The 56,035-nt window shown below is 52.6% G+C and carries 57 protein-coding genes and 1 tRNA gene (2 of these 58 running past the window's edge); 25 read left to right on the plus strand and 33 right to left on the minus strand.

The window, feature by feature from the left end:
* From FFI61_RS05520 to gloB, 7 genes are all read right to left on the minus strand, one after another.
* Window positions 1-590 carry the 5' portion of an enoyl-ACP reductase gene (locus FFI61_RS05520; RefSeq protein WP_200200759.1) on the minus strand. It extends 196 nt beyond the left edge of the window, so only the first 590 of its 786 coding nucleotides appear in the window; it begins with the start codon at window positions 588-590; the stop codon falls past the left edge of the window.
* A 66-nt stretch (window positions 591-656) separates the two neighbouring features.
* Entirely contained in the window at window positions 657-2,273 is a 1,617-nt protein-coding gene (locus FFI61_RS05525) for an ABC transporter ATP-binding protein (protein ID WP_200369525.1), read from the minus strand.
* Between the two features lie 12 nt (window positions 2,274-2,285).
* Window positions 2,286-3,311: an ABC transporter permease gene (locus FFI61_RS05530; RefSeq protein ID WP_200200757.1), complete on the minus strand. Its 1,026-nt coding sequence runs from the start codon at window positions 3,309-3,311 to the stop codon at window positions 2,286-2,288.
* Between the two features lies 1 nt (window position 3,312).
* Window positions 3,313-4,398, minus strand: a complete 1,086-nt coding sequence (locus tag FFI61_RS05535) for a microcin C ABC transporter permease YejB (RefSeq protein WP_200200756.1) — start codon at window positions 4,396-4,398, stop codon at window positions 3,313-3,315.
* A gap of 15 nt (window positions 4,399-4,413) precedes the next feature.
* Window positions 4,414-6,255 (minus strand): extracellular solute-binding protein, encoded by a 1,842-nt coding sequence (locus FFI61_RS05540; protein ID WP_200369526.1) that lies wholly within the window; start codon window positions 6,253-6,255, stop codon window positions 4,414-4,416.
* Window positions 6,256-6,375: 120 nt separating this feature from the next.
* Window positions 6,376-8,085, minus strand: coding sequence for a LysM peptidoglycan-binding domain-containing protein (locus FFI61_RS05545; RefSeq protein ID WP_200369527.1), 1,710 nt, complete (start codon window positions 8,083-8,085; stop codon window positions 6,376-6,378).
* A gap of 154 nt (window positions 8,086-8,239) precedes the next feature.
* Complete coding sequence (gloB, locus tag FFI61_RS05550) at window positions 8,240-9,034, minus strand: hydroxyacylglutathione hydrolase (RefSeq protein WP_200369528.1); 795 nt, start codon at window positions 9,032-9,034, stop codon at window positions 8,240-8,242.
* A gap of 123 nt (window positions 9,035-9,157) precedes the next feature.
* Between gloB and FFI61_RS05555 the strand changes: the two genes are divergently transcribed.
* The 4 genes from FFI61_RS05555 (at window position 9,158) to FFI61_RS05570 (ending at window position 13,075) form a co-directional block, all read left to right on the plus strand.
* Entirely contained in the window at window positions 9,158-9,949 is a 792-nt protein-coding gene (locus tag FFI61_RS05555; RefSeq protein ID WP_200369529.1) for a class I SAM-dependent methyltransferase, read from the plus strand.
* A 34-nt stretch (window positions 9,950-9,983) separates the two neighbouring features.
* Complete coding sequence (gene rnhA, locus FFI61_RS05560; RefSeq protein ID WP_200369530.1) at window positions 9,984-10,421, plus strand: ribonuclease HI; 438 nt, start codon at window positions 9,984-9,986, stop codon at window positions 10,419-10,421.
* Window positions 10,422-10,431: 10 nt separating this feature from the next.
* Window positions 10,432-11,142 (plus strand): DNA polymerase III subunit epsilon, encoded by a 711-nt coding sequence (gene dnaQ / locus FFI61_RS05565; protein WP_200369531.1) that lies wholly within the window; start codon window positions 10,432-10,434, stop codon window positions 11,140-11,142.
* Window positions 11,143-11,368: 226 nt separating this feature from the next.
* Window positions 11,369-13,075 carry a chemotaxis protein gene (locus FFI61_RS05570; protein ID WP_200200749.1) on the plus strand — a complete coding sequence of 569 codons (1,707 nt, stop codon included), beginning with the start codon at window positions 11,369-11,371 and terminating at the stop codon, window positions 13,073-13,075.
* 88 nt (window positions 13,076-13,163) lie between these two features.
* Here the strand turns inward: FFI61_RS05570 and FFI61_RS05575 are convergent, their stop codons facing one another.
* A complete protein-coding gene (locus tag FFI61_RS05575; RefSeq protein ID WP_200200748.1) occupies window positions 13,164-13,478 on the minus strand; it encodes an SCP2 sterol-binding domain-containing protein in 315 nt (104 codons plus the stop codon).
* 234 nt (window positions 13,479-13,712) lie between these two features.
* Between FFI61_RS05575 and sohB the strand changes: the two genes are divergently transcribed.
* Complete coding sequence (gene sohB, locus FFI61_RS05580; protein WP_200369532.1) at window positions 13,713-14,777, plus strand: protease SohB; 1,065 nt, start codon at window positions 13,713-13,715, stop codon at window positions 14,775-14,777.
* Window positions 14,778-14,799: 22 nt separating this feature from the next.
* Window positions 14,800-15,798: a YhdH/YhfP family quinone oxidoreductase gene (locus FFI61_RS05585; protein WP_200369533.1), complete on the plus strand. Its 999-nt coding sequence runs from the start codon at window positions 14,800-14,802 to the stop codon at window positions 15,796-15,798.
* 144 nt (window positions 15,799-15,942) lie between these two features.
* Here FFI61_RS05585 and FFI61_RS05590 read toward each other — a convergent pair whose 3' ends face one another.
* From FFI61_RS05590 to metH, 4 genes are all read right to left on the minus strand, one after another.
* Window positions 15,943-16,449, minus strand: a complete 507-nt coding sequence (locus tag FFI61_RS05590) for a DUF934 domain-containing protein (RefSeq protein ID WP_200369534.1) — start codon at window positions 16,447-16,449, stop codon at window positions 15,943-15,945.
* A complete protein-coding gene (locus FFI61_RS05595; protein WP_200369535.1) occupies window positions 16,442-18,094 on the minus strand; it encodes a nitrite/sulfite reductase in 1,653 nt (550 codons plus the stop codon). The genes FFI61_RS05590 and FFI61_RS05595 overlap by 8 nt, the downstream gene beginning before the upstream one ends.
* A 367-nt stretch (window positions 18,095-18,461) precedes the next feature.
* Window positions 18,462-18,698, minus strand: a complete 237-nt coding sequence (locus FFI61_RS05600) for a DUF2970 domain-containing protein (RefSeq protein WP_200200743.1) — start codon at window positions 18,696-18,698, stop codon at window positions 18,462-18,464.
* Window positions 18,699-18,732: 34 nt separating this feature from the next.
* Window positions 18,733-22,431 (minus strand): methionine synthase, encoded by a 3,699-nt coding sequence (gene metH, locus FFI61_RS05605; protein WP_200200742.1) that lies wholly within the window; start codon window positions 22,429-22,431, stop codon window positions 18,733-18,735.
* Between the two features lie 242 nt (window positions 22,432-22,673).
* Here metH and nfuA point away from each other — a divergent pair, with 242 nt between their 5' ends.
* The 3 genes from nfuA to FFI61_RS05620 all read left to right on the plus strand — a co-directional run bounded on the left by nfuA (window position 22,674) and on the right by FFI61_RS05620 (window position 25,149).
* A complete protein-coding gene (gene nfuA / locus FFI61_RS05610) occupies window positions 22,674-23,261 on the plus strand; it encodes a Fe-S biogenesis protein NfuA (protein ID WP_227714611.1) in 588 nt (195 codons plus the stop codon).
* A 325-nt stretch (window positions 23,262-23,586) separates the two neighbouring features.
* Complete coding sequence (locus FFI61_RS05615; protein WP_200200741.1) at window positions 23,587-24,786, plus strand: DUF445 domain-containing protein; 1,200 nt, start codon at window positions 23,587-23,589, stop codon at window positions 24,784-24,786.
* A 30-nt stretch (window positions 24,787-24,816) separates the two neighbouring features.
* Entirely contained in the window at window positions 24,817-25,149 is a 333-nt protein-coding gene (locus tag FFI61_RS05620) for a hypothetical protein (RefSeq protein ID WP_200200740.1), read from the plus strand.
* Here FFI61_RS05620 and FFI61_RS05625 read toward each other — a convergent pair.
* From FFI61_RS05625 to FFI61_RS05645, 5 genes are all read right to left on the minus strand, one after another.
* Window positions 25,146-25,472 carry a TusE/DsrC/DsvC family sulfur relay protein gene (locus FFI61_RS05625; protein ID WP_200369536.1) on the minus strand — a complete coding sequence of 109 codons (327 nt, stop codon included), beginning with the start codon at window positions 25,470-25,472 and terminating at the stop codon, window positions 25,146-25,148. The two genes, FFI61_RS05620 and FFI61_RS05625, sit on opposite strands and share 4 nt — an antisense overlap.
* 3 nt (window positions 25,473-25,475) lie before the next feature.
* Complete coding sequence (tusB, locus tag FFI61_RS05630; RefSeq protein WP_200369537.1) at window positions 25,476-25,760, minus strand: sulfurtransferase complex subunit TusB; 285 nt, start codon at window positions 25,758-25,760, stop codon at window positions 25,476-25,478.
* A gap of 23 nt (window positions 25,761-25,783) precedes the next feature.
* On the minus strand, window positions 25,784-26,134 hold the full coding sequence (locus tag FFI61_RS05635; RefSeq protein WP_200200737.1) for a DsrE family protein: 351 nt from the start codon (window positions 26,132-26,134) through the stop codon (window positions 25,784-25,786).
* Between the two features lie 2 nt (window positions 26,135-26,136).
* A complete protein-coding gene (gene tusD / locus FFI61_RS05640; protein WP_200369538.1) occupies window positions 26,137-26,553 on the minus strand; it encodes a sulfurtransferase complex subunit TusD in 417 nt (138 codons plus the stop codon).
* A 108-nt stretch (window positions 26,554-26,661) separates the two neighbouring features.
* Window positions 26,662-27,378: a Bax inhibitor-1/YccA family protein gene (locus FFI61_RS05645; RefSeq protein WP_200200735.1), complete on the minus strand. Its 717-nt coding sequence runs from the start codon at window positions 27,376-27,378 to the stop codon at window positions 26,662-26,664.
* A gap of 257 nt (window positions 27,379-27,635) precedes the next feature.
* Between FFI61_RS05645 and FFI61_RS05650 the strand changes: the two genes are divergently transcribed.
* Together FFI61_RS05650 and FFI61_RS05655 are read left to right on the plus strand one after the other, a co-directional pair.
* Window positions 27,636-27,726 (plus strand) — tRNA-Ser (locus FFI61_RS05650).
* A gap of 205 nt (window positions 27,727-27,931) precedes the next feature.
* The gene (locus FFI61_RS05655; protein WP_200200734.1) at window positions 27,932-28,150 is read left to right on the plus strand and encodes a hypothetical protein; all 219 of its coding nucleotides are present in this window, start codon (window positions 27,932-27,934) and stop codon (window positions 28,148-28,150) included.
* Between the two features lie 67 nt (window positions 28,151-28,217).
* Here FFI61_RS05655 and hemH read toward each other — a convergent pair whose 3' ends face one another.
* From hemH to FFI61_RS05675, 4 genes are all read right to left on the minus strand, one after another.
* Entirely contained in the window at window positions 28,218-29,327 is a 1,110-nt protein-coding gene (gene hemH / locus FFI61_RS05660; protein WP_200369539.1) for a ferrochelatase, read from the minus strand.
* A gap of 44 nt (window positions 29,328-29,371) precedes the next feature.
* The gene (locus FFI61_RS05665) at window positions 29,372-29,800 is read right to left on the minus strand and encodes a TIGR01244 family sulfur transferase (protein ID WP_200369540.1); all 429 of its coding nucleotides are present in this window, start codon (window positions 29,798-29,800) and stop codon (window positions 29,372-29,374) included.
* An 86-nt stretch (window positions 29,801-29,886) separates the two neighbouring features.
* Entirely contained in the window at window positions 29,887-30,345 is a 459-nt protein-coding gene (locus FFI61_RS05670) for a DUF6691 family protein (protein ID WP_200200731.1), read from the minus strand.
* 3 nt (window positions 30,346-30,348) lie between these two features.
* Window positions 30,349-30,786 (minus strand): YeeE/YedE family protein, encoded by a 438-nt coding sequence (locus FFI61_RS05675; protein ID WP_200369541.1) that lies wholly within the window; start codon window positions 30,784-30,786, stop codon window positions 30,349-30,351.
* A 393-nt stretch (window positions 30,787-31,179) separates the two neighbouring features.
* Here FFI61_RS05675 and FFI61_RS05680 point away from each other — a divergent pair, with 393 nt between their 5' ends.
* Entirely contained in the window at window positions 31,180-31,596 is a 417-nt protein-coding gene (locus tag FFI61_RS05680) for a phasin family protein (RefSeq protein WP_200369542.1), read from the plus strand.
* A gap of 7 nt (window positions 31,597-31,603) precedes the next feature.
* On the opposite strand, the gene FFI61_RS05685 is transcribed toward FFI61_RS05680, so the two are convergent.
* The 10 genes from FFI61_RS05685 to FFI61_RS05730 form a co-directional block, all read right to left on the minus strand.
* Window positions 31,604-32,236: a TetR/AcrR family transcriptional regulator gene (locus FFI61_RS05685; RefSeq protein WP_200369543.1), complete on the minus strand. Its 633-nt coding sequence runs from the start codon at window positions 32,234-32,236 to the stop codon at window positions 31,604-31,606.
* 18 nt (window positions 32,237-32,254) lie between these two features.
* Window positions 32,255-33,067, minus strand: coding sequence for an exodeoxyribonuclease III (gene xthA / locus FFI61_RS05690; protein ID WP_200200727.1), 813 nt, complete (start codon window positions 33,065-33,067; stop codon window positions 32,255-32,257).
* Between the two features lie 81 nt (window positions 33,068-33,148).
* Complete coding sequence (locus FFI61_RS05695; protein WP_200200726.1) at window positions 33,149-33,901, minus strand: hypothetical protein; 753 nt, start codon at window positions 33,899-33,901, stop codon at window positions 33,149-33,151.
* Window positions 33,902-34,426, minus strand: coding sequence for a DUF2878 domain-containing protein (locus FFI61_RS05700; RefSeq protein ID WP_200369544.1), 525 nt, complete (start codon window positions 34,424-34,426; stop codon window positions 33,902-33,904).
* Complete coding sequence (locus tag FFI61_RS05705; protein WP_200369545.1) at window positions 34,423-35,700, minus strand: SAM-dependent methyltransferase; 1,278 nt, start codon at window positions 35,698-35,700, stop codon at window positions 34,423-34,425. The genes FFI61_RS05700 and FFI61_RS05705 overlap by 4 nt, the downstream gene beginning before the upstream one ends.
* Complete coding sequence (locus FFI61_RS05710) at window positions 35,688-36,572, minus strand: DUF1365 domain-containing protein (RefSeq protein WP_200369546.1); 885 nt, start codon at window positions 36,570-36,572, stop codon at window positions 35,688-35,690. Before FFI61_RS05710 ends, FFI61_RS05705 begins: the two co-directional genes overlap by 13 nt.
* 2 nt (window positions 36,573-36,574) lie before the next feature.
* Window positions 36,575-37,840 (minus strand): NAD(P)/FAD-dependent oxidoreductase, encoded by a 1,266-nt coding sequence (locus tag FFI61_RS05715; protein ID WP_200369547.1) that lies wholly within the window; start codon window positions 37,838-37,840, stop codon window positions 36,575-36,577.
* Window positions 37,837-38,637 (minus strand): SDR family NAD(P)-dependent oxidoreductase, encoded by an 801-nt coding sequence (locus FFI61_RS05720; protein WP_200369548.1) that lies wholly within the window; start codon window positions 38,635-38,637, stop codon window positions 37,837-37,839. The genes FFI61_RS05715 and FFI61_RS05720 overlap by 4 nt, the downstream gene beginning before the upstream one ends.
* A complete protein-coding gene (locus FFI61_RS05725) occupies window positions 38,634-39,089 on the minus strand; it encodes a nuclear transport factor 2 family protein (protein ID WP_227714612.1) in 456 nt (151 codons plus the stop codon). The genes FFI61_RS05720 and FFI61_RS05725 overlap by 4 nt, the downstream gene beginning before the upstream one ends.
* Window positions 39,086-40,042 (minus strand): acyl-CoA desaturase, encoded by a 957-nt coding sequence (locus FFI61_RS05730; protein WP_200369549.1) that lies wholly within the window; start codon window positions 40,040-40,042, stop codon window positions 39,086-39,088. Before FFI61_RS05730 ends, FFI61_RS05725 begins: the two co-directional genes overlap by 4 nt.
* Window positions 40,043-40,160: 118 nt before the next feature.
* On the opposite strand from FFI61_RS05730, the gene FFI61_RS05735 reads away from it, so the two are divergent.
* Entirely contained in the window at window positions 40,161-41,204 is a 1,044-nt protein-coding gene (locus FFI61_RS05735) for an NAD(P)/FAD-dependent oxidoreductase (protein ID WP_200369550.1), read from the plus strand.
* Here the strand turns inward: FFI61_RS05735 and FFI61_RS05740 are convergent.
* Window positions 41,194-42,678, minus strand: a complete 1,485-nt coding sequence (locus tag FFI61_RS05740) for an HD domain-containing protein (RefSeq protein ID WP_200369551.1) — start codon at window positions 42,676-42,678, stop codon at window positions 41,194-41,196. The two genes, FFI61_RS05735 and FFI61_RS05740, sit on opposite strands and share 11 nt — an antisense overlap.
* 113 nt (window positions 42,679-42,791) lie before the next feature.
* Here FFI61_RS05740 and FFI61_RS05745 point away from each other — a divergent pair, with 113 nt between their 5' ends.
* The 9 genes from FFI61_RS05745 (at window position 42,792) to FFI61_RS05785 (ending at window position 51,381) form a co-directional block, all read left to right on the plus strand.
* Window positions 42,792-44,012 carry a PP2C family protein-serine/threonine phosphatase gene (locus tag FFI61_RS05745; RefSeq protein ID WP_200200717.1) on the plus strand — a complete coding sequence of 407 codons (1,221 nt, stop codon included), beginning with the start codon at window positions 42,792-42,794 and terminating at the stop codon, window positions 44,010-44,012.
* 16 nt (window positions 44,013-44,028) lie between these two features.
* Window positions 44,029-44,520, plus strand: coding sequence for an STAS domain-containing protein (locus FFI61_RS05750; protein WP_200200716.1), 492 nt, complete (start codon window positions 44,029-44,031; stop codon window positions 44,518-44,520).
* A gap of 66 nt (window positions 44,521-44,586) precedes the next feature.
* Entirely contained in the window at window positions 44,587-45,654 is a 1,068-nt protein-coding gene (locus FFI61_RS05755; RefSeq protein WP_200369552.1) for an NAD(P)H-dependent glycerol-3-phosphate dehydrogenase, read from the plus strand.
* Between the two features lie 41 nt (window positions 45,655-45,695).
* Window positions 45,696-46,145 carry a phosphohistidine phosphatase SixA gene (gene sixA, locus FFI61_RS05760; protein WP_200369553.1) on the plus strand — a complete coding sequence of 150 codons (450 nt, stop codon included), beginning with the start codon at window positions 45,696-45,698 and terminating at the stop codon, window positions 46,143-46,145.
* Between the two features lie 43 nt (window positions 46,146-46,188).
* Entirely contained in the window at window positions 46,189-47,085 is an 897-nt protein-coding gene (locus FFI61_RS05765) for a radical SAM protein (protein WP_200369554.1), read from the plus strand.
* A 24-nt stretch (window positions 47,086-47,109) separates the two neighbouring features.
* Entirely contained in the window at window positions 47,110-47,676 is a 567-nt protein-coding gene (locus FFI61_RS05770; RefSeq protein ID WP_200369555.1) for a DUF1285 domain-containing protein, read from the plus strand.
* Window positions 47,677-47,876: 200 nt separating this feature from the next.
* On the plus strand, window positions 47,877-48,338 hold the full coding sequence (locus tag FFI61_RS05775; protein ID WP_200369556.1) for an FKBP-type peptidyl-prolyl cis-trans isomerase: 462 nt from the start codon (window positions 47,877-47,879) through the stop codon (window positions 48,336-48,338).
* Between the two features lie 255 nt (window positions 48,339-48,593).
* Window positions 48,594-50,267 carry an arylsulfatase gene (locus FFI61_RS05780; protein WP_200369557.1) on the plus strand — a complete coding sequence of 558 codons (1,674 nt, stop codon included), beginning with the start codon at window positions 48,594-48,596 and terminating at the stop codon, window positions 50,265-50,267.
* Window positions 50,268-50,367: 100 nt separating this feature from the next.
* Window positions 50,368-51,381: an HAD family hydrolase gene (locus FFI61_RS05785; RefSeq protein ID WP_200369558.1), complete on the plus strand. Its 1,014-nt coding sequence runs from the start codon at window positions 50,368-50,370 to the stop codon at window positions 51,379-51,381.
* Window positions 51,382-51,473: 92 nt separating this feature from the next.
* Here the strand turns inward: FFI61_RS05785 and FFI61_RS05790 are convergent, their stop codons facing one another.
* Entirely contained in the window at window positions 51,474-53,126 is a 1,653-nt protein-coding gene (locus FFI61_RS05790; protein WP_200369559.1) for an electron transfer flavoprotein-ubiquinone oxidoreductase, read from the minus strand.
* Between the two features lie 533 nt (window positions 53,127-53,659).
* Here FFI61_RS05790 and FFI61_RS05795 point away from each other — a divergent pair.
* From FFI61_RS05795 to FFI61_RS05805, 3 genes are all read left to right on the plus strand, one after another.
* Window positions 53,660-54,409 (plus strand): electron transfer flavoprotein subunit beta/FixA family protein, encoded by a 750-nt coding sequence (locus FFI61_RS05795; protein ID WP_200369560.1) that lies wholly within the window; start codon window positions 53,660-53,662, stop codon window positions 54,407-54,409.
* Window positions 54,410-55,351 (plus strand): electron transfer flavoprotein subunit alpha/FixB family protein, encoded by a 942-nt coding sequence (locus FFI61_RS05800; protein WP_200200708.1) that lies wholly within the window; start codon window positions 54,410-54,412, stop codon window positions 55,349-55,351.
* Between the two features lie 107 nt (window positions 55,352-55,458).
* Window positions 55,459-56,035 carry the 5' portion of a putative RNA methyltransferase gene (locus FFI61_RS05805; RefSeq protein WP_200369561.1) on the plus strand. The gene runs 266 nt beyond the window's last position, so 577 of the gene's 843 nt are visible here — the first part of the coding sequence; the start codon lies at window positions 55,459-55,461; the stop codon falls past the right edge of the window.

Genomic DNA, 56,035 nt, shown 5'->3' on the forward strand with positions numbered 1-56,035 from the left:
GCTGCCAGGGTTCTGATCGGCCCCGCAGAAATACCGTTCACCCGAATTCCATCGCGGCCCAGGCTGGCAGCCATGTACCTTACGTTCGCTTCAAGTGAGGCTTTGGCAAGCCCCATCACGTTATAGTTCTGAAGAACCTTCTCTGCACCCAGATAGGTGAGAGTGAGCAGAGAGCTGCCTTCGTGCATCATGGAGCGTGCACCCTTTGCCAGGGCAACAAAGCTGTAGGAGCTGATGTCGTGGGCGATCTTGAAGCCTTCCCGGGTGGTCACGTCAACGTAGTTGCCATCGAGCTCATGCCCAGGTGCAAAGCCAACGGCGTGGACGATAATGTCGATGTTGTCCCAGTGCTTGTTCAGTTCCTTGAAGACATTTTCAATTTCTTCATCGCTGGCCACGTCGCAAGGAAATATAAGCTTGCTACCCCAGCCCTCGGCAAATTTCTCTACTCGCGGTTGCAGCTTGTCGTTCTGGTAGGTGAAAGCCAGTTCCGCACCTTCGCGGGCAAAGGCGTCTGCAATACCGTAAGCAATGGACAGTTTGCTGGCTACGCCAACAATCAGCGCTCTCTTACCACTGAGTATACCCATGGATCCTTCTCCCTTTGTTCCTGATTTTAGAGCATTATCCCCGAAGTAAGCCGGCAGGAGTAACGCTCAAATAGTCGTAGTGATATTGGCATCTTTCGCTTGGTAGAAAAAAGCCGCGTGCAGCAACTCTTGTGTGTATGTTTCAGCAGGGGCCCGGAAAACATCACCGGCATCCCCATATTCCACAATCGACCCCCGCCGAAGTACCAGCAACTGATGACTAAGCGCCCGCACAACCGCAAGATCGTGACTGATAAAGATATAGCTTAGACCATAGCGTGCCTGAATATCCCGAAGCAGTTCGATGACCTGCTTTTGCACGGTGCGATCCAGGGCTGAGGTGGGCTCATCCAGAATGATGAGATCCGGCTGCAGCACCAGTGCCCTGGCGATTGCAATGCGCTGACGTTGGCCACCAGAGAATTCATGCGGGTAACGGTGCCTTGCATCAGGGTCTAACCCTACGTCCTTTAGCGCCGCAATCACTTTTGTGTCGTGGATATCACGGTTATCCGCATCGTGTATCTCAAGCCCCTCGCGAACAATTTCGGCGATGGACATTCTCGGGCTCAGGCTACCAAACGGATCCTGAAATACAATCTGTACCCGGCGGCGCCAGGGCCGGAAGGCGCTCTGATCCAGATCCGACAGCTCTTGGCCGTCTAGCTTGATACTTCCGGTGCTGCCGGTAAGTTTCAATAGCGCATGGCCTATGGTTGTTTTACCACTACCGCTTTCACCCACAATGCCTAACGTCTGGCCGCGATCCAGGCTGAAGCTGACCTGTTTGACCGCATGAAAATGTTCTTTTACTTTGCCGAATAGCCCCTTGCGAGTGGGGAAGCGAACATCCAGATTGCTGACGCTCAACAACGGCTTGTCGCTTTTCGGGGGAGCCAGAGGTGCTTCCGGAGGTTCGGCACTCAAAAGTTTGCGGGTGTAAGGGTGGCTGGGTGAATCAAACAGGGTAGTCGTTTCAGCTTGCTCAACCAGTTTGCCGTGCTCCATGACCGCAACCCGGTTGGCATAACGCCGCACAATAGTGAGGTCGTGAGTAATCAGCAAAATGGCCATGCCTAACTTCTGCTGCAGATCCTGTAACAGCTCCAGAACTTGCTTCTGAACGGTTACGTCCAGCGCGGTGGTTGGCTCATCCGCGATCAGCAAGTCCGGCTCGTTTGCCAGCGCCATGGCAATCATCACACGTTGTTTCTGACCTCCGGAAAGCTGGTGCGGATAGGCGCCAAGGCGGCTTTCCGGGTTCTCTATACCGACCAGCGTTAACAGTTCCAGGCAACGCTTCCTTGCCTGGGGCCCGCGCATGCCCTTGTGCAGTTCCAGGGTCTCGCTGATTTGCTTCTCAATGTTGTGCAGAGGGTTCAGAGAGGTCATGGGCTCCTGAAAGATCATGCTGATCTCGCGCCCACGAACCTGGCGCAAACGCTTCTCTGAGGCCTGCAGAAGGTTTTCGCCCCGATAACGAATCTCACCACTGGGATAGCTGGCGTATCGTTCATCCAGAAGCCGTAACACAGACAACGCCGTAACGGATTTACCCGAACCACTTTCACCAACCAGCGCCAGAGTTTCGCCTTTGTTCAGGCTGAGGGATATGGAATCCACGGCCTTTGGTCCCTGGTTGAAGCTGACCGACAAATTTGTTATTTCCAATAGTGTGCTCATATCAGCTGCCTCTTAACCGTTCTTGCGGGGATCAAAGGCATCCCGCACAGCTTCCCCTACAAAAACCAGCAGGGTCAGCATCAGTGATAAGGAAGCGAAAGCTGAAATGCCTAGCCAGGGAGCGTGCAGGTTCGCCTTGCCTTGGGCAATCAGCTCCCCAAGAGAAGGTGAGCCTGATGGCAAACCAAAGCCAAGAAAATCAAGGGAAGTCAGGCCGGTAATGGCGCCGGTCAGGATAAATGGCAGGAAGGTCAGAGTTGCCACCATCGCATTAGGCAAAATGTGGCGGAACATGATTTTCCGGTTATCCAGCCCAAGTGCCCTTGCGGCTTTGACGTATTCGAAATTACGGGCTCGCAGGAACTCTGCGCGGACTACATCAACCAGTCCCATCCAGCTGAACATTAACATGATGCCGAGCAGCCACCAGAAGTTTGGTTGCACAATGCCGGAGAGAATAATCAACAGATACAGTACCGGCAGCCCCGACCAGATTTCTATAAAACGTTGACCAATCAAGTCAATTTTGCCGCCGTAAAAGCCCTGGATTGCACCAACCATTACGCCAACGATACAGCTGGCGATGGTGAGCGTCAGGCCGAACAAGACCGAAATGCGGAAGCCGTAAATAACCCGTGCGGCGACATCCCTACCTTGATCGTCAGTGCCTAGCCAGTTTACGGAACTTGGCGGTGCAGGTGAGGGCACCTCTAGATCATAATTAATCGTGTCGTAACTGAAGCGAATCGGCGGCCAGAACATCCAGCCATTGGCCTGAATTTCTTCAGCAATGAAGGGGTCCCTGTAGTCTGCATCTGTTGGCAAAAAACCGCCAAAGGTTTCCTCAGGCACTCTCTCTATTACCGGGAAATACAGTGTGTCCTGATAGGAAATGACAAGCGGTTTGTCATTTGCGATTAATTCGGCCACCAGAGTAAGCCCAAAAATGGCCAGAAATACCCACAGAGACCAGAATCCGCGGCGGTTCTTGCGGAAGTTACGCAAGCGTCTTTGTTGAATGGGCGTCAGCGCCTTCATGTTACGCGCCCTCCCGGCTTTCAAAGTCGATGCGGGGGTCTACGAGCACATAGGTAATGTCGCTGATCAGTTTCAGAGCGAGCCCCATGAGCGTAAATATAAAGAGGGTGCCAAAAATAACCGGATAATCCCGGTTTAGCGCCGCTTCAAAACCAAGCAGACCAAGGCCGTCCAGGGAGAAAATCACCTCAATCAATAGCGAGCCGGTAAAAAACAGCGAAACAAGAACACCGGGAAGGCTCGCAATCACAATCAGCATAGCGTTGCGGAAAACGTGCCCGTACAGAACCTGCTTTTCATCCAGACCCTTGGCTCTTGCTGTTACCACATAATGTTTGCCAATTTCGTCGAGGAATGAGTTCTTGGTGAGCAGGGTGAGTGTGGCGAAGCCGCCGATCACGTTGGCGGTAACCGGCAACGCGAGGTGCCAGAAATAATCGCCAACCTGCTGGTACCAGTTCATCTGATCAAAGTCGGAAGAGGTCAGTCCTCGCAGAGGGAACCAATCGAAGTAGCTACCACCGGCAAAGAGGACGATGAGCAGGATAGCGAACAGGAAGCCCGGAATAGCGTAGCCGATAACAATGGCAGAACTGCTCCACACATCAAAACGGGAACCGTCTGTCACTGCTTTACGGATGCCAAGCGGTATGGATATAAAGTAGATGATCAGGGTAGACCAGAGCCCAAGGGAGATAGACACAGGCATCTTGTCCACAATTAGCTCGGTGACACTTCGTTCCCGGAAAAAAGAATCTCCAAAATTGAAGGTGGCGTAGTCTTTGAGCATTTTAAAGAAACGCTCATGGGCGGGTTTGTCGAAGCCATACATGACTTCGATTTCCTTCAGCATTTCATCAGGAATACCTCGGGAGCCCCTGCGGTCACTGGAAGCGCTGGAAACCTCGCCTCCTGTATCGCCGCCACCTGCCCGGGCCAAGGCACTGCCGCCGTGGCCTTCCATTTCCGCAATCAGTTGTTCAACCGGGCCACCAGGCGCAGCCTGAATGATCACGAAGTTGAGCAGCAAAATGCCGATCAGAGTAGGAATAATCAGCGCCAGGCGCCGGAGTATATAAATGCCCATTTAGCGGCTACTTCCTCAGGGCTCAGCCCACCAGTCGTCGAGTTCGGTGCCGTTTTTGGGAGTCTTTTCCGGATGTTTCAAGTGGCTCCAGTAGGCAACGCGATCTTTAGCCAGGTGCCAGTGTGGTACCACGTAATGCCCGTGCAGCAGAACTCTATCGAGCGCGCGGGTGCGCTGTACCAGTTCATCCCGATTTGGGGCCTGAATTACAAGGCTTACCAGTTCGTCGACTACCGGATCATTCACGCCAGCGTAGTTGCGCGAGCCGTTGGCATCTACCGTGGATGAGTGCCAATACTCGCGCTGCTCATTACCCGGGGAGTCTGACTGGCCGATGCCCTGGGTAATCATGTCGTAGTCGAACTCACGCACACGTTGAACGTACTGATTACTGTCCACAAGGCGCACAGACATATCAATGCCCAGACGGGCGAGGTTATTTTTGAAGGGCAGGACAACTCGCTCAAAGGTTTTCTGGAATAACAGTATTTCGAAGGCCAGTTGTTTGCCTGTTTCTGTATGCACCATTTTGCCGTCGCGAACTTCATAACCCGCCGAACGCAGCAGTTCCATCGCTGTTCTGAGGTTACCTCTCAGGCCTTGCTTACCATCTGTGGAGGGTGCTTCAAATGCTTTGGTGAAGATGTCCTGGTCCAACTTGTCCTTGTAACCTTCGAGTATTTCAAGTTCCCGGCCAGTTGGCAGGCCGGTTGCTGCCAGTTCACTGTTTTCGAAGTAGCTGTTGGTGCGGTCATATTGACCATAGAACAGATTTTTATTGGTCCACTCAAAATCGAATGCGTAAGTGAGTGCTTCCCGTACCAGGGGATCGCTGAACACTTTCTTGCGGGTGTTGAACACGAAACCCTGCATACCTGTGGGGCGGTGGTGTTCAATGGCTTCAGTGATGATAGTGCCGTTATCAAACTTTTCACCGGTGTAGGCTGTTGCCCAGTTTTTGGCAGAGGTTTCTACTCTGAAATCAAAGCTACCCGCTTTAAACGCCTCCAGTGCAACCGTGTCGTCGGTATAGTAATCGTAGCGAACACGGTCGAAATTCAATCGGCCTTTACGCACGCCAAGGTCTTTTGCCCAGTAATCGTCCTGTCGTTCGTACTCGATCGTGCGGCCTGCTTCAAAGCTGCCAATGCGGTAGGCGCCACTTCCAACAGGTGGTGTCAGTCCGTTCTTGCCAAACTCACGATTCTCCCAGTAATGCGCCGGGAAAATAGGCATCTGGCCGAGAATCAAGGGTAGTTCCCGGTTGCTGGTTTCCTGGAAATCAAAACGGATGCGGTGAGGGTTCTCAATCGTTACCTTGCTCACATCCGCATAATAATTGCGGTAAAACGGGTGCCCCTGGGTGGTCAGGATTTCAAAGGAAAATTTTACGTCGTCCGCCTCGATGGGCTCGCCATCCTGAAAGCGTGCTGATTCCCGGAGGTTGAATACCACATAGCTGCGGTCTTCCGGTGTTTCCAGTGACTCCGCAATGAGCCCATACATGGAGAAGGGTTCGTCTGCCGAGTACTCCAGCAGAGTGTCGTAGAGATAGTTACTGATGCCCGCTGCGGCAACTCCGCGAATAACAAAGGGGTTGAAGGTGTCGAAACCGTTAGCCACTACGGCCATTTTTAGAGCGCCACCTTTTGGCGCCTCGGGGTTAACGTAGTCGAAATGGCTGAAACCCTCCGGATATCTAGGCGCGCCATGCATGGCCATGCCGTGGGCCGGTTGGGCTTCGAGCTGCTCAGAGTCTGTTGATGAATCGCTGGCATACAAAGAGGTGGGAGAAGCAAAAAGAGCCAGAACTGAAAAAAATGTTGTAAGGCGTGGGGCGGTAAAGATTCTTGTCATGGGTCTCGCACATTCAGGTGTTTTAAGCTGACGCGCCGGGCATCCTGCCCCGCGCTCCTGTCTGCTAAATTTTTATGATTCTTATACTTACTGAAAGTTCCGGCCCTTAGTAGGTGATGATCAGGGGCTGTTCCGGATGTCGACGTAGAGTACCAGACTTTGCCCTGGTTGCAGATAACGGGAGGTGTTCAGATCGTTCCAGCTTGCGATGTCTCGCACATTTACCGAGAAACGATTGGCAATGAGGGCAAGAGAGTCGCCTTTACGAACGCGGTAGCCCACCTTGCGGACCATGGCTTTGCCACGGGTGCTGTCAGCTGAGGCAATGGTGGGTTGGGCTGTATTTGACCAGATCACCAACTCCTTGCCGGGTATGAGAGGGTCTCCGGGCGCCATACCGTTCCAGGCCGCAACCTGGCGTACTGAAACCCGATGCTCGCGGGCAATATCCCAGAAGGTGTCGCCACGGCGCACGGTATAGCGCAGCTTGCTTCCTGCCCGTTTTTTGTCCTGCTTGCGCTCTAGCCGCTGGGATGCGCTGAGAGCGTAGGCGTCGGAATTTTTTGATGCTGAGGGAATCATCAGCCGTTGGCCAATGCGGATCAGGTCGCTGTTGAGGTTGTTGACCTGCTGCAATACCGCCGGCGTGGTGGAGAACTTTCTGGATATGGTGTTCAGGCTGTCACCCGATTTGACGACATAGTTACGCCAGGACACGCGTTTTTCCGGTGGGATTTCCGCCAGAGCTGTGCGGAAACTTTCAGCATTCTTGTGCGGCACCAGCAATCGATGGGGGCCTTCCGGAGAGGTTGCCCAGCGGTTATACGAGGGATTTAGCAGGTATATCTCATCGATGTCGACCCCCGCAAGCTCCGCTGCCTGGGCCAAATCCAGTTGCCCACCAGTGTCAACGATATCGAAATAGGGTTCGTCCAGAAGGGCAGGGAGCTCTATACCGTAGGCTTCGGGGTCATCAAATATCTTTGCCAGCGCAATCAGCTTTGGGACGTAATGTCGAGTTTCTTGCGGTAGCTGTAATGACCAGAAATCTTCGGGTTTGTTGCTTTTTCGGTTCCGGCGCATGGCGCTGGAAACCGTGCCGCCGCCACTGTTGTATGCAGCCAAGGCGAGGGTGTAGTCACCACCAAAGCGAGTGGTCAGGCGGTCAAGGTAAGTGAGGGCGGCATCCGTCGCGGCAATTACGTCGCGGCGGTCATCGTGCCACCAGCTTTGAGTCAGCCCAAAGTACTTGCCTGTTGAGGGTATAAATTGCCAGAGCCCTGCTGCCCGCCCGTGGGAGTACGCAAAGGGATCAAATGCGCTTTCTACCACGGGTAACAGTGCGAATTCTGCTGGAAGACCTCGTTTCTCAGTTTCGTTAACAATGTGGTAAAGGTACCGGCTTCCGCGCTCGACTACCCGGTTTATGTAGCCTGGGTGCCGCGCATACCAGTTAAGCTGGTCCTGAACACGCTTGTTGTCAATATCGTGGTCCAACATAAACCCGGCTCTGAGCCGGTCCCACATATCTGCCTGCCCGGCAACTTCTGTGGTGATATTCTGATCCGGATTATCCAGTTTTTCCCGAGCTTCCCGTGCGGCAACTTTGAGTTCAGGCGCGATTGCGTCATCCAGTGGCTCATTTCGTACTGCGTCACTGTCTTTGCCACTTTCCACCGATTCTATAAGCCCTTCATCTCCGGCAGCGAGAGTTACCTCTTCCGAGTCCAGCGGGTTTTCAGATGCAGATTCTTTGGAAAGATACAGAGAGCTGCAGCCGCCTGCCAAAGCACCAAGAATAAAAAGCAGGGGCAAACGTTTAACCAACATAGGCGTTTTCCGAGTCTGGATTGTCGCTGGGATTGTGTCTGAAAACCCGGCATATTTAATGAGTTAGGAGCAAAAGTTTAAACGATTCTATGGGAGCTCGTTTAATTGGGTCAAGAAACCTCTCGTTACGACATTGAGAGGTTTTGTTAACCGATCAATAGTTATCTTTACCGTGACGAATTGCAGCGAAGATCGCACTGTCCGAATCCACCGGCAGACCGTGTTCGGCTGCATAGCGTTTGGCTGCACTTACTACCATGGGGTCGTCCCAGCGTAAAAACGGGTTAAGTTGCTTTTCCTCTTCAAGAACTGACGGCACGGTAGGTTCACCTGCTTGTCGCTTGTCTTTGCAATGGCGTTCAAAGGCTTCAAGTTTGCTGTCATCCGGCAGTAAACTGCGGGCGAAGCGAAGGTTGGAAAGGGTGTACTCGTGGGCGCAGTAAATGGCCGTTTCACCTGGGAGTTCACGAATGGACTTCAGTGACTCCAGCATCTGGGCCGGTGTGCCTTCAAAGAGCCGGCCGCAGCCGATAACGAAAAGGGTGTCGCCACAAAACAGAGCTGGGCGCCCACCGATTTCAACGTCGGTGAAGTAGGCAATGTGATCAAGAGTGTGCCCTGGAACACCCATAACCTGGAAAGTGATATCTCTCCAAATCACTTCGTCGCCCGGATGTACAAGGTTGGTGCTACCTTTAAAGGGTGATTCTGCTGGTCCGGTTACGCGGCAATCTGGATTGTCCTGAACCAGAGTCTTGATGCCCCCAACGTGATCAGGATGGTGGTGGGTAACGAGAATCGTGTCCAGTTTCAGCCCCTGTTCTGCGAGATGATCCTGAACCGGCTTTGCCTGGCCAGGGTCCACAATCAGGGCTTTACCGGTATCTGTGTCTGCAATGCACCAGATGTAGTTGTCGTTGAATGCCGGTATGGCGGAGATGGTGAGCATCAGATGTCCCCGTAAATGCTTGGCAAGTTTGTCTCATATGATAGAGCATTACGGTCGTAGCCCCAACAGTCGGTGAATTCGGGGTTGTCCTTGCCGGTTATTCAAAACGGGAGTAATGGCAGTGTGAAGAATGCCCAGAACGTTGATTATTCATCCAGGAGCGAGAGCTTTGAAAACTGGTTTCAGACACCGCTTGGGCGCAGGTTGCTGGCAGACCAACGGGCTTTTCTTGAGCAGCGACTGAATCGGTTGACGGGAGCGCGGCAGCTTCAGGTTGGCATTAGTCATCGGCTTCCACTGGCAAATGGAACTGACTTTTCCCAGAAAATCATGACTACCCCCAGCTGCTTTGCCAACATACCTGACGGGGTGGTTGTGTGCGATGCCGACGAATTGCCCTTTCCCGGGGACTCAATAGATCTTGTGGTCCTCCACCATACCGCAGATTTTTCGCCCTATCCCCATCAGGTATTGAGAGAGGCTGCCCGGGTGTTGCGAGGCGATGGCATGATTGCTCTGATCGGCTTTAATCCCATCAGTTTATGGGGAATGCGAAGGCTGATATCACGCCATAATGGTGGCCCGTGGGGTGGGCGGTTCTTGTCCCGTGGACGAATGGAGGACTGGCTCCACTTGCTGGACTTTCAGGTTGAAACATCCCTGACTCGTTTTTATCGATTACCTTTCCAGCGCAGTGGTCGCAAGGGGACGGGTGTGCTGGGTGAGCGATTATCTGGTTACAGGTTTCTGCCGGTTGGGGCCTATTACTGTATCCTTGCAAAAAAACGGGTGTGTGCGCGAATCCCACGGCGACATGTTTGGCGGCAAAGTAGCGTTTTGGGTTTGTCTGGAACGGGTACAGTTGGTGCTGCGCGAGGATGCTCGCCACAGAGCCGTGACCATCCGGAAAAATGACAGGCCTACAGGGCCATTAATTGTGGGAGTTTGAATGTCGGGGAAGGTAATTGTGTATACCGATGGTGCTTGCAAAGGTAACCCGGGCCGAGGTGGCTGGGGTGTTGTTCTGCGCTATGGTGATGCGGTAAAAACCATGCACGGTGGAGAGCGGCACACCACTAATAACCGCATGGAGTTAATGGCTGCAATCAAGGGGTTGCAAGCACTCAAGCGCGATTGCGAAGTGGAGCTGTACACGGACTCCCAGTATGTACGGAAGGGAATTACTGAATGGCTCTCAGGATGGAAGCGTAACGGCTGGAAAACATCAGCGAAAAAGCCGGTTAAAAACGAGGACCTTTGGCGGGAACTGGATTCGGAAACCAGTAAGCACAAGGTTAATTGGCACTGGGTAAAAGGCCACGCAGGTGTACCGGATAACGAACTCGCAGACGAACTTGCGAACAAGGGCGTTGCTGAACTGGATTAATGTGGGAATTATGAGACAGATAATACTGGATACAGAAACCACCGGTATTGACCCGGCACAAGGTCACCGGATCATCGAGATCGGGTGTGTCGAGATGATGGAGCGCAAGCTCACAGGGCGTAACTACCATGTGTACGTGAACCCTGAGCGGGAAATCGAAGCCGAAGCCATCACTATCCACGGGATTACCAACGAGTTTCTCGTGGATAAGCCGAAATTTGCAGACATTGCTGATGAGTTTTTCGAGTTCATCAAGGGTGCAGAGCTTGTTATTCATAATGCCGCGTTTGACGTGGGTTTCATGGATTCGGAGTTTGGCCGGATCAAACCTGTGCGCAAAACGGCGGATTACTGCGGTATTGTCGATTCCCTTGCGATTGCGCGAGCCAAGCACCCTGGGCAGAAGAACAACCTGGACGCCCTTTGTAAACGCTACGGCGTTGATAACAGTAACCGGGAACTGCATGGAGCTCTGCTGGATGCCGAGATCCTTGCAGAGGTGTATCTGCTTCTCACCGGTGGGCAGACAGCCTTGTCGCTGGATGCCGGGTCGGATAATGGAGGCATGGGTGGAGGAATTCGACGGTTGAGTCCTGACCGTCCCCGTTTGCGTGTTGTTGCCGCCACAGACGTTGAATTAGAGGCGCATCAGGCATTCATGTCTGCTATGGAAAAGAAGGCAGGTGAAACTGTCTGGAGTAAACTCGAGGGCGCAGAATGAGAACTGTGTCGGCCTGTACTAATTGTTACACGCCAGCCTTGTTGAGGTACTCGAGTTTTATGTTATAAGTAGTGATAAGTACGTCAGTTTTTTAGTGCAAAGTGTACGGGCTCAGTTCAGGAAAGTTTGAGCCAGCTCAACAACAAAAAGGTCTGGCACGCAGCCTTGTCGGCCTACAGTTCACTAGGAAGGTGCGGTAGTTTCCGCAGATTAACAGGAAGCGTTTATGGTTCAATCGTCTCTTGCGACGAAATCGCAGTCGTTTGATCTGGTCAAAAGTGAAATAGAGCAGACCATCAAGCAGGCAGAATCCAGTCTTGAGCGCTTTCAGGAAAACCGTGAAAGCGGGGAGGATTTGCAGAACTGTCTGGATTTCCTCAATCAGCTTCGTGGCATCTTTATCCTGGTGGAGCTTCGCGGTGGTACGCTTCTGTGCCAGGAGGCCGTGGCAATGGCCAACGATGTTCCTGTCGGCGCCAACGATGACAAGAACATACTACTCACCACCTTGAGCAATGCGCTGTTTATTCTTCGCCGCTATGTTGAGTACTACCATCAGCAGCGTGCAGACCATCCTGAATTGTTATTGCCCGTAATTAACGAACTGCGAGAAGCTCGCCGGGAAAAACCTTATCCCGAGTCCTGCTTTTTTGATGTGGACGTAAAAGATCAGCGGAATTTTTGCGCTGGTTTAAAGGTGTCTGATTTTGAAGGTAATGAGGCTGAGTACGAAATCGTTGCCCGGCGGATGCGCCTTACGTTTCAGGTAGCTTTGCTCGGTATTCTCAGGGATCGAAACCCTGTGGTGAGCCAAAAACTCATAAGCCGCGCCGCTCGTGGTTTTGTTCGTTTGTGTCAAGGTGCCCCAATGGGACAAATGTGGTGCCTCGTTGCGATCGTGGCAGACACCATGCTTGACCGTGCCATGCCGTTTACCAAAGCCCGCAAGCGCACGTTTATGCGCATTGAAAAGTACTCGCGGGAACTGGTGTATGTCGGCAAGGTAGCAACCGCTAAAGATGCGCCCGATTCACTCATTCGCGACCTGGTATATCTGCTTTATCGCAGTGGCTCCGGTAATCCCGAAGTGACTCGTGTACTTTCAGAATTCCAGCTCACACCAGCTGAGTTTCCGGATTCCATTCTTGAAGCCCATGCAAGAAGATTGTACGGCCCTGGTACTGACGTACTGACGTCGCTATCCGAGGCACTGCAAGATGAACTCAACCAGCTAAAAGACAAGTTGGATATTATCGAGCGCGGCATAGAGCCGGATCTGGCAGAGCTGTCCTCCATTGCAGATGCTCTGGAACGCCTTTCTAACACCCTGGTTATGCTGGACCTTAATCGGCTTGCGACCATAGCTCGCGAAGAAGCAGGCAGGCTTCGCAACTGGGAAGCAGAATCACGGTTGCCCGGAGAGGAAGAGCTTTTCCGCCTTGCGGATTCTGTGCTGGGTATTGAAGACGCTGTTATGCAAATCGTCAGCCGGGGCATTACCGCTGAAACTGACGCACTGGCGGGCAGCGAGCGCAGCCGTGAAGAGTCTATGTACTTCAAGGAAGCTGTGTATGTAGTTGCGGATGAAGCCCGTGGCGCATTAACGTTGGCGAAGCGCGCGATTACCGCGTTTGTGGAGTCGGATTATGACAAGCTTCATTTGGCTAACCTGCCTGCAACCCTGCACAGCATTTGGGGCGGGTTGCAGATGATAAATGACCCGGGCGCTGCCCACGTGCTTGAGCGTGTGGCAGCCTCTATTCAGGAACGCATGCTGGATTCTCGCGATGCACCGGGGAACCAGGTTCTGGAAGCTTTGGCGGATGCACTGACATCTCTCGAGTACTATATTGAGGGGATTGGCAAGCGTGAGGAGAGTAACGTAGATCTGCTGCGTTTGGCGGAAACATCCCTGGATGATGTGGATCTTTGATGAGTGTTTGAAACGCTCCTCCAGATAATAAAAAACCCGCGCAATGCGCGGGTTTTTTATGAGCGTTGGTCTGCTCACAGGGGCGAAATCAGCCCATGTTGAAAAGCTCACCCAGCTTGGTAGCCAGCATCATGTCGCCTTCAGCGCGCAGCTGACCAGCCATGAAAGCTTGCATGCCGTCGGTTTCGCCAGACACGATACCCTGCAGGGTTTCAGAGTTCATGATCAGTGTTACAGAAGGATCGTCGTGAGGGCCTTCGTGCAGCTTGCATGTGCCATCTTTGATGACCAGGTGGTGGGTCTTGTCGTCTTCGATATCAAACTGGAATACCAAGTCCAGGCCCTGAGCGGCATCTGCGTTGAAGTTCTGCTCGAGCTTTTCAAAGATTTGATCTACAGACATTTTTTTACCCTTTGTTTGGTGGTTGTCTTGTATTGAAAACTGCTTTGTATGCATGGCTTCACAAGCCATCGTTGGCAGCTGCCGGATAGAGCCGACTTCGCTTCCCGACTTTATGGGGAGACTTAATCACTGTCAAGCCCGATCGAACGCTTGTTTTAATTTTTTTGCTCTGCTTATCACCAGAGTTTCGGTAAGTTACACTCTCGTGCTTGCTTAACTGGCTGGAGAAGCGATTTGGCGTTCCTGACTGAATACGGTTTGTTTTTGGCAAAAGTGATCACCTTTGTTATTGCGGCAGTTGTGGTGGTTTCAATTATTGTTGCAGCAACCCAGAAAGATAAAGACGGAGAAGACGACGACGGTGAGCTGCAAATACGTAAGCTCAACGAAAAGTACCGCAAATTGCGGGAATCTATTCAGGCACGCCTGATGACTGACCAGGAACTGAAAGCCTGGAGCAAGGCTAAAAAGAAAAAAGAGAAAGCTGATAAAAAGGCGGATAAAGCCAAGAAACCGGATACAGATAAGCCAGAAACAACGCCAGCACGGATTTTTGTGCTGGATTTTGACGGCGATATCAAAGCAAGTGATACCGACCCACTGCGCAGGGCAATTTCTGCCGTATTAAGCGTGGCTGAGCCCGGCAAAGATGAAGTTGTTATCCGGTTGGAAAGTGGCGGCGGGCTGGTGCACTCCTATGGCTTGGCGGCTGCACAGCTTGATCGTATTCGCAGCAAAGGCATTCGTCTGACCGCTTGTGTCGATAAGGTGGCGGCAAGTGGTGGATACATGATGGCCTGCGTGGCAGATCGTATCATTGCTTCGCCCTTTGCGATTCTTGGCTCGATTGGCGTTGTGGCACAACTGCCAAACTTCCATCGCCTGCTCAAGAAAAACAACGTCGACTTTGAGATTCTGACCGCGGGCGAGCATAAGCGCACTATGACCATATTCGGGGAGAATACCGATAAAGGCAGACAGAAGTTTCTTGCAGATCTGGAAGACACCCACGACCTGTTCAAAGACTACGTTAGCGAGCGCCGGCCAGAGCTGGATATTGCGGCAGTAGCTACCGGTGATATCTGGTTCGGAAAACGTGCCTTGGACGTAAAGCTGATTGATGAGATCAAAACCTCCGACGAATATCTCATTGAGGCTTGTGACAGGGCAGACGTAGTATCAGTGTCATTCGAACGTAAACGAACCTTGCCTGAAAAACTCGGGCTGGCAACCAGCTCTGCGCTGGAACACACCGTATGGAAAGTGTTGAGTGCGTTTCGCAACCAGAAAATCCAGTAGCTAACTAAAATTGGAGAAGGCCATGACCAGCGATGTCGAATTCAAAGCCTGGAGAGTTGAAGAGCTAGATGGCAACTACAAAGGCACAGAACAGACCCTGAGCACGGCCGATCTCCCGGCTGGCGAAGTGCTGATAAAAGTCAGCCACTCCTCGCTGAACTACAAAGATGCGCTTTCGGCCTCTGGAAACAAAGGCGTTAGTCGATCCTTTCCACATACACCAGGCATAGACGCCGCAGGCGAAGTGGTTGAGTCCGCCACGGGAACCCCGGCAGTAGGCAGCCAGGTTATCGTAACCGGCTATGATTTGGGCATGAACACCGCTGGAGGTTTTGGCGAGTACATCCGGGTACCCGCCGCTTGGTGTGTTCCCATGCCCTCTGGTTGGGGTGCTCAAGCCGCCATGATCTACGGTACTGCCGGCCTCACAGCCGGTTTGTGCGTGCAAAAACTCCTGACCATGGGTGCCAGGCCAGAGCAGGGCAGAGTGGCAGTCTCCGGTGCCTCAGGTGCAGTTGGCAGCGTTGCTGTAGAACTGCTGGCAAAACTTGGCTTCGACGTAGTCGCGATCAGCGGCAAAGCCGACCATGCCGAAAGCCTCAAAGCTCTGGGTGCAACACAAGTGCTTGGCCGCGACGCACTGGCCGAAGACAGGAAGCCCATGCTGAAACCGGCCTTCGCCAATGCCGTGGATACAGTAGGCGGGTTACCTCTTGCCGAACTGCTAAAGCAAATCAAACCGGGCGGTTCCGTATCCTGCTGCGGACTGGTTGCTGGCCCACAGCTACAAACAACGGTGCTTCCATTCATCCTGCGGGGTGTAAACCTGCTGGGTGTTGATTCAGTGGAGATTCCGCTGGCGGACAAAGAAGCCGTATGGGAAAAGTTTGCGGGTGACTGGAAGTGCGAGAAGACGGAAGCGTCTGCAAAAAGGATTGGCCGTGCTGATCTGGAACGTGCGCTAAACGCCTTTTTGAAAGGCGAGTCATCAGGAAAAATCATTTTAGATCACGCGATCTAAAACGCCATAATTTAAGCCGCCAGAGCGGGGCTACTCGTCAAAACTGTGCGGAGCCATGGATGGCGGAGCCAAGCGTACAAGGACGTATCCACAGCGTGTTTTGACGAGTAGCCGCGCTCTGGCGGCAGACTCCGGGTCAGAGCTTCAAGAAGCCCGACGCCGAAACAACGGCAAGTCGGTATCCGTAGCAGCCTGATATCCCTGACTGAAGAAATTCAGACACCGAGCCGCCTTGCGAATATCCTTATCAGGGCGCAACTCATAAGTATCAAAGCCACAACGCTTCATAAACTGAAGCTGATCCAGCAGCACATCCCCAATTGCCCGCAGCTCATTCTTGAAGCCAAACCGCTCCCTCAAAAGGCGAGCAGAGCTATAGCCCCGGCCATCGCTGAACTTGGGGAAGTTAACCGCAATCATCGGCAGATCATTCACATAATCTGCCAGAATCTCCGGCTCATCATGGCTATCGAGCCATGCGCCGACGTCGTCATTACCAATAAACCGCTCACGATTTTCAACCCACAGGTCAGCTGGAATCAACACGCGCTGCTGTGTTGGAATATCCAAAGCTTCGCCATTTTCAGGGCGCTGTACCACATTCCATTGGTTCTGACGGATGCTGCCATCCCGGAAAATAATGTCAGGCATAAACCCGCTCCTTGAAAGGATCAATTCCAACACGGCGGTAGGTATCCAGAAACGATTCTTCCTCCGTGCGCTTGTTAACGTACACGTCAATAATCTTGGCGATCACATCCGGCATATCATCCCGAGCAAAAGATGGGCCCAGTATCTTGCCGATAGTGGCGTCGTGTTGTGATGCCCCACCAAGGCTCACCTGGTAGAACTCCTCACCTTTCTTGTCTACCCCAAGAACACCGATGTTTCCTACGTGGTGATGACCGCAGGCATTCATACAGCCTGAAATATTCAAATCGATTTCACCAAGGTCGTACAGGAACTCCAGATTATCGAAGCGGCGCTGAATCGCATCTGCCACAGGAATCGACTTGGCATTTGCCAGAGCGCAGAAGTCACCGCCCGGGCAGCAAATAATATCCGTCAGCATGTTCAGGTTGGCGGTGCCAAACCCCATAGGCACAATCTCTTGCCAGAGTTCCAGCAAACGATCCTGACGCACATCGGCCAACACCACATTCTGCTCATGGGTGACCCGAACTTCGCCAAAACTGTATTCATCGGCCAGATCTGCAATCTGCTCTAACTGCCGATCCGTCACATCTCCCGGTGGGGTCCCGGTTTTTTTCATAGTCAGAGAAACAATCGCATAACCGGGCTTTTTGTGAACATCCACGTTGTATTTAAGCCACTGGTCGAAACCACGATTCTCGAACCTTTGCTGGGCGAGAAGTTCAGTCGCATTATCCAGGATGGCGTAAGCCGGCTCGGTAAAGTAGGACTTGATGCGATCGATAGCTTCAGGGGTTAGTCGGCTGGGGGAGTCCTTGATGTGAGCCCACTCAGCCTCAACCTTCTCCGCAAAGCCTTCTGGCGTTAACGCCTTCACCAGAATCTTGATGCGGGCTTTGAATTTGTTGTCGCGGCGGCCATAGCGGTTATAAACCCGGAGAACCGATTCCAGATAGGTCAGCAGGTCGAGTTCCGGCAGGAACTCTCGGATAACCGGAGCCACCATGGGCGTTCGCCCGAGACCACCACCTACATGAACCCGAAAGCCCAGTTCGCCTGCTTCATTACGTACAATCTGAAGACCTATGTCGTGAACCTGAATGGCCGCCCTGTCGGTTTTCTCTGAGGCGTTTACCGCAACCTTGAACTTCCGGGGCAGGTAAGCGAATTCCGGGTGAAACGTAGACCACTGGCGAATGATTTCGCAGTAAGGTCGCGGGTCTGTAAGCTCATCGGACTGTACGCCAGAAAACTGGTCAGTTGTGGTGTTTCTGATGCAGTTACCGCTGGTCTGGTTGGAGTGCATTTCGACTTCTGCCAACTCGGCAAGAATGTCAGGCACATCCTCCAGGTTGGGCCAGTTTAGCTGAATGTTCTGGCGGGTTGTAAAGTGCGCATAACCCTTGTCGTAATCCCGGGTGATACGGGCCAGGCGGCGAAGTTGAACCGAGCGCAGCATGCCGTAAGGCACACAGATGCGCAGCATGGGTGCGAGCCGCTGCACGTATAGCCCGTTCTGCAAACGAAGGGGCAAAAATTCATCTTCAGCCAATTCACCGGCCAAAGCCCTTTCGGTCTGGTCCCGGAATTGTGCAACCCGCTCGACAGCCATTTGCCGATCGTGTTCGTCGTATACGTACATAGTAGAGAGATCCCGCGGAAATAATATCGTGAAAGCGTGGTTATGGAAGCCGGCGCCTTATATCTGAAACGAAGGATAACAGTCGCCCCTTATACTAGAAACGATTATTTCAAGATATGTTTATCGATTATGGTGATAAGGGCTCGCGCGGTGAGCTGGACGAATGTCAATTTGGTGCTTTACTGATACGGAGAAACTTAAGTGAGCGGTCGTCTCACTCAACATCAAAGTTGCAGGTTTTACATAACAGGAGCAGGGAATGAAGGACTCGATGCAATCAGATAGCACCATTGACGCTGTAGCTGCAGTAGTAATTATTGGGCTCGTTGTGGCGTTTGCGGTGCTGTGGGTATCTGGCCAGTAAGGATTACCGGCCAGACAAAACCATCTGCACAACCACGATAAGAGTGCCGATAAAGAGGCCGGTGAAGAGAAGGGCACCAATGACATAGGGCCATGGGCTGTGGCTGCCAAAATCCTCTTCCCGGCGCTTGCTGGACTGAACGCCCAGAGCGCCGGCAGCCACGCTTTGGATTACTTTTAAAACACCTGGCCCTTGAGGCTTTTCGTTTTTGTTTTTATCTTTGCCTGGCGTATCTGCCATAAAAACTCATCCTGATTGGGTGCGAGCCTGGCCTTTACTCCGCTGGATCATAGGCAAGGCTTGGTGCCAACCAGCGCTCTGCTTCCGCTTTTGAAAGGCCTTTACGCTCAGCATAGTCTTCAACCTGATCTACGCCAATTTTACCCACAGAGAAAAACTTGGACTCAGGGTGTGAGAAGTACCAACCCGAAACCGCAGCTGTTGGGAACATGGCAAAGCTTTCTGTAATCTCGATACCGGTCTGGGCGGTGGCATCGAGCAGCTTGAACAGAGTCGCTTTCTCTGTGTGGTCAGGGCAGGCCGGGTAGCCAGGCGCCGGACGAATTCCGTGGTACCGCTCCTTGATCAGATCTTCGTTAGCCAGTTGCTCATCGCTGTTGTATGCCCAGAACTCTTTGCGTACCCGCTCATGCATGCGTTCTGCAAAGGCCTCCGCCAAGCGGTCTGCGAGGGCTTTGACCATGATCGCGTTGTAGTCGTCGTTGGCGTTTTTGTACTCCAGCGACATTTCTTCCGCGCCGATACCGGTGGTTACCGCAAAGCCACCAACATAGTCGCAATGCTCAGAACCTTCTTCTGCCACAAAATCTGACAGCGCCATCATCGACTTGTTCGGGGCTTTTTCATCCTGCTGGCGCAAGTGGTGCAGGGTGGTTAGCTCTTCAGTGCGGCTTTCGTCTGTATAGACCACAATGTCATCGCCACGGCGGTGTGCTGGCCAAAAACCAATCACACCAGAGGCGCTTACGCGCTTCTCGTCAACCATTTTGCGAAGAATAACCTGGGCGTCATCAAACAGGTTTCGCGCTGCTTCACCGCGTTTGGGGTCGTCGAATACCTGGGGATATTTGCCGGCGATATCCCAAGAGATGAAGAAGGGCGTCCAGTCGATGTAAGGTTCAAGCTCCTTCAGGTCGTACTCTTCAAACCGCCGTATTCCCGTGAAGGTCGGCTTGGGTGGAACGTAGTTGTCAAAGTTGATTTCCGGAGCCCGTGCCCGAGCTTCTTTCAGGCTGACGAGCTTGGTGCGGTCACCGCGCTGCTTGCGGCGTTCCCGGATCATGTCGTATTCCTCACGCGCATCGCTAACCAGTTTAGGCTTGGCAGTTTTGCTGAGCAGTTGTGAAGCGACGTTCACGCAGCGAGAGGCATCAGACACATAAAGGGCAATGTCGTTTTTATAGTGGGGCTCAATTTTAACAGCCGTATGTGCCTTGGATGTGGTGGCACCGCCAATCATCAATGGCAGATGGAAATCCAGGCGCTGCATCTCACGGGCAACATGCACCATTTCATCCAGTGACGGTGTGATAAGGCCGCTCAAGCCGATGATGTCGACATTGTGCTCTTTGGCTGCGGCCAGAATTTTATCGCTGGGCACCATAACCCCAAGGTCAATCACTTCGTAGTTGTTGCACTGCAGCACTACGCCAACAATGTTCTTGCCTATATCGTGAACATCGCCCTTAACCGTGGCCATCAGGATTTTGCCTTTAGCCTGCTGGTCTTCAGATTTCTCTGCTTCAATAAAGGGAATAAGGTGGGCAACCGCCTGTTTCATAACTCGGGCGCTTTTAACTACCTGGGGCAGGAACATCTTTCCGTCGCCGAACAGGTCGCCAACCACGTTCATGCCGTCCATCAGCGGGCCTTCAATTACATGAATCGGGCGCTCGGCCTGTTGGCGGCATTCTTCTGTATCTTCAATAATGAAGTTCGTAATACCCTTAACCAGCGAATGTTCTAGCCGCTTTATGACGGGCCATTCACGCCAGGCCAGATCTTCTTCCTGGGTTTTGCCGCCTTTACCCTTGAAACGCTCAGCAATTTCCAACAAGCGATCCGTGGCATCTTCGCGACGGTTGAGTACAACATCTTCAACCAGCTCTTTCAGCTCTGGCTCAATCTCATCGTAAATAACCAGCTGCCCGGGGTTTACGATACCCATGTTCATGCCGGCTTTGATGGCGTGGTAAAGAAACACGGAGTGGATGGCTTCACGCACCACATCGTTGCCACGGAAGGAGAAGGAGACGTTACTTACACCACCTGAAATGGATGCGTGGGGCAGGTTCTTCCGAATCCAGCGACAGGCGTTTATGTAATCCACTGCGTAGTTGTTGTGTTCTTCAATGCCGGTGGCAATGGCAAATACGTTCGGGTCGAAAATAATGTCGCCCGGATTGAAGCCAATGCCGACCAGAACGTCATAAGAGCGCTTACAAATTTCGGTTTTACGCTCAAAGGTGTCCGCTTGCCCTTGTTCGTCGAAGGCCATAACCACAACAGCCGCGCCGTATCGCATGCAGATCTTTGCGTGTTTAATGAAGGCTTCTTCGCCTTCTTTAAGGCTGATGGAGTTAACCACCGCCTTCCCCTGAATGCAGCGTAGCCCGGCTTCAATGACGTCCCATTTGGATGAATCGAGCATGATGGGCACGCGTGAGATGTCCGGCTCGGAGGCAATCAGGTTCAGGAAGGTGACCATCACCTCCCTGGAATCCAACATGCCTTCATCCATGTTGATGTCGATGATTTGAGCACCGTTCTCAACCTGGTCCCGGGCAACGCTCAGGGCTTCTTCATACTGCTCTTCTTTAATCAGGCGCAAGAAGCGCTTGGAGCCGGTAACGTTGGTGCGCTCACCAACGTTGATGAAAAGAGTGTTTTCGTCACCTGTGAAAGGTTCAAGGCCTGATAGGCGAAGTGCTTTTGGACGCTCAGGAATCTTGCGGGGAGGGTACTTGGCAACGGCTTTGGCTATGGCTTCGATATGGTCAGGCCGCGAACCGCAGCAGCCGCCAATAATATTAAGGAATCCGTCGCGGGCAAAGCCTTCAATAATTTCAGCCATTTCTTCCGGTGTCTGATCGTACTCACCAAACTCGTTAGGGAGGCCAGCATTCGGGTGCGCACTAACGTAGGTTTCTGCCTTGGCTGAGAGTTCTTCAACGTAAGGGCGCAAGGCATCGGCGCCCAGAGCGCAGTTAAGCCCCACAGAGATCGGGCGAGAGTGGGCAATCGAGTTCCAGAAGGCTTCTGTTGTCTGGCCTGAAAGCGTGCGGCCGGAGGCATCAGTGATAGTGCCGGAAATCATGATAGGCAGTTCTATACCACTGTCTTCGAAGTACTGTTGAGTTGCGTAAATGGCAGCTTTAGCGTTGAGCGTGTCGAATATGGTTTCGATAAGGATAATATCGCAACCGCCCTCAACCAGGCCCTCTACCGATTCATAGTAGTTATCAACCAGGCTCTGAAAGTCAGTGTTTCGGTAGCCAGGGTTATTCACGTCGGGAGATAAAGACGCCGTGCGTGAGGTTGGCCCAACGGCGCCTGCCACAAATCTCGGCTTGGAAGGGTCTTTGGCGGTATACTCGTCCGCTACTTGCCGTGCCAGCTTTGCGGCCTCTACGTTCAGCTCCCTTGAGATTTCTTCAAGGCCGTAGTCCGATTGGGATACGCGAGTGGAGTTAAAGGTGTTGGTCTCAATAATATCTGCGCCTGCATCCAGGTATTCAGCGTGGATATTCCGCAACAGGGCAGGCTGAGTGATATTGAGCAGGTCGTTGTTGCCCTTTACTTCACGGTCGTAGTCGGCGAACCGATCGCCCCGGAACGCTTTCTCGTCCAGTTGCAGGTTCTGGATCATGGTTCCCATGCCGCCATCGAGAATCACAATGCGCTCTTTCAGGGCTTTGTGAAGTTGTTCCAGGCGAGTATTGCGATCGGTCATAGTCAGTATTCCGGATGTCGTCATTAACGGCGTGTTTGGTCCAATGGCGCGGGATCATAGCAAAAATGCTGGCGACAGTCGTAGTTCCGCGCCCAGTTATTCTTTACTTGCATCAAGTTCGTGTGGACGGCCTATGGTAAGGGAAAGTTACTACCCTGGGAAAGACCAACTAAATTGGTTGGTCTTTCATGTTGCCACGAACTCCCTTAAAATGAATCTAAACTTACCAACGGGTTGATAACATGGCATTGGTTACTGTGACAGATCCCGCACGGGATTATCTTGCACAACTTATCGAAAAGCAGGACGTGGAAGGCATGGGCGTACGGATTTTCGTAACCCAGCCGGGCACTAAAAATGCTGAAACCTGCTTGGCTTATTGCCCTCCCAACGAGATTGTACCTACAGATGAGCAGGTCGATCTTGAAAAGTTCACGCTGTACCTGGATCACAACTCTGTACCCTTCCTTGAAGAAGCGTATGTAGACTATTCCAAGGATCAGATGGGCGGCCAGCTAACGATCAAAGCCCCGAATGCCAAGGTTCCAAACGTTGATGAAAACGCGCCTTTGCCAGACAGGGTGAACTACGTTCTGGCTTCAGAAATCAACCCGAACCTGGCGGCCCACGGTGGTGACGTTTCGCTAGTGGAAATTGTCGACGGCTCCGTTGCAGTATTGCGTTTTGGTGGCGGTTGTCAGGGTTGCTCAGCGGTTAGCCTTACTCTGAAGCAGGGTGTAGAAACCACGCTCAAAGACAGAGTGCCAGAAATCACAGCCGTTCGTGATGTGACGGATCACTCGAAGACCGAGAACGCGTACTACCAATAATGCTCGCAGGCTTTAAGCCCGGTTGCCATTGCTGATGTAAGTTTACGTCAGATCCCGGAATATCTGCCAGATACATCGCAGGTATCCCGGGTGCATTGCTTTTCCTTTCAGCTGTACTCTTTCTCCCTCTGGTTCTCAGCTCTAAAGCTTTTCCTGATTTCGCTGCCACAGTTGCTGTGTAACGATGGCTTCTCGGCCAATGTCACAGATTGCGGGCTAACGCATCATTCGTTCTACAATCAGAGGCGGCAACTGATGGCCCGCCCGACCACAAATGAAAAAAAGCTGCAGGTAAAATGCCTGTATTTGAAAACCGGGGTTCCGCTTGTTTGACGCTGCGTTTATTTCCGTGCCCATCATGGCCGCCTTGGTAGGCTGGTTTACCAATTGGCTTGCAATACAGATGTCCTTTTACCCGGTGCAGTTTGTCGGCCTTGGAGTTATTGGCTGGCAAGGCGTAATTCCGCGTAAAGCCGAGAAAATGGCCCATATCTGTATCGACCGAACACTTCGGCAGTTTGGTGATCTTAATGCCGTCTATCAAAAGCTTGAGCCTCAAAAGATTGTTGAACAGGTTCTTTCGCAGGTAACGCCACGACTCGACGAATACATTGATGAAATGATGTACGAGATTCAGCCGGTGCTCTGGGATAACTTGCCCATGTTTTTGCGCAGGCGCATATACCAATGGGCGCGGGAACAATTGCCGGCTCGCATTGAAGATCTTGTTGAGGATTTTGGTGATGATCTTGATGAGCTGGTTGATCTCAAAGCGCTGCTAAGCAGAGAGTTGAAGCAGCACCCCGATTTGATGAACCGCATATTCAAGCAGGCCGGCGCGGTTGAGCTCAGATCGGTCATCAACCGTGGGGCTATCATCGGAGGCATTCTTGGCTGCGTACTTGCTCCGCTCTGGTCGCGCTATCCCGAACCTTGGTTGCTGCCGGTTGGCGGGTTTGTAATCGGCTTTGTAACGAACTGGCTTGCGATTAATCTTATTTTTTCGCCTCTGAAGCCTCGCCGCTTTCTGTTCTGGCATATACAAGGGCTGTTTCTGAGGCGCCAGCCTGAAATCAGTGACATCTGGGCAACCTTGGTTGCAGAAGAGCTGATTACTGTCGAGAAAGTGGCGGATGCCATGATAAACGGATGTCGGGGCGACCGCACTCGTGCAATTATACAGAAGCACTTGAGGCCCCTGATGGACAACTCCTTGCTAGTGAAGCTTACAGCTCAGGTAACGGTTGGGATGAGCGGCTATACCGAGTTGAAAAAGGCAATGAATCAGCAGGCACTTCATGCAACACAGGACGTATTCAGCGACCCCGCTTTTAACAAGGAGCGTGCGCCTGTTGTGGCCAGGGTATTGGCTGGGCAAATGAAAGCGCTGCAGCCAGCAGAGTTTCAGGACATACTCCGACCGGCATTTCGCGAGGAGGAGATACAGCTCATGTTTGTTGGTGGCATATTTGGCGCCATCGCGGGAACCATACAGTTTTTGGCGTTGATCAATTACCCGCTTTAGCTACTCAATATTGAATTAAAGGAGAGCTCCATGCCTGTCTGGGCAATGCTTGTCGCACAGTTTGCTGTTACTGCTGCCGCTGTTCTTTCAGTGCTTCTGGGGTTTTGGCTGCTTGTGATTCGGCCTTACCTTGATCGTAAGGTGGCGGAGATTGTTGCTATGACTGACGAAATTGAGCCCCGTGTAGCTCAGGGTGTAAAGGTTGGTGTGGCTGAAACCCTGAGGGAGCTACCCGAAAACGCCTGGGATGGCACCGTCAAGGAGTCTACTCGACAATTCCTCAAGTTTGGCTCCGGTATTTTCGAGAACGGGCTCAGCAGCTTGCTTGGCAGTGCAGCAGATCTGGAACGACGCAAACCCTAGAGGCAATTTGTCGGCCGGGGCAGACCTGCTATCCGGCAAGCTGTTTTGGCAGGGGTGCCAGGAAAGAGTTGCATGAGATAGATGCTGTTACCTTTATCCTCACCCAAAGCCTCCTTCACTGACTTTACAAACAGTCGGTTTGAGGGCGGTGACATTTCGTGTTCTTTGTAAAAACATCTCAGAAACTCTATGATTTCAAAGTGGTTTTCATTCAGCTCGATCTGGTCGTCTGCAGCAATTATAGCGGCAATCTCAGGCGTCCAGTCGTTCGGATTTTCGAGAAATCCTTCGTTGTTCCTCTCGGGCATGCTTCTTTGTGTCATGGGTTACCAGCTTATTACTTTTTGCGCCTGTGCGGTCAACTCAACCATGGCTGGGAAGTCCACAAGCGAAGCTTTTCGAGCAGTCTGAGCAAGACCGCGGGCTAACACGTCTGGAGACAGGGCATAAACGGGTATGCCAGCAGTCAGCTCCCCTGGGGTCGCAAGTGCCAGTACCGCGTTCTCAATAAGAAGAAGTGCGTCCCCGGGATTTAAGGACCGTAGGCATTCGCCTGAGCGCGGGTGCTCGGGGGCCTTGTTAAGAATATGGAGAGTGTGAATCTGGGCCATAACGGGTTCCGACCTGGTGTGAGTCAGCCTGCAAAGGCGGTGTGTGAGTGTTGGCGTATTACCTCAGCACTGCTTTCAGCTATGGCGACACCTGCCACCATACTGTCCGGTACAAGTCCGTACAGGGCGCAGGCTGTTGCATCTGCATATATCGCTTCAACACCAAAAACCGGCGCAGCGGAAAGATTCCTTTCTACCGATTTTTGCTCAATCCCCATAGTTTCCTGGGACTTTCGCAGCCAGTTAACGCCAGCCCCTGTAAACAGCAATGCAACTGGTTGGTCGAAAGCTGCAAGTGAGAAAGCCATGTCGAGGGCTTCGCGGCCCGCCCAGGCTCCGTAAGGAGGTTGATCAATAACAATCAGCGTGCTCATGTTCAGTCGCCTGCGTGGAAATAGAGTACCCGTGAAGATGCCATAGTGCCTTCTACCCACTCACCAAGCCCGGCAATGATGAACGGCTCCCGGAGGTTGCTGGCGGGCAGCTCATAACGCTTTTGTTCTGACTCATCTATCAGACCGCGCCTTAACGCCGACGCAATGCAGGCGACGCCAGGTATATCGTTATCACTCAGAAAATTGCCCCATTGGTCTGCCCAGTGGGATTCGTCCGAAGGGGGTGAGGAGAGCGAGGAGGCAAGGTGAACGCCATCTCCATAAAGGAAGACTCTATCCACGGTATGTCCAGCCGCTACCGCAGCTTTTGCAAACAGCAGCGCTGTTTGCGGGGCTTGGGAAGAGTAGGGTGCTCCGGTGATGACCAAGGTGTAGTTTTGAACAGTGGTGGCAGTCATGGGTGCAGTTCTCGCCTGAAGTTGGGCCAGTGTACCAATAGCAAAAACCCCGGCAAAGGCCGGGGTTTTGCAAACTACAGAGCTCTTGGAGCGCTCCGGACTGTTTGATCAGTCGTTGGAGAAAGCGCCAATAAGGTGCAGCAGACTCACGAACAGGTTGTAGATGTTCAGGTACAGTCCTGTAGTGGCCATGATGTAGTTTGTTTCACCACCGTTAACGATACGGCTGGTGTCGTACAGGATGAAGCCTGACATCAGGAATACAATTGCTGCGCTCAGGGCCAGGCTGAATGCTGATATTTCAACCCCGAACATGGATGCAATCATCGCACCCAGTGCGGCAACCAGAACCACAACCAGACCGGCAACGAGCATGCCACGCATGAAGCTGAAGTCTTTTTTGGTAGTGAGAACATAGCCGGACAGGGCGAAAAACACCAAACCTGTGCCGCCGAGGGCTTGCATGATGATCTCACCGCCACTTGGGAACTGCAGGTAGTAGAACAGGATCGGCCCAAGGGACAAACCCAGCAGGCCGGTGAAGGCAAATACTACAGCAATGCCAGCTGAGCTGTTCGCAGTACGTGGGAGTACAAACCAGATCAGAGCGAGTGCGCCCAGGCTGCACACAAGGCTTGCGCCCTGGCTCAAGCCAATGGACATGGATACGCTTGCCATGACAGCGCTGAATACCAGCGTCATTGCCAGCAGGGTGTAGGTGTTACGCAAAACCTTGGTAGCTGACGCACTCATTGGTGCGGTAGCGGACCCACGGGCAATCATGCCATTGCGGTTCTGCTGAGCGTTGAACTGTCTGTTTTGCATTCTGATCTCCGGTTAAATGCAACTTGGTTGGTTACGGGCGTCAGGCCCAAAGCCTGATAGGCGCCAATCACCTAGAATTACACACTATCATAATGTCGAATTCTCAACTTTCAATCATTTACGACACGAAAGTCGTCCCTAGATTCCATTAAACACAGTTAATGTTCAAATTTGCATGGAGTTTTGTGCAGGGCGTTGACAGCACAGACAATTCCGGTATCATGCACTCCGCTGTCGCTAGGCAGCAATGGAAAAACGGTGGGCTGGCAGAGTGGCCGAATGCAGCGGTCTTGAAAACCGCCGAGGGTTAGTAGCCCTCCCGGGGTTCGAATCCCTGGCCCACCGCCATTTTTTCCATGAAATCATATGCTTAATCTCTCCAGAATACTTCTCGCATCACCCAAGAGCTCGCTTTAACTTTTACAAATCAGTTGTGGTCCGGCACCCCGATGCATGCTCTTTGGTATTCCAGGCTTTAAACTGGACGAAGCGACCCCATCTTATCCTCTTGACGCTGAGCTTTGTATTTCAGGGGTGCACACGGGAGGTAGATATGTCAGGCAATAAAGTAGATACCATGAACGAGGCTGGCGCTGTAGATCGTCGCGATCGCAAGTTTTCTGTCTCTACTAACCGCGGCCAGGCCAGCCACAGAGTGCGCTATGTTGAGACGGGTGGTGCCAGTGTGGATATTGATGAGTGCACCTTCTGTGAAGCCATGCCTGATCTTTCGGGCACAGGACAGCGCCAAAAGGATGAAGAGGAAGAATAGGGCGTACAGTGCTTCATACCATTTTCAAAATCGGCTCAGAAGCGGTAAATGCTACTGAGCCTTTGGTTTAAAGTTCCCGGCCAGGGTAGATCGCGCTTTTTTGCTCATTTGCGTGTTGATTGCGGGCGATGAGCGTTTCAGGCTGGTTATCCGGTAGCTGCCAGCCTTTGAGGTTTTCTTCAATTAATTGCACCAGAGCATCAATGTGCCCGGGTGTCGCATTGAGGGCGGTGATGTAGCTGAAGCCTTCACCGCCTGCCTCCATAAAGTATTCGCGATTTTCTTCGTCGATTTCTTCGATAGTCTCCAGGCAGTCAGACGAAAAGCCGGGGCAAAACACGTCTATGGACTTTACTCCCTGGCTTGGCAGAGTCTTCAGCGTCTCGTCGGTATAGGGCTTGAGCCACTCCTCTCTACCGAAGCGGGACTGGAAAGTGGTTATATAGTCTTCTTTTGCCAGTCCAAGCCGTTCCGCAAGAAGCCTTGAGGTTTTGTGGCACTCGCAGTGGTAAGGGTCGCCCTTCGTAAGGTATTTGAGGGGCACTCCGTGATAGGAGAGGACCAGTTTCTGGTTGCGCCCTTTTTCTTCCCAGTGGTTTTCAATATGGCGCGCCATCGCCTCAATGTAGGGCGAGTAGTCCGGGTAGTGAGAGACAAAGCGAAGGTCCGGTATCCAACGGCGCTTTGAGAAATCTTTTGCAATGGCGTCGAATGTAGAGGCAGATGTCGAAGCGGAATACTGCGGGTAAAGTGGCAGGACTATAAGTTTCCTGACACCTTGCTGTTGCATTTCATCAAGTACCCGTGGAATTGAAGGGTTGCCGTAGCGCATGGCAAAGCCTACAACCACATCGTTGCCGTATTTCTTTCTCAGGCTCTCCTGAATGCCTTCGGCTTGCTTCGCTGTATGAATCAGTAGTGGCGAGCCCTCAGGTTGCCACACGCTGGCGTACGCCGCAGCGCTGCGCTTGGGGCGGATGCGAAGGATAACGCCATGCAATATCAGCCACCAGAGGGGGCGAGGTAGCTCAACTACTCTGGGGTCAGACAAAAACTCACCCAGGTAGCGCCTTAAAGCTGAGGGGGTTGGGGCATCTGGAGTGCCCAGGTTGGTTACCAGTACACCAATCCGTTCCGGCTGGTTGTGCCGGAAGTTCTCTGAACCTTTGTATTGCATGGGGAGGTGAATCCTGAGCGTTGATCGAAAATACGAAAGACTATTTACTGGCTGCGAGCTTGCTGCGCCATGCGAGGGGCCAGACCACTGATGTCGTATCCGGCGCCTCGCGCTTTTGTGAAAATTTCCTCGGCGTTAACACTGCGAGCAGCATTCAAAGCCCAGAGCACAGTACAACGGGTTCCGCTTCTGCAGAAAGCCAATACGGGCTTTTCGGAATTCTGGATCATTGCCCCAAAATGATCCACATCGGCGTCAGTGATGTTCCCCGATGCCACTGGCATGTAAACCCAAGTCATGCCATTTTCCAATGAGGCGGCCTCGAGATCAGCCATAGCCGGCTGTCCAAATTCCTCCCTGTCTGGACGGTTGGCAACCAGTGTCTTGAAACCAAGCCTGGCGGCTTCTGCCACATCGCCGTACGTAATCTGTGGAGCGACAGAAATTGTGTCGTCAATCTTTCGGATATCCATGGGGGTTAGTCTCCGGATTCGGTAAAAAACGACGCCATCATCTCATAGGTGATGGCGTCTGTCAGAATGATAGGCGGTCAGTCGGCTCACTCTTGGGCCGTCGTGCTCCAACCTTGGGCGGGCTTGCCCGCTCGCATGCGCTCTATCAGTTCGAACAGGCCCATGCCAGCCACCATGGACGCTACAAATACAACGGATTTGATTTCACCCGCGCCCACACCTACAAGCCCGGGGCCCGGGCAGATACCGGCGATACCCCAACCAACCCCGAACAGCAAGCCGCCGATGACCAGGCGTTTATTTATATGTGACTGGCCCGGCACCCTCATGCTGAAACCAAGGAACGACAGGGTTCTTTTTCGCGCAATCGCAAATGCAAAAAGCCCAACGATAACTGCGCCGCCCATCACGAATGCAAGAGAGGGGTCCCAAAGGCCCGCAATATCAAGGAAACCTAACACTTTTTCCGGATTTGCCATGCCAGAAACAATCAGTCCAATACCAAACAGCAAGCCTGCGAACAACGAGGCCAAAGCAGATTTCATGAATTACACTCCCAATACGTGTCGGATTATATAAACAGTCAAAAACCCGGCGAACATGAAGCTCACCGTTGCCGCTAATGATCTGGGCGACAGCCTTGAAAGCCCGCAAACCCCATGACCACTTGTACAACCCGAGCCATACCGTGTGCCCACGCCCACAAGGAGCCCTGCAATTATAAGCGCTGGGTATCCGGCCTCTATCTCAATGGGCGGCAGTTCCGCAGAAAGCACCCATATAGCCGGTGCACCGATAAGACCGGCGAGAAAGGCTATGCGCCAGCTAGTGTCACCGGATGATGGAGACAGCAAACCTCCAAGTATTCCACTGATTCCGGCAACCCTGCCGTTTAAAAGAAGAAAACTGGCAGCAGCGAGGCCGACCAATACGCCACCAACCAGAGCCGACCAGGGAGTAAAACTACTCCAGGCTATGTCAATCATTCAGTAACTCCTATAACGCACGATTTCAGTTAAGGTATTCTAATTGCCTTCCAGTGCTAAGCAGATTCCAAAGATGGAATAGGAATAAGCTTATAACCGGAAGCAATCATACCAAAAAAAAGCCCGGCGGGAATGCCAGGCAGAAGTGTGCGAGTAGTATCCATGAAAGACTTCCAGACAAACCGGCGTCAGCAGGGACTCCGGTATAAGCAAGTATTGTCTATATTATGAACACTTCAAGCTTGAGGCACTCTTGCATGGGAACATTTTTGCATATAAATCCCACTCTTATACTGCGGCCTGTTGCAAAGCGGCTCTCAGCCCGACTGAAATTGCCTGCCAGCTGTAATATAATAAGCGCCAAGCGAACTATCCCTTCCCTGAGGTTGTTACATGTCTGATGAGAACGACAAGAAGCCGGAAAATGATCCGCAACTTGCTGCAAAAATAAAGGATTCAGCACGGCAGATCTGGCTGGCTGGTCTTGGGGCCTATACGAAAGCTGAGGAAGACACCGGTCGCTTCTTTGATCGTCTCGTCCAGGAAGGCGAACAGTTGGAGAATAAGACCCGGGGAGCTGTCGAGAAACAAATTCGCTCCGTGGAAGATCGGGTTGAGGGTGTTCGCGAGCGGGCAACCGGCACCTGGGACAGGCTTGAACATCTTTTTGATGAGCGCGTTTCGGGCGCCTTGCGCAGGCTGGGCATTCATCGCAGTGAAGATATAGCTGCCCTGGAACACAGGATTGAAGCTCTGGAAGCGGAACTGTCGATGCTGCGGGACGGCCACCGCGCAGACGAAGAAGAATAAAGGGAGATTACACCAGGTATTCCTGGCTGATCAGTTTCGCGTGCTCCTGAACATCGGGGACGAAGTAGGGCAGCATAAGGTGCATCATCTGATAGACGCCGCGACCGGGATCTACCGATTCCCGGTCGTCAAGATGGGATAGAGTGTCATATGCACTCCAGTAACAGGCGGTAAGGGTGAGCTGCTCGCACAGAGAGTCCAGATCATCATCCTCAATGCTCATCATGTTTTGGTTCCGTAAGCTTTGGCAGATGCTACGGAATGCCCCGGTCTTCTTTTTAAGAATCCGTTTGAATCGCAGTTGCAAGCGATCGTAACGGGACAATACATTCACCAGATCCTGGTACAGAAACCGGTACCTTGCCACTGCCTCAAATAAAATGTGCAAGAAAAAACTCTGTTGGTCCAGGCTGATATCTACGTCTTCGGGAACAGAAAGCAAATCCAGCACTTCGGATTCATAGGCGGAAAACAGCTCTTCTACAATGTCGCCCTTACTTTTGAAGTGGTAATACAGGTTGCCGGGGCTGATATCCAGCTCATCCGAGATCAACAACGTAGTTACGTTAGGCTCACCCAGACTGTTGAATAACGACAGGCTGGTGTTGAGTATTCGATCCCGGGTTTTAATTTTTGTCATATCGGCCCCGGCCAGGTATCAGAGGTCAAATGTAGCCCATACCGGGCAGTGATCGGATGGCCGCTCCATGCCACGGAACTCGTAAGACACACCAGCTTCCTTTGCTTTCGTTAACAGGCCGTCGCTGGCCATGATCAGGTCAATACGCAGACCCCGTTTGGGCTCCCGTTCAAACCCTTTGCTGCGGTAATCAAACCAACTGAAGGTTTGTGCCTCATCAGGGTACAGGTGGCGAAACACATCGGTGTAACCTCGAGCCTCAACCTGGGCCAGCCATTCACGCTCTTCCGGAAGGAACGAGCATTTGCCGGTACGCAGCCACCGCTTTGCGTTGTCTGGGCCAATACCGATATCTTTATCGGTGGGAGAGATGTTCATGTCACCCATGATCACCACGTGGCCGTCCCGATCGTTAAGCTCGTCCAGATAGGCCATCAAATCTGCGTAAAACTTTTCTTTGGCTGGAAACTTGATGGGGTGGTCGCGGCTCTCGCCTTGGGGGAAATAACCGTTGAGAACAGTGAGCTTTTGCCCATTAATTGTGAACTGGCCGGTAATCATGCGGCGCTGGGCGTCTTCGTCATCTCCAGGGTAGCCTTTAGTAACCTGATCTGGCTCCATGCGTGACAATAAAGCAACACCGTAGTGGGTTTTCTGGCCGTGGAAATGCACGTGGTAGCCCAGTTCACGAATGGCCTCAACCGGGAATTCTTCATCTCTTACCTTGGTTTCCTGAAGGCCGATAAAATCGGGGTTATGGCTTTCAATCAGCGCTTCAAGCTGGTGCAGGCGGGTACGTATACTGTTGACGTTAAAAGACACAAACATCATGACTAAAAACTCTCCGGCGTTGGTTGCCGCAGGAGTTTACCACATTGAAACCGCTGAGCTGCGTCCCTGGAGACGGCAGTTTCAGGGAATGAGGTCACATTCCGGATAGTTGTTCACTTCATAATGGATGGTTGCAGTGTGGTTTTGGTCAGCGTTCTCGCGCACGTTGGTAAGGCCCGAGTAGGCTGTGAGAGCGCCTTTGTTGTTGTAGCCAAGAACAATAGGATCCACCAGGAATTTCAGAACAAGGCTTTCCGGGCGGATTTGCACCAGATGATCGGCCTCTATTGAAAGGTTTTGAGCAGGCTCCAGTATAAAGGCGTAATCCGTTCCACGGGTGGGTGCCAAGAACCGGAATTTTACGGATTCACCAGTGGTAAGCTTATGCCAGTTCTGGCGTACCAGGTTGTCAAAGCCGGCATCCACCACCAGATCGTTCGAACCGCCTAAATTGGACTGTTTGATTTCTCCCCCGGGCTGCTGCCACACAATCGCCGCAGAATCTGAAGCCGGGTAGGTAATTTCAAGCGACTCTTTAAAGTCTGGCTGTTGATATTTCACCACTGGGCGCAAAAGAGAAGAGCGGTAATCGAGGCGCTTTTCAGCGAAAGGGTGGCGATTACTTTCAGCTCGGCGGATATAGACAACCCTATGCTCCAGAGGCTGGAACACTCCGGCTTTACAAGAACCTTCAATGCGGTGCCGTTCCTCATATAGCGCTTCTCCAGTGCTGGATTCCGCCTGCCCGGTAAACTCAAACAGACCAGCAGATGCTGGTGCTGCCAAGGCGGCCAGAACAATCGCAGCAGCAACAGTTGTTCCTGTCCGAGTCATCTACACAAGCTCCGGGTAGAGTGACTTGCGAAAGAACAGTAACAACGGAAACACTACAAACCAGCCCAGAGCCAAGGCTGCCAGGGAGAGCGGCAAGTCCGGAAGGGCTACATTTCCCAGTTTACTTGCCGACCAATAGGCGAGTGGACCTGCAATGGGCGCAAACACAAAGGCCAGCCAGACTTTGCGACTGATCCAGTTCAGGGAATGGCTGAGGGTGGTCATGAAGATTGCCCAGATAGCCACCAGCCACACAGGTGTAATCAGGTGTTCATCGCCTGTGTTGCCATCAGTCAGAATGCCGGCATTGAGCCAAAGGCCATCAAGCAGGGAGCCAACAAGGACCCCCAGCCCGATAAATTGCAATTCCGTAAAGCGATGCTGGCTCACCAGCACAAAATGGATAACCAGAAACGCCACGACCACCAAGGGCCCCATCAGATCGGGATACACAACACAGGTAAACCAACCGATCTGAAAGAGTAAGAAGTTCAGTATATTACGAGCAGCTTCTGAAGTAATCATACACTCAGTATGTTCTGCCGCTTATTGCCGGGCTTGGCGAAAACCAACTGTGATACTCCGATAGCCCGCTCGCTGAACCCTGCTTCGCAATAGGCGAAGTAGAAGTTCCAGAACTTGCGAAAGGCCTGGTCGTAACCCATGGATTCGAGGGCGTCCCGGTTGGCCATAAAGCGGTCACACCAGTCCCGGAGCGTGCGAGCATAATGAAAGCCGGTATCTTCCGAATGGGTGAGTACCAGGTTTGACTGATTACGCACCGATTCCAGAATGGCACCGAAAGATGGGATAAAGCTCCCGGGGAAGATAAAACGCTGGATAAAGTCCACATTTTTCAGGGCGCGTTGGTAACGCTGTTCCGGCATGTTGATGGCCTGAATCAGGGCCAGGCCATCTGGTTTCAGCAAGGCGTTAATCTGGCTGAAATAGCTGTCCAGAAACTGCGGTCCAACGGCCTCGATCATCTCAATGGAAACCAGCTTGTCGAATTGGCCTTCCAGGTCGCGATAATCATCGAAGAGCATGGTGATTTTGTCGTCCAGGCCTTCGCTGCGTACCCGCGCTTGTGCCAGTTCCAGCTGCTCTTTGGAGATGGTTGTGGTGGTTACGTGACACCCGTAATGTTTGGCAGCGTGAATGGCAAAGCCCCCCCAGCCGGTGCCTATCTCGATCACACGGTCGCCGGGCTGCAAGTCCAGCTTCTTACAGATGGTGTCAAGCTTGTGAACGGCGGCTTCCTCCAGTGTCGATTCCTCACTGGGGTAAATCGCAGAGGAATACATCATGGTGGGGTCGAGAAAGGTTTCGAACAGATTGTTGCCCAGATCATAATGGGCACTGATGTTCTTTCTGGAGCCATCTTTTGTGTTGCGGTTCAGCCAGTGCAAGCCTTTCAGCGCAGGCTTGGTGACCCAGCTGAATTTGTCTTCAAATTCGTTCATCCGGTCTATGTTGCGGGTAAAGAACCGGAGCAGGGCAACAAGATCCGGTGATGACCAGTCTCCCGCTACGTAGGCTTCAGCTGCGCCAACGCTGCCGCCAGTCAGCAGGTCACGCCACGTGCTTTGGTGGTGTACGATCAGCTCTGCCGGTGGGTGTTCAGAGTTGCCATCGCCAAAAATCAGGTCGTCCATGCCGGATTCGCGAATAGTGAGTGTGCCTGCCTCCAGTTGCCGTAGCTGCTGGATAACCAGGTTGCGCGCAACGCGTGTAACCAGAGAAGAGCGGCCCTTCGAGCTGGTGATACTGGTAGTGGCCGAAGTGTTTATGTTCTCCATGAGCTTACCTTTCCTCGAGTCTTGTTTGAGTCGCCTGTGCTGGTCACATCGACACCCTGATCGGTGTTCCCCAGCCTGTGGGCGGGGTCACTGTCAGCGAGTTTGTCCGGGTGGGTGTAGAAGGGCGCACCCTTGAATTTCAGCTTCAGCGCGTGCCAGTAAATACCGGCAGCAACCTTGAATGCTTCCACCGGGAACTGGCGCAGACTTTTATGAAGGGTTTTACGTGTGAGAGGGGCTCTCTGGACTACCAGGGTGGCATCAAAATGTTTTTTGCCTTCTTCCAGCACGTTCATGTGAATTCTCAGCTCCGGCCCACGAAAGCTGAATGTCCATTCGTAGTGTTGCGCCATGGCGTTGAAGGGAGACACATGAAAGCGCTTGGTGAACCCGAACTGTTCTGTGCGCCAGCCAGCAGAATTGGGCTCGCTGCCCGTTGTTTCCAGGCAATACACATGACGCTCATGCCAGGGGGTATTGGTAATCTGCGCCATGATCACAGCAGGAACATCGCCGTTGGCGCCACTTTTGCCAGTGCGATAGCAAAAGTAAAAACTCACCGGGTTGAAAATATACCCGGCGTAGCGGGGGTGAGTAATCAACTCCACCGTCCCGTCAGGAAACCAGCCTGTTGCCGCTTTTACCTGATCCCGCACCGCTTCTGACAGGTCACCGGCCTCAGGTCGGAAGTAGTCTTTGCGCCTCAGGGACATCCAGTTGAAGCGTTCCAGCGAGAAGAAGGGGCTTACATTGGCAACCTGATGCCACTCATCGGTATCCAGCGCCAGCATGCCAGTGTGGTATTCAAACTCGTGCCGAACCGGATACAAACGCCGGTGTCGGATTGAGCCATGTAACCATTGGCTACCCATGTTCAGAGCTCCACTCCAAAATCACCCGTTACCCGCAGGGCGCTGCGCACGCCATCCTCATGGAAACCGTTGAACCAGTATGCGCCGCAATAATGGGTGCGGTTTTTATTGCCAATGTCTGCATACCGCTCCTGGGCTTGAACGGCTTCAAGGGTAAACACAGGGTGAGCATAGTTGAACCGCTTGATGACCTTATCCGGTGCGATGTCACGACTGCGGTTCAGGGTGACGCAGAAAACCTCCGGGGCCTGATGAAAATTCTGCAGAATGTTCATGTTGTAGGTGACCGAAACCGGCTCGGTGCTGTGCTTTGGAATGTGGTAATTCCACGCGGCCCAGGCTCTTTTGTTGCTTGGGAGCACGCTGCTGTCAGTGTGCAGAACCACATCATTCTTTTGATAAGGAATGGCACCCAGAATGTCACGTTCCTGGTCGCTGGGGTCGGTCAGCATCTTGAGTGCCTGGTCGCTATGGCAGGCAAATATGACCTGATCGAACTCGTGGGCCTGCCCTTGTGCCGTTACCGTAACGCCGCTCTCATTTCTGCTTACAGCTTGTACCGGTGTATTCAGGCGAATGCAGTCACCAAGTCGATCCATCATTGCTTTCACATATTGGGCAGAACCACCGGAAATAACCCGCCAGGTGGGACGGTCGTCAACCGATAGCATGCCGTGGTTATTGAAGAACTGGAGGAAAAAGCGGATCGGGAACTGCTCCAACACAATTTCCGGCGCCGACCAGATAGCTGCACCCATGGGCACAATGTAGTAGTTCCGGAAGTATCGGGAGTAACCGTTGCGGTTCAGGTAGGCGCCCAGAGTTTCAGTGCTTTCGATATTTCCAGCCGCCATGTCGGCGCGGGTTTCTTTATTAAACCGGAGAATCTCCCGAACCATATTCAGGAATCGCAGATTGAACAGGTTTTTACGTTGGGCAAATAGCGTATTCAGGCTGGTACCATTGTACTGCAGGCCCGTGGTAGTACTGTCTACGCTGAAGCTCATATCACTGACTTCGGAAGGTACTCCCAAGCGCTCCATCAGGCGCATGAAATTCGGGTAGGTCCAGTCATTGAACACAATAAAACCGGTATTAACCGGCCAGGTTCGCCCGTCTGCTTCCACATATTCAGTGTTGGTGTGGCCACCCGCGTAATCGCTGGCTTCAAAGATTTCTACATCGTGTTTTTCTGCCAGAAGCCAAGCAGCCGTGAGGCCAGATACACCGGCACCGATAACGGCAATTCGCTGACGTTCGTTGTTCATTGATTGGTTTCCTGTTCGCTGGAGCTTTTGCGGGCCATGGAAGCGGCCATGCGGTCAATCAGTGACTGGGGCAGGGCTCCCAGACATTTCAAAATCCATGTAAAGCGCTTGGGGAAAGCGATTTCGCTATGGCCCTTGGCAAGGCCGCTCACAATCCGTTCTGCGGCCTCTTCGGCAGTGACGAGAAAGGGCATAGGAAAATCGTTGCGGTCGGTCAGGGGCGTTTTTACAAACCCCGGAGATACCAGCACCACATCAATTCCTTCTGCGGCAAGATCCGCTCGCAGGCTCTGGGTGAAGTACGCCAAGGCAGCCTTGGATGCGCCATAGCCTTCTGCCCGGGTGAATGGAAACCACCAGGCAGAAGAACCTACAATAACCAGGGTGGCTGGCAAGTCTTTGGCGCGAGCACGGCGCAGTGCAGGCAAGGCAATGTCAATACAGCGCGCAGTGCCGATCACATTGGTTTCAACATTCCGGGTAATAACATCGCTGTTGTAATCGGCGACATCGAGGTATTCACAAGTACCGGCATTGAGTATGGCCATATTAAGATCGCCAAAGGATTCCAGATTTGGCGCTATGGCTTGCAAGTCCTCTTTGCTGGTTGTGTCTGCCACTGCCGGAACAATCCTTTCTGCTGCAAGACCTTGAAGCTGCTCCAGGGGTTCAACACGGCGTCCGGTAACGATTAATCTGTGCCCACCGCGTATGAGGGCCCGGGTTACAGACTCGCCAATCCCGGAACTGGCGCCGGTGATCCAGATATTGGATACGGTTTTAAGGCGATCGCTCATCCTGCGTAACCCTTCACCCAGCGAACAACCCTGCCAATCACCGGGAGGTTTTCATACAGCAACTGGCCCGCATCGAAATAATCCCGGTGATAACAGATTTTGCCGCACTTCACGGCCACATGGCTGATGCCAGCAACCTGTATTTCACGCCCGCCACGAATGCGCTTGTGGCGTAAAAGCATTACCCAGGGAATAGTGGCAGAGCTGTCCTGAACCACGGCATCTTCAAAAACAAATTGGCAGGAGATTACGTTGGAATAGGCCCCGGCGAAGTAATGGGTTAACGCATCAAGGCCTTCGACAGCGCCAAGCGGGTCCTGAAACTGTATGTCCTCACTGTACACAGCAGGCAACTTGTGCAGGTTACCTTTGTCCAGTTGGTTGAACAAAACCCTGAACGCTTCCAGTGTCGCGGGCATGGCCGGGTTGGGACAGCCAACTTCGATTTTCATTTCTGCACCTTTCTGATTTGGTCACGCTGGCGGGTTTCTTCCCGAATATGTTTGGGTATCGGGTTCAAATCCCAAATGATGCCCAGTTTCGATAAAGCCCAAAGCCCATACCAGGTCACATCGATTTCGTACCAGCGGAATCCTTGGCGGACAGATTGAGGCCAGCGATGGTGGTTGTTGTGCCAGCCTTCACCGAGGGTAAGCAGCGCCAGCCAGAAGTTGTTGCGGCTGTCGTCCGATGTTTCAAAGCGGCGCTTACCCCACACATGGGAGAGGGAGTTGATGGAAACCGTTGCGTGGAACAGCGCCACTGTGGAAATGAAGAATCCCCAAACCAGCAGCTGCAGACCATTAGTGCCAAGCTCCGGTGCCCAGGCAGCTAGCGCTTCACCTAGCCCGTAAATCGAAAGTGCAGACGCAGCTGGCACCAGCGCATCAAAACGGTTGAGAAGTTTGAGTTCAGGGAATTTCAGCCAGTCGCGTATGCGCTTTTCATCGGTAATAAAGCCTGCATCACAGGTAAACCACCCCATATGGGCCCACCAGAAACCGCCGTGATGAGGGGAGTGCAGGTCTTGTTCCCGGTCAGAATGCTGGTGGTGGTGCCGGTGATGCGCTGCCCACCAAAGGGGCCCCCGTTGAGCTGCACTGGCACCGAGCACCCCAAAAATGAATTGTGCTGCGCGACTGGTTTTAAAGGTCTTGTGTGCAAAGTACCGATGATAGAATCCCGTAATGGCGAACATTCTTAGCCAGAAAAACACAAGGGCAAAACCGGCTGCAAACCCGCTAACGCCGGTGTAGAAGGCCAGTAAACAGGCCAGGTGCAAAGCCAGAAATGGTATAACGCGCACAACGTTGAAGGCGCGGGAGTTAGCATCTATGTGATCCGATCCGGCGTCGGAATCGAACCATCTTTGAATATTGATGAAGAAATTTTGCACTCGGGTCATACCCTGATTGCCCTTTTGCTCTGAATGGAACCTGTACAGCGAGGTGTTCGGAAATCCCGGGCCCTGTCGCTTGCTCGTTTGTACGCTCTGACCACTGTAATTGGATGCACCATAAACCATGTTTAATCAGACGATTTCTGAAAATGATATACGCCGTATCGCGATAGTTGGTTCAGGCCTTGCCGGTTTAACTGCCGCCATCAAACTGAAAAAGAAGGGCCACGACGTAACAGTGTTTGAAAAAAGCCGAGGCCCCGGCGGCAGGCTCGCAGCCAAACGGGTTGCCGGTGGTTCCGCAGATGTTGGTGCCCAATACTTCACTGCCCGCAATCCCGACTTTTTGCCATTTCTGACAGAGTATGCCGGGAAGAATAGCTTTGGCACGTGGAAGGGTCATCTGGCGTTTCAGAACAAGCAAGGCCAGTGGCAGGGGTTTCCTGAGGAACCCCGCTATGTTGGTACGCCGAGAATGACTGCTATTTCCCGTGCGCTGGCGGCCCATGTAAATGTGGTGGCAGAAACCCGGATCGAACAACTTGTTCGCAACAGGGATGGTTGGTTACTCTCGGATACCGGTGGAGAGCAGGTGGGCCAATTCGATCAGGTGATTATCACCGCGCCGCCGGCCCAGGCCAGAGATTTGCTGGCGCAAAGTAATTTGCCTGAATTGGCTGCACAGCTTGATGATGCAGTAAGCCGGGTTTTACCCTGCTGGGCTGTGGCCGTCAGGTTTGAGGAAAACCCATGGCCGCGCCACCTTGGCATGCGGTGTGATCATCCCGCTCTTTACTGGGTGGCCAATAACTCCAGTAAACCTGGGCGTGAAAGTGCAAATTCCGAGGACAAAGGCGTGTGGTGGGTGTTGCATGCAAACGCTGACTGGACGGAACAGAATGTCGATGCAACGCCGGAGCAGGTAACAGCAGATTTAACCGCAGCCTTCCGGGAACTGACCGGATCGGATGCAAAAGCGACCGACTCAGTCGCTCACCGCTGGCTGTATGCTCGCTCAGAAGGTGGCGCCAACCCGGGCCACCTTTGGTTTGAAGAGCAGGGTATCGGCCTTGCGGGCGATTGGCTCTGCGGCGGCAGGGTTGAAGGCGCTTTCGACAGCGCCTCTGGTTTGGTATCTGCCTGCTCGGCAAAGCCAGTTAGCCGGTGATCCCTTTTGCGGCATCTACGGTGGAATCCGGGCGGGTATAAAAGTGGGTGATGGTTCCGTCGCTGAACTTGCTGAAAAAAGCACTGACATCGGTAATCTTTTTCAGCGAGCGGGTACGGTTCACCGGGTCCCGCACCAGTACCTTTATGCCGTTGAAGTTATCCTGAATGTTGGAAAAACGAGCCCGCATTGAGCAAGTCACCACGTGGGCAGGATTCAATTCCATAGCTTCGGCCAGCCAGGCGCTGTGGCTGGCAATGCCACTGGCTGACAGATCTTCCCGGGTATCCAGGTGGTTCAGCTTTACCCGGTTGACGATGCAGAAGGAAAAACTGTCGGGGCGCTGGCGGGCAACCTTCCGGAAAGCTTCCCAAAAGAAGTTGTCAGTGAGTTCTGCAAAGTACCGCATGTTGCTAAGGCAGGTATCAACCCACTCAAAGCTCTCTGCATCCTCCAGAACTTCGTTGATGGCCTCACGTAACAGCCAGTCAAATCCCAGCGCTGTTTTGTGGGCGTATACCTTGCGGTACATCTGGTAGCGGCTGTATACAAAGTCCTCCAGCGCCCCCAAACCTTTCTGGGTAATAGCCAGTCCAAGCCAGGGTTCTGATTCGTCCCACCCAATACGCAGGTTGCTGAGCAGGTGATCGAGGTTAAACCCACCGATGGTTACCGACGAGTGGAACCCGTCGCGGAGCATGTAATCCGCGCGATCGGCATCAATTTCCCCGGATACAATGGATGAGAGCAGGCCAAGCACCAGCTGCGGAATATTCTCGCTGATCAGGGACCCGGCTTCTGCATCTTCTCCTGCAATAAACCCCCAGAAGGTTCTGGCATGGCGGCAGAAGGTCTCGCTGGGCGTTACCTCGGTGGTTTCCATAATGCCGATAACATCTTCGGCATGGAGCCCGGCGCCTTCCATATCCACCGCTGCGAGCACATCGTGCGCTACCCGCACGGAATAGTGCTCGTGTTCCAGTTCCTCTGGCTCGGTGCTGTGGTAGGCAGAGTAATCGACGCCTTCCCACAAGTCGGCAAAGCGACCAGGCCGGCTCATCAGATCACGAATCCGCTGTGCCTTGGTGAACTGATGGGAAAAGCTTGAGTGCCCACTGTCATGAAGCAGGCAGCCCATTCGAATGGTCTTGGCCAGGTAATCAATGGCGTCGAGTTGGCTCAAGCTGAGGTCGGTCTGGTTGCTAAGCTGTCGCTCACGCAGGTAGGCGTCGATCATTGAGCGGAACATGCGCGTGCCAACGTGCATAACGCCAATGCTGTGCAGAAACCGGGAGTGTGTTGCGCCGGGGAATACCAGACTGAGAATGTCGTTTTGGCAGATGTTGCGCAGGCGCTGGAAAAGAGGGTGGTCAATCACCTGCACCTCATGACGGTATAACGGAATTGCACCGTGAACCGGATCCATTATCAGCTTGTCATAAGCGCCTAACAGGTCATTTACTGCACTTCTCATTCGCAGGAATCTCCGGGTTTCGTGAAACTGGCCTTGTTATATCACAGGGGCGTGCCAAAATAGGTTTTGAAAAGCCGATTTTCGTTTATCGCTGGTAGTTTAGGGCAGCAGCCATGACCTCGCGCACCGGGCGCCTACTCATTCGAATACTGATCATTGATGCAGACGAGAAGACTCGTGCCGAACTTGCGCGCTACCTTGAAACCAGGGGCTTTTACGTGTCGGGATATCATGATCTGGCCACAGCAAGTGCGGTCATTGAAGATAGCATGCCCGATGTTATCTTTGCAGACCTCATGCCCCCTCAAATCGAGAGCCTGGCAGATCAGCTGGACGAAGCTGAATCACCAACGCCCATCGTTGCATTCTCAGCCACTGAATCGAGTAAACAGGTCGTCGACGCGCTTCGTGCCGGCGCATCGGATTTTGTCCTCAAGCCGTTTGCTAAAGATAAAAAGTCCCTGAGCGATGTGATTCGCAAGTTGCTCGACCGTGTAAGGTTGAGTCGGCTTAATCAGTTGTATCGTCAGGAGCTGGAAGACGCCAACCGCGACCTGAGGGATGGCATTGCCGAATTGCGAGCCGATCAAAGGGCAGGGCGCAAGGTTCAAATGCGCATGTTGCCGGAGAAAGAGCAGTTTACCGGCGGCCTGTACGTCGACCATCTGATCAAACCCTCTCTTTATCTTAGTGGCGATTTTCTCGACTACTTCCCCCTCAGTGAAGACAAGACACTGGTCTATATTGCCGATGTGTCCGGCCATGGTGCCAGCTCCGCATTCGTGACCGTGCTGCTGAAAAACCTGAGTAACCGTTTGCAGCGCAACCTTCGTCGTGGCTCTACTGACGACATTCTTTACCCTGACCGCTTTCTGCAGCGAATTAACTCTGAACTGCTCGATACCGGCCTGGGAAAACACGTTACGATGTTTGTTGGTATCATATCCCTTAGCGAGCGTAAGTTAAGATATTCAGTGGGAGCCCATTTCCCGATGCCGGTGCTCTCATTTGAAGGCGGGGAAACGGCATTTCTGGAAGGTAGCGGCCTTCCAATAGGGCTCTTTGAAAACCCTGAGTGGGAAGTGTATGACGTTGCTCTGGACAAACCTTTCCACCTGATTCTGTTTTCAGATGGGATTCTTGAAGTCATCCAGCAAAAGAGTCTGGATGAAAAGGAGCAGAGACTACTTGAACTCGTATCTGGAGGTCGTCACACTGTCGCATCTCTAAACGAGGCTCTCAAGCTCGATGAGATCACGGAGTTGCCGGACGATATCGGTATAGTGACGGTTACTGATACGGTTAAAGTGTCAGACAACACATCGTTGAAATAGTGGCAGTGTGAGAGACATGGCTGGTTACAAGATCCTGCAGGCTGAAAAACAGGGCATTTATGTCCTTAAGTTTATTGGAGAAATCCGGCTGAACCTTTGTTGCACGCTGGATAACCTGGTTGATTCCATTACTCTGGATCCGCACTTCAAAACCGTGGTGATTGATCTCACGGAAACTGAAATTATTGACAGCACCACCCTCGGCCTCCTCGCCAAAATTGCGATGGCCGCCCAAAAGCAAAGCCAATTCTTACCTACGCTTATTACAACCAACCCGGATATTACCCGTATTATCACCTCCATGGGCTTTGATAAGATCTTTATTATCGTCCGTGAGCCTGCCTCCCGCATCGAAGAACTCGAAGAAATACCTGTATTGAGAGCGAGCGAGCAGGACGTGCGTGACAGGGTATTGGCCGCTCATAAAGTTCTTATGGGGCTGAACAGCCAAAATCGGGAAGAGTTCAAGAATCTTGTTCGCGCTCTGGAGTGCGAAGAACCCAGCTGAGCCGCTGTGTTTGCCTCATCAGGGCCCCAACGGATTCGAACCTGATTCAAAACAGACGGACTAACTATGCCTGAACAAAACGAGCCTCTAAAACATGGGGTTGAAGAGCCGGTGCACGATGTAGCGGTTCTCGGAGGAGGCAGCTTTGGCTCTGCCCTGGCAAAAGTACTCGGTGAAAATGGTCACCGGGTGCACTTCTGGATGCGTGATGAGGCCCAGGCTGAAGAAATCCGCACAACCGGCATCAACAGCCGTTACATGCCAGATGTTGTAATTGAAGGCGATATACTGCCGACCACGGACTTGGGCAGCGCTGTAAACAAGGCGGAAATCGTATTTGTCGCCATCCCCAGCAAGGCATTCCGTGCCGTAATCAAAGAAAACAGCGGCAACTTTCCCCAAGGGCAGATTGTTGTAAGCCTGACCAAGGGCATAGAAGCCAATGGCTTCAAGCTCATGAGCGAAATTCTCCAGGAAGAGATCCCTCAGTGTCGTATTGGGGTTCTAAGCGGCCCGAACCTGGCGAACGAAATTGCAAACCGGGAGCTTACCGCCACGGTGATTGCAGCCAAAGATCCCCAGGTAAGAAGCAAGGTTCAGGATCTTCTGGGGTGTGAGTACTTCCGTGTGTATGCCAACGTGGATATCTATGGCGTGGAACTAGCGGGCGCGCTCAAGAATATCTACGCCATTGTTTCTGGTTTGGCCTCCGCCTTGAATATGGGTGAAAACGCCAAGGCCATGCTGATTACCCGCGGGCTTGCGGAAATGAGCCGCTTTGCTGTCAGCCTTGGAGCAAACCCGATGACCTTTATGGGGCTTGCGGGCGTAGGTGATCTGATTGCTACCTGCACTTCTTCAAAAAGCAGAAATTTCCGGGTTGGCCATGCTGTAGGCCAGGGTAAGAAGCTGGATGATGCAGTGGCTGAGCTAGGTCAGGTAGCGGAAGGCATTTACACCCTGGAGCTGGTGAAAGAAAAGGCTGAAGAGCTAGGGATCTACATGCCCTTGGTTCGCGGGCTTTTTGAGATTTTGTACGGAGACGCTCCCATCAGTGCCGTGATCAACAAACTGATGATGTCTGTGCAGAACTCCGACGTGGAGTTCATACTGCCGAGAACAGTCGCAGAATAAAAAGTAAAGGGTAATGCGGGAGCCACTATTGGAGGTTAACTGTGCATCTGCTCATTATGCGTCATGGCGAGGCTGGCTGGCATTCGCTTGATCAGGAACGAACACTCACCGAAATGGGCCGCAAGCAGGTTGCGCAGTGCGCCAGGCAGATCGCCGCATCGCCTTGGCGCCCTGAAGTTATCTGGAGCAGCCCCTACATACGTGCACGGCAAACAGCGGCCATTGTGTCAGAAATCCTGAACTGCCCCGTGGAAGAGAAAGACTTCATTACGCCGGATGACGACCCCGGCGTTTGCCTGAACGCCCTGCTTGAAAGCAAACACTCGCCATTAATGCTGGTATCGCATATGCCTCTGGTAGGGGCCTTATCCACATTGCTGGTTGATGGGCACCGTCGGGGCATTCCCTTTATGACGTCGCAAGCAGTGGTTCTTGATATGCCCGTTGTAGGCCCTGGCTGCGCAGACTTGAAAACCCAGTTTTTGCCCTGAATGAATTATGATCAGGGTCACTTCTATTGTTTGAGTACAGATTATGTACAGCTTTCCTATTGATTATGTTGAACCCGTTTTCCGGCCACCCAGCGAAGCAAAATCGCTGATACTGCCGGTAACCAATGGGTGTTCGTGGAATAAGTGCACCTTCTGCGAAATGTACACCCAGCCACAGAAAAAATTTCGCGCCCGCAAGCCGGAGGATGTCCGCAAGGATATTGAAAATGCTGCCAAAAGCCTTGGCGGCGTAAAGCGAGTATTTCTGGCAGATGGTGACGCCATGGTGCTGCCCACCCGGCGATTGCTGGAGATACTGGGGGAGTTGAATGCGGCGTTCCCGGAATTGCAGCGAGTGTCCAGCTACTGCCTACCCAGAAACCTCGCCAAGAAGACTGTGGAAGAACTCAAACAGCTGCGGGAAGCCGGGCTAAAGATTCTCTACGTTGGAATGGAATCCGGGGACGACGAGGTCTTGCAGCGCATCAATAAAGGGGAAACCTGGGAATCAACGCGCTCTGCCTTGGTGAAAATTCGTGAAGCGGGGCTAACCAGTTCTGTAATGGTGCTGAATGGTTTAGGTGGCGAAACCCTTTCCCGCCAACATGCCATCAATACGGCAACCCTGTGCAACGAAACCCAGCCCGATTACCTCTCTACTCTGGTGGTCAGCTTTCCCCAGGGAGAAGAACGTTTCCGTGAAGGGTTTGGTGCGGATTTTGTACCGCTTTCCCAGCAAGGGCTGTTTGAGGAGATTAAAACCTTTCTTGAACACCTTGAACTCGATAAAACCATATTCAGAAGCGACCACGCCTCAAATTATCTGGTCCTTAAAGGAACCCTGGGGCGGGACAAGCAGAAATTGTTGGATCAGGTTAACCTTGCCATCACAAGCCCGGGCGCAGTGCCGCTCAGGGCCGAGTGGCAGCGTGGGTTGTAAATTACCGATTAACGGAGCTGAGATATGAGCCAGAGCCCGGACAATCTTGTTGAACAGGTGCAAAAAGCTGGAAAGAATCTCAGCCATCCACCGTTGGAAAAGTGGCACCCGGAACTTTCCGGAGACATGGATTTGCGGATTAGCCGTGATGGCCTATGGATTCACAAGGGCGACCCAATCGGCCGGGAAGCTATCGTGAAATTGTTTTCAACCATACTCCGCCGTGAGGAAGACGGGCACTACTACCTGGTAACGCCTGTAGAGAAGTGGCGGATTCAGGTTGAGGATACGCCTTTGCTTGCTCACTCTCTTACCGTTGAGGGAAGCGGCGAGCAACAGATCATTAAGTTAACCACCAACGTGGGCGAAACTATTGAAGTTGGCGTGGACCATCCCCTCGAAGTCGGCAGCTATGAGGCGTCGGATCAACCCCGGCCCATAGTGCGCATACGCCATGGTGTCGACGCCCGCCTTGTAACCGCGGCTTACTACGATTTGGCAGAGTATGTTGTGGAACAAACCATCGACGGAAAGCCGGTATTGGGCGTATTCAGCCACGGAAATTTCTACAAAATCGGGCAGGGCGGTTGAAAAGCCTGGGGGCGCCCCCAGAAATGACGGTGGAAAACGCACTCTGTCACTTGTTAAACTGTGTTTTCATTCTTGTTACGAGCCTGGCTCTCAAACGAGGCCCGGTGGTCGTTAGTCCCTCTGTTCAGTCTGGCTGTTCATGATTACTTTCGATTGCCCTTAATCAATCAAACAGTCATTGCGACACTCAAGGAGATCACATGGCCCAACCTCGCGTTGTTACCATCCACTACACGCTCACCAACAACCAGGGAGAAGAGCTGGACTCCTCCCGTGGCGAAGGTCGCGAGCCTCTGTCTTATCTGGAAGGTGCACAAAACATCATCGGTGGGCTGGAAAGCGCACTGAACGAGAAGAACGCAGGCGACCAGGTTAAAGTTTCTGTTGAGCCTGCTGAAGGCTACGGCGAAATCAACGAAGAGCTGGTTCAGCCAGTTCCACGTACCGCGTTTGAAGGTGTAGACACCATCGAGCCAGGTATGCAGTTCCAGGCACAGACCCCGGGTGGCCCCCAGGTCGTACGTGTTGTAGAAGTCACCGAAGAGACCGTCACCATCGACGCGAACCACCCGCTGGCTGGCGAGACTCTGCACTTTGATGTTGAAGTCATCGAAGCGCGTGACGCCACTGAAGAAGAGCAGGAACACGGCCACGCTCACTAAGAGTGTAAGCACTGTTTCTGAAGAGAAGGCTCCTACGGGGGCCTTTTTTTGTTTCTGAAAAAGCGCGCCCGTCAAAAATACGAATTAGTACATGTTGCCATTTAGTAATTTAAAAATAATCGCCTAAACTCAGAAAAGGTATAGGAGCACCGTCGCCTCATTGGAGTAGTACGCATTGAGATTACTTTAGCGTCTGTACGCTTTCAAATACAAAGATGCATATATAATATTTCTAATGACAAGGAAGACGGAGCCATGAGCTACCTCAAAACAAAGTTAAAACTCCCCAGGTTACTGGCGCTCGCAGCCAGCCTTGCAGTCGTATCTGCTCCCGCTTTGGCGCAAGATAAGAGTTCAAACGGCACAAACGCCAGCAAGCCAAACATTCTGCTGATCGTATCAGACGATACTGGCTGGGGTGATCTTGGCCCGTATCTAGGCGGTGAGGCGCGTGGAATGCCGTCGCCGAGCATTGATAAGCTGGCCAAAGAAGGCATGTTTTTCACCAATTTTTATGGCCAGCCCAGCTGTACGCCAGGCCGTGCTGCAATGCAGACGGGTCGCATTCCAAACCGTTCAGGCATGACTACCGTGGCCTTCCAGGGGCAGGGCGGCGGTCTTCCGGCGGCGGAATGGACATTGGCCTCTGTATTGAAAAAGGCAGGGTACAAGACTTACTTCACCGGCAAGTGGCACTTGGGAGAGTCTGACTACGCTCTGCCCACTGCACATGGCTATGACACGATGAAGCATGCCTTCCTTTATCACCTCAACGCCTACACCTATACCGACGCGGAATGGTTCCCGCAAATGCCCGAAGACCTCCGGGAAGTTTTTGCAAAAGCGACGTCAGGATCATTGAGCGGCGACGCAGGTAAAAAGCCTAAGGAAGACTTCAAGGTAAACGGTCAGTATGTTGATACGCCTGAATTGGTAGGTATTCCCTACCTGGATGGTTATGTCGAAAAAGCTGCTTACGAGTTTCTCGAAGATGCAGCCCAGGATAAGAGCACCCCGTTCTTCATTAACGTGAACTTCATGAAGAACCACCAGCCCAACATGCCGCATCCTGATTTCATCCATAAGTCGGTCGCAAAATCGAAGTACGCTGATTCTGTGGTTGAGCTGGATACTCGTATCGGAAACGTGCTCGACCGGCTTGAAGAGCTTGGTCTTGCCGACAACACGCTCGTGTTCTACACGGTCGACAACGGCGCATGGCAGGATGTTTATCCTGATGCCGGCTATACCCCGTTCCGTGGCACCAAGGGAACCGTGCGCGAAGGCGGCAACCGCGTTCCAGCACTGGCCCGCTGGCCTGACCATATCAAAGCTGATTCACGAAGCGATGCAATCTCCGGCGGTCTTGACCTGATGGCGACCTTTGCGTCTGTCGCCGGGGTGGATCTTCCCAAAAAAGACCGGGAAGGTAAGCCGACTATCTTCGACAGCTTCGACATGACTCCGATTATGACGGGGGAGGGTGAATACAAGCGCAAAGAGTGGTTTTTCTTCACCGAAAATGAGCTAACTCCGGGCGCTGCGCGCGTGGGCAACTACAAGTATGTTTTCAATCTGCGTGGCGATAACGGCCAAGCTACCGGTGGTCTGGCAGTCGACACCAACCTTGGTTGGAAAGGTGTGGAAGCCTATGTCGCTACTGTACCGCAGGTTTTCGATCTGTTAGCAGATCCGCAGGAGCGTTATGATATTTTCATGACCACCTTTACGGAAAGCACTTGGGCGTTGGTTACTGCGAACCAGGCGATTACCGACAAGATGAAGACATATGTTGAGTATCCGCCACGCAAGCTGCAAAGCGATGGCTACTCAGGACCAATTACTCTCACTCAGTATCAGCGGTTCAAGTATGTCCGCGATGCGCTTGAGAAGGATGGGTTCAAGTTGGGTCTGCCCACTGGCAACTAAATTCGGCATATAGCTTGGCCGGGCTCGGTAACGGGTCCGGTTTTATATTGTTGGGCTGACCAAAATTGGCCTGAGGAACAGTACAGACCTGGAGATATCCATGGGAACCAAGACACTCCTGATTGCTGCAGTCGCGTTTACATTTGCCCTCCCCATTTCTGCGTTGGCGAAGGACCATCCTCTCCCATCGTGGAAAAACAGCGACTCAAGGGCGGCGATCATCACGTTCGTTGAGACCGTTACAGATACGTCGAGCGAGAACTATGTTCCGCCGGCGGACAGAATTGCCACGTTTGATAATGATGGAACGCTCTGGACTGAACATCCGGTATACACCCAGTTGGCATACGTGCTGGATCGAGTAAAGACACTGGCGCCCAAGAACCCGGAGTGGAAGAGCAAGCAACCATTCAAAGCTGTGCTGGAAGGCGATATGAAGGCGGTCGGTGCAGCAGGCGAAAAAGGGCTTGTTGAGCTGATGATGGCCACTCACGCCGGAATGAGCACCGTTGAATTCGAATTGATTATTTCGGACTGGTTCCAGACTGCCCGGCATCCCCGGTTTAAACGACCTTACACCGAGCTTACTTACAAGCCTATGGTGGAACTCCTTGAGTATCTGCGTGAGAACGAGTTCATCACCTACATTGTTTCCGGCGGCGGGGTGGAGTTCATGCGGCCGATGACGATGGATACCTATGGTATCCCGCCTCAGCAGGTGATTGGCTCGTCGATCAAGACTGAATACAAAGTTGTGAATGGCGCGCCGACACTAATACGCCTACCGGAAATCAACTTCAATAACGATAAAGGTGGCAAGCCTGTCGCTATTAACCAGTTTATTGGCAAGCGCCCGATTGCCTCATTCGGTAATTCCGGTGGTGATCAGCAGATGCTTGAGTGGACAGGTGCGGGTGATGGAGCTCGGCTGATGATGCTGGTGTTCCACGACGATGCAGAGCGGGAATACGCCTATGGCCCCGCGAATGGCCAGGCAGATACGCATTTCGGTAGATTTCCGCAGTCGTTGGTGGAACAAGCTGATAAGCAGGGATGGCATATTATCAGCATGAAAAATGACTGGGCTACGATATTTACCCCAGTAGCTGACTAGCGCCGACAAGACAAAAAAAGGAGGAGCAGTCTTATCTGCTCCTCCTTTTTTAAAGCACCAAATTAATTGATGCTTTGCGTTACCAAACCAACTTACATGTTAGGATAGTTTGGACCACCGCCGCCTTCTGGCGTTACCCAGGTAATGTTCTGAGCAGGATCCTTGATATCACAGGTCTTGCAGTGAACACAGTTCTGAGAGTTGATCTGGAAGCGCTTACCACTGCCATCATCCTTTTCAACCACCTCGTAAACCCCTGCAGGGCAGTAGCGCTGAGCAGGCTCGTCGTACTTGGGCAGGTTTACGTTGATGGGGATATCAGGATCGGTCAACTTCAAGTGAACCGGCTGGTTTTCCGCATGGTTGGTGTTGGAAATAAACACCGACGTAAGGCGGTCAAAGGTCAGCTTGTTATCCGGCTTGGGATAGGTGATCTTTTTGCACTCAGCTGCAGGCTTCATTGCAGCGTAGTCAGGCGTCAAATCACGCAGCGTGAAAGGCAGGCTTCTGCGCAGAATGTTCTGCTCAAAGAATGCAATTGCGCCACCAATAAAGTTACCGAACTTGTGCATAGCCGGGCCGAAGTTGCGCTCATCGTACAACTCTTTATACAGCCAGCTCTTTTCAAAGCGGTCCGCAAAACTGGTAATTTCCTCACCAGTTTGGCCATTCTTGAGTGCTTCAAATACTGCTTCAGCGCCTAAAAGACCTGACTTCATAGCAGTATGAGATCCTTTGATCTTGGAGCTGTTCAATGTGCCCGCATCGCAACCCAATATCAGACCACCAGGGAAGCTCATCTTGGGTAGAGCGTTGTATCCACCCTTGCTCAGGGCACGGGCGCCATAAGAAACCCGTTTGCCGCCTTCCAGATACTTTCGGAATTCAGGGTGCAGCTTGAGTCGCTGGAATTCTTCAAACGGGCTCATGTGCGGGTTGCTGTAGGAAAGGTCAGCAATCAACCCAACATATACCTGGCCGTTCTCAAGGTGATAAAGGAAAGAGCCACCGGTAGAGCCGGTTTCTGTCAGGGGCCAGCCGGTTGTGTGTACAACAAGGCCTGGCTCATGCTTGGCTGGGTCGATGTCCCACAGCTCTTTAATGCCGATACCGTAGTGCTGAGGGTCTTTGCCTTCGTCGAGCTTGAAATCTTTAATCAGACGCTTGCCGAGATGTCCACGACAGCCTTCGGTAAACAGTGTGTATTTGGCGCGAAGCTCCATGCCGGGCATGTAGCCTTCTTTTTCCGAGCCATCGGCTGCAACACCCATGTCACCGGTAATGATACCTTTAACCTGGCCATCTTCTACAATCGTCTCAGCTGCAGCAAACCCCGGGTAAACTTCTACGCCCAGTGCTTCTGCCTGCTCGCCAAGCCAGCGGCACAGGTTACCAAGGCTGATAATGTAGTTGCCGTGGTTGTGCATGTTCTTCGGTACAAATGCGTTTGGTATCTTGGTTCCCTTATCCTGGTTTTTCAGCAGGAAAATATCGTCACGGGTAACCGGAGTATTCAGTGGGGCGCCTTTTTCTTTCCAGTCGGGAAAGAGTTCGTTGAGGGCGGTGGGCTCAAATACGGTACCGGCCAGAATGTGCGCGCCGATCTCAGAACCTTTTTCTACTACGCATACCGTCAGTTCTTCGCCGGACTCTTGTGCCAGCTGCATCACTCGGCAAGCTGCCGACAAGCCAGCAGGGCCGCCGCCGACGATAAGAACATCAAATTCCATCGATTCGCGTTCCACGTTGGTCTCCTCAAACATCTTTAATGGATATTGTATGCCCGTAGGCTTTTTTAAAATTCTGGGGCGCCATCATACCGGTAAATGTTTGCCCAGACGACTACCCACAGGCGAATACTCAGCCTTTATACGCTTAAAGGATAACGTATTTAAGGATTCAAACAAACGTTTGTTTGAATTTTAGGCAAAGGTTTGGCATTGTAGATTTGTGCTGTAATTCAGTGCTCTGAGCCGCCTGGAGCGTGTGATGCTGCCATTGGCAGCAGGCGCCGTACCGGTTAATTGGCCCAGAAAACATGCGTGGCGCGTCTAACTGGACTATTGACCCATTTAATCTTTGCCTTCAGTATTAGTCCGCCGTGACGGATGGCCCCAGTGCGAGGCCGCTGTTTGTAACGTTCGGTTTGTATACCAGTTTATCGGTATCTTGCCGAGACGCAGCAATCGAGAATGCTCTGTCACCCGCCCATACAGGGCCTGTCTTAGAGTATTTTTGGTTGAGAGTCATTAACCCATCGTAGAAGAACGAGGAATCTATGAAGGTTCTGGTCGCTGTAAAACGAGTAATCGACTACAACGTAAAGGTACGCGTCAAGCCGGATAACACTGGTGTTGATCTCGCCAACGTCAAAATGGCAATGAACCCATTCTGCGAAATCGCTGTTGAAGAAGCGGTTCGTCTGAAGGAAAAGGGCATTGCAAACGAAATCGTCGTGGTTTCCATTGGTCCCAAAGCTTGCCAGGAGCAGATTCGTACTGCTTTGGCGCTGGGTGCTGACCGTGGTATCCACATTGAAGCCGATGAGGACGTTCAGTCCCTCGACGCAGCCAAATTGCTAAAGGCCGTGGTTGAGAAGGAAGAGCCAAAACTGGTTATTCTCGGCAAACAGTCCATCGATACTGATAACAACCAGACCGGCCAGATGCTGGCTGCGCTGACTGGCATGGGCCAGGGCACCTTCGCGTCTGAAGTGGTTGTTGATGGCGACAAAGTAAATGTTACCCGTGAGGTAGACGGTGGTCTGATGACCCTTTCCCTGAACCTCCCTGCGGTGGTAACCACCGACCTGCGTTTGAACGAGCCACGTTATGCGTCTCTGCCAAACATCATGAAAGCCAAGAAGAAGCCACTCGATGTGACGAGCCCGGCGGATCTGGGTGTTGAGATTGCTGCGCGCCTGACCACGTTGAAAGTGGAAGCACCGGCTGCCCGTTCAGCAGGTATTAAAGTGGCAGACGTAGCCGAGCTGGTCGATAAACTGAAGAACGAAGCGAAGGTGATCTAAATGAGCATCCTTGTAATTGCTGAACACGACAACAGCAGCCTGAAGCAGGCGACTCTGAGCGTTGTAGCGGCTGCCAAGGCCATCGGTGGCGACATTGATGTCTTGGTTGCCGGCGAAAACTGTGGCGCGGTTGCAGAAGCTGCCGCCAAGGCGGAAGGCGTTGCAAAGGTACTGGTTGCCGACAACGCAGCATACGGTCACTTCCTGGGTGAGAATCTGGGCGAGCTGGTTGCAGAAGTGGGTAAGGGCTACAGCCACATCCTGACTTCTGCCGGCACCACAGGCAAAGACTTCATGCCGCGCGTTGCAGCGCTGCTGGACGTTGCCCAGGTATCTGACATCATTCGCGTTGAATCCGCAGACACCTTCGTTCGTCCGATTTACGCCGGCAACGCCATCGCAACGGTCAAGACCAGCGATAGCATCAAGGTAATCACCGTGCGCCCGACAGGCTTTGATCCTGTAGCCGCTGAAGGTGGTTCTGCATCCGTTGAGCAGCTGGACGTTGTAAAAGACGCAGGCCTGTCTTCGTTTGTAGGCGAAGAGAAAGCCAAATCTGATCGTCCTGATCTGGCCAGTGCCGGTATTGTTATCTCCGGTGGTCGTGGCATGCAGAACGGCGACAACTTCAAAATGCTGGAGCAGGTGGCTGATCTGCTGGGCGCTGGTATGGGTGCATCCCGTGCTGCGGTTGACGCCGGTTTTGTACCGAACGACATGCAGGTAGGTCAGACCGGTAAGATTGTTGCGCCACAGCTGTACATCGCGGTGGGTATCTCCGGTGCTATCCAGCACTTGGCCGGTATGTCGGATTCCAAGGTGATCGTTGCGATCAACAAGGATGAAGAAGCACCTATCTTCCAGGTTGCCGATTACGGCCTGGTAGCGGATCTGTTTGAAGCAGTACCGCAACTTGAGGAAGAGCTGAAGAAGGTTCTGTAACCTTCTGCCAGCAAACGAAAAAGGCACCTTCGGGTGTCTTTTTTGTTGCAGAGCCATAAGTTGTAATCTTACCCTCGTAATCAGCCTTCCACTCCGGATGTCTATTAATGACCATCACCCCATTTGAAGCACTTGCTTGCCCAATCGACGGTTCTGTCCTGCAGCTAAAGGGTAGAAGTTGGCAGTGTGATGCTGGCCATAGTTTTGATATTGCGCGCCAGGGATACGTTCATTTGTTGCCCGTTCAGAACAAACGCTCCAAAGATCCTGGTGATAACAAGGAGATGGTTGCGGCACGCAAGAGATTTCTGGCGGCGGGATTTTATGAGCCTATTGCTGAAGCAGTTTTTCAGGCAGTGTTCCATGAAACTCACTGTGAGGCGGCTATGGCTTGTATGGATGCCGGGTGTGGGGAAGGGTACTACATGCGATATCTGGCAGAGAAAATGCCAGACGCAGCACGCCTTGCGATGCTGGGACTGGATATCTCAAAGTGGGCCATATTATCCGCAGCCAAGCAGGATAAAACGCCTGCATGGGTAGTTGGGAGTAACGCAAACTTGCCGGTACTGCCCGAAACACTCGATTGCATACTATGTTTGTTCGGCTTTCCGGTTTACAGGGAATTTGCCCGAGTGCTCAGACCTGGCGGGGAGATAGTACAGGTAGACGCAGGCCCGGATC

Source organism: Marinobacter sp. DY40_1A1, assembly GCF_016597815.1.
Taxonomy (GTDB): Bacteria; Pseudomonadota; Gammaproteobacteria; order Pseudomonadales; family Oleiphilaceae; genus Marinobacter; species Marinobacter xiaoshiensis.

Excerpts from the sequence above, each read along its gene's own strand:
- tusD (WP_200369538.1), bottom strand. The coding sequence starts at position 26,553 with ATGACTGCCACCACTGTTCAAAACTACACCTTGGTCATCACCGGAGCA.
- FFI61_RS05570 (WP_200200749.1), top strand. The coding sequence starts at position 11,369 with ATGGTTCAATCGTCTCTTGCGACGAAATCGCAGTCGTTTGATCTGGTC.
- FFI61_RS05670 (WP_200200731.1), bottom strand. The coding sequence starts at position 30,345 with ATGAAATCTGCTTTGGCCTCGTTGTTCGCAGGCTTGCTGTTTGGTATT.
- FFI61_RS05730 (WP_200369549.1), bottom strand. The coding sequence starts at position 40,042 with ATGACCCGAGTGCAAAATTTCTTCATCAATATTCAAAGATGGTTCGAT.
- FFI61_RS05795 (WP_200369560.1), top strand. The coding sequence starts at position 53,660 with ATGAAGGTTCTGGTCGCTGTAAAACGAGTAATCGACTACAACGTAAAG.
- FFI61_RS05800 (WP_200200708.1), top strand. The coding sequence starts at position 54,410 with ATGAGCATCCTTGTAATTGCTGAACACGACAACAGCAGCCTGAAGCAG.
- FFI61_RS05680 (WP_200369542.1), top strand. The coding sequence starts at position 31,180 with ATGTCTGATGAGAACGACAAGAAGCCGGAAAATGATCCGCAACTTGCT.
- rnhA (WP_200369530.1), top strand. The coding sequence starts at position 9,984 with ATGTCGGGGAAGGTAATTGTGTATACCGATGGTGCTTGCAAAGGTAAC.
- FFI61_RS05645 (WP_200200735.1), bottom strand. The coding sequence starts at position 27,378 with ATGCAAAACAGACAGTTCAACGCTCAGCAGAACCGCAATGGCATGATT.
- FFI61_RS05705 (WP_200369545.1), bottom strand. The coding sequence starts at position 35,700 with ATGGAGAACATAAACACTTCGGCCACTACCAGTATCACCAGCTCGAAG.
- xthA (WP_200200727.1), bottom strand. The coding sequence starts at position 33,067 with ATGATGTTTGTGTCTTTTAACGTCAACAGTATACGTACCCGCCTGCAC.
- FFI61_RS05775 (WP_200369556.1), top strand. The coding sequence starts at position 47,877 with ATGGCCCAACCTCGCGTTGTTACCATCCACTACACGCTCACCAACAAC.
- FFI61_RS05675 (WP_200369541.1), bottom strand. The coding sequence starts at position 30,786 with ATGATTGACATAGCCTGGAGTAGTTTTACTCCCTGGTCGGCTCTGGTT.
- FFI61_RS05700 (WP_200369544.1), bottom strand. The coding sequence starts at position 34,426 with ATGATTACTTCAGAAGCTGCTCGTAATATACTGAACTTCTTACTCTTT.
- FFI61_RS05540 (WP_200369526.1), bottom strand. The coding sequence starts at position 6,255 with ATGACAAGAATCTTTACCGCCCCACGCCTTACAACATTTTTTTCAGTT.
- hemH (WP_200369539.1), bottom strand. The coding sequence starts at position 29,327 with ATGCAATACAAAGGTTCAGAGAACTTCCGGCACAACCAGCCGGAACGG.
- FFI61_RS05530 (WP_200200757.1), bottom strand. The coding sequence starts at position 3,311 with ATGAAGGCGCTGACGCCCATTCAACAAAGACGCTTGCGTAACTTCCGC.
- FFI61_RS05785 (WP_200369558.1), top strand. The coding sequence starts at position 50,368 with ATGGGAACCAAGACACTCCTGATTGCTGCAGTCGCGTTTACATTTGCC.
- FFI61_RS05745 (WP_200200717.1), top strand. The coding sequence starts at position 42,792 with ATGACCTCGCGCACCGGGCGCCTACTCATTCGAATACTGATCATTGAT.
- dnaQ (WP_200369531.1), top strand. The coding sequence starts at position 10,432 with ATGAGACAGATAATACTGGATACAGAAACCACCGGTATTGACCCGGCA.
- FFI61_RS05695 (WP_200200726.1), bottom strand. The coding sequence starts at position 33,901 with ATGACTCGGACAGGAACAACTGTTGCTGCTGCGATTGTTCTGGCCGCC.
- FFI61_RS05620 (WP_200200740.1), top strand. The coding sequence starts at position 24,817 with ATGCCTGTCTGGGCAATGCTTGTCGCACAGTTTGCTGTTACTGCTGCC.
- FFI61_RS05740 (WP_200369551.1), bottom strand. The coding sequence starts at position 42,678 with ATGAGAAGTGCAGTAAATGACCTGTTAGGCGCTTATGACAAGCTGATA.
- FFI61_RS05755 (WP_200369552.1), top strand. The coding sequence starts at position 44,587 with ATGCCTGAACAAAACGAGCCTCTAAAACATGGGGTTGAAGAGCCGGTG.
- FFI61_RS05750 (WP_200200716.1), top strand. The coding sequence starts at position 44,029 with ATGGCTGGTTACAAGATCCTGCAGGCTGAAAAACAGGGCATTTATGTC.
- nfuA (WP_227714611.1), top strand. The coding sequence starts at position 22,674 with ATGGCATTGGTTACTGTGACAGATCCCGCACGGGATTATCTTGCACAA.
- FFI61_RS05725 (WP_227714612.1), bottom strand. The coding sequence starts at position 39,089 with ATGAAAATCGAAGTTGGCTGTCCCAACCCGGCCATGCCCGCGACACTG.
- FFI61_RS05590 (WP_200369534.1), bottom strand. The coding sequence starts at position 16,449 with ATGCCTGACATTATTTTCCGGGATGGCAGCATCCGTCAGAACCAATGG.
- FFI61_RS05685 (WP_200369543.1), bottom strand. The coding sequence starts at position 32,236 with ATGACAAAAATTAAAACCCGGGATCGAATACTCAACACCAGCCTGTCG.
- FFI61_RS05535 (WP_200200756.1), bottom strand. The coding sequence starts at position 4,398 with ATGGGCATTTATATACTCCGGCGCCTGGCGCTGATTATTCCTACTCTG.
- FFI61_RS05710 (WP_200369546.1), bottom strand. The coding sequence starts at position 36,572 with ATGGGTAGCCAATGGTTACATGGCTCAATCCGACACCGGCGTTTGTAT.
- FFI61_RS05600 (WP_200200743.1), bottom strand. The coding sequence starts at position 18,698 with ATGGCAGATACGCCAGGCAAAGATAAAAACAAAAACGAAAAGCCTCAA.
- FFI61_RS05665 (WP_200369540.1), bottom strand. The coding sequence starts at position 29,800 with ATGGATATCCGAAAGATTGACGACACAATTTCTGTCGCTCCACAGATT.
- FFI61_RS05720 (WP_200369548.1), bottom strand. The coding sequence starts at position 38,637 with ATGAGCGATCGCCTTAAAACCGTATCCAATATCTGGATCACCGGCGCC.
- FFI61_RS05655 (WP_200200734.1), top strand. The coding sequence starts at position 27,932 with ATGTCAGGCAATAAAGTAGATACCATGAACGAGGCTGGCGCTGTAGAT.
- FFI61_RS05735 (WP_200369550.1), top strand. The coding sequence starts at position 40,161 with ATGTTTAATCAGACGATTTCTGAAAATGATATACGCCGTATCGCGATA.
- metH (WP_200200742.1), bottom strand. The coding sequence starts at position 22,431 with ATGACCGATCGCAATACTCGCCTGGAACAACTTCACAAAGCCCTGAAA.
- FFI61_RS05625 (WP_200369536.1), bottom strand. The coding sequence starts at position 25,472 with ATGACACAAAGAAGCATGCCCGAGAGGAACAACGAAGGATTTCTCGAA.
- FFI61_RS05585 (WP_200369533.1), top strand. The coding sequence starts at position 14,800 with ATGACCAGCGATGTCGAATTCAAAGCCTGGAGAGTTGAAGAGCTAGAT.
- tusB (WP_200369537.1), bottom strand. The coding sequence starts at position 25,760 with ATGGCCCAGATTCACACTCTCCATATTCTTAACAAGGCCCCCGAGCAC.
- FFI61_RS05765 (WP_200369554.1), top strand. The coding sequence starts at position 46,189 with ATGTACAGCTTTCCTATTGATTATGTTGAACCCGTTTTCCGGCCACCC.
- FFI61_RS05715 (WP_200369547.1), bottom strand. The coding sequence starts at position 37,840 with ATGAACAACGAACGTCAGCGAATTGCCGTTATCGGTGCCGGTGTATCT.
- FFI61_RS05780 (WP_200369557.1), top strand. The coding sequence starts at position 48,594 with ATGAGCTACCTCAAAACAAAGTTAAAACTCCCCAGGTTACTGGCGCTC.
- FFI61_RS05525 (WP_200369525.1), bottom strand. The coding sequence starts at position 2,273 with ATGAGCACACTATTGGAAATAACAAATTTGTCGGTCAGCTTCAACCAG.
- gloB (WP_200369528.1), bottom strand. The coding sequence starts at position 9,034 with ATGCTCACCATCTCCGCCATACCGGCATTCAACGACAACTACATCTGG.
- FFI61_RS05770 (WP_200369555.1), top strand. The coding sequence starts at position 47,110 with ATGAGCCAGAGCCCGGACAATCTTGTTGAACAGGTGCAAAAAGCTGGA.
- FFI61_RS05545 (WP_200369527.1), bottom strand. The coding sequence starts at position 8,085 with ATGTTGGTTAAACGTTTGCCCCTGCTTTTTATTCTTGGTGCTTTGGCA.
- FFI61_RS05595 (WP_200369535.1), bottom strand. The coding sequence starts at position 18,094 with ATGTACGTATACGACGAACACGATCGGCAAATGGCTGTCGAGCGGGTT.
- FFI61_RS05635 (WP_200200737.1), bottom strand. The coding sequence starts at position 26,134 with ATGAGCACGCTGATTGTTATTGATCAACCTCCTTACGGAGCCTGGGCG.
- FFI61_RS05575 (WP_200200748.1), bottom strand. The coding sequence starts at position 13,478 with ATGTCTGTAGATCAAATCTTTGAAAAGCTCGAGCAGAACTTCAACGCA.